A 54,787-nucleotide genomic window follows, 5' to 3' on the forward strand; every position below is an offset into this window, starting at 1 on the left:
CAACGCTTCCGCAGCATCGCCGACACCTCCACCAGCCTGCTGGTGGCCCACCGCTTCTCCACCGTCCGGATCGCCGACAAGATCATCGTCATCGAAGGCGGCAAACTCGTCGAACAGGGCACGCACACCGAGCTGATGCGCCAAGGCGGCCACTACGCCTACCTGTTCAACCTCCAGGCCGCCGGATACCAGCCGGAGCACACGTGAAGACCTCCATCATCCTGCCGGTGATGCCAGAACACCCCGCCGACCTCACCCCCTTCGCCGAACTGGTCCGCGACACCCCCGCACACCGCCTCTGGCAGGGCCAGTCCCTCGGCCTGGAAACCCACCAGGCCTTCGCCTACCTGGCAGGCCAAGGTTTCCAGCTACCGGTCGGCATCAGCGTCACCCTCACCGCCCTGCGCCACCCCTACGAAGCCGCCCTCCAAGCCCGCTCCCTGGCCCGCCTCACCGGCCACCCCATGGTCCTCGGCATCGGCGCGGGCACCCCGGAACTCGTGGAGTCCCTGCACGGCAAGGCATACGCGAGCCCGCTGACCGCACTGGCCGACTACCTCACCATCCTGCGCGGCCTACTGTCCGGCGACCCCGTGCTCCACCAGGGCCGCCAGTACCAGATGCACGGTGGCCTGCCCCCGTTCGAGCACCCACCGGTGGAGCTCGGCCTGGGCGTCCTGCGCCCCGCCGCCGCCCGCCTGGCGGGTGAACTGGCCGACTCCGCGATCACCTGGATGACCCCGCCGGGCTACCTGCGCACCGTGCTCCGCCCCGAAATCGAAGCCGCTGCGGCGAAAGCCGGTCGCCCCACGCCCAGGATCGTCACGGTGGTGCACGTCGCAGTCCGCCGACCGGGCCGCAACCCGCACCAGGTGGCGCTCACCGCCGCCCGCGAACACCTGTCGGCCCCGCACTACACGGATATGCTCCGCCGCGCGGGCCTGCGTGTGCACCCCAGGCAACCGGGCCTGAGCGCGCGGGCGCTGGTCGACGGCGGCGTGGTGCTCACTGGCACCCTGTCCGAGATCGCGGCCGGGGTGCGGCGTTACCACGAGGCCGGAGTGGACGAGGTGGTGCTGAACACCGCTGGCGTGCGCATGCTGGAAGGCCGGGACGCCGCACTCCGGGACCTGCGCGCGGTACTGGCGGAGGTGACCACGTCGGATTCCTGCCAGCCAACCGCTGCCGGGCTTGCCTAGCCTCACCGGCATGAGCGCCGAGATCGTCCAACAGGCCTGGCAGACCTTCCGCACCCGCGACCCCGAACGCATCGCCGCGGTCTTCACCCCGGACGCGGAATGGCTTGCCCCACAAGGAAACGCGACCGCGATCACCCTGGGCATCAGCCACCACATGGTCGGCGGGGAGCAGATCGCGCACTTCCTCGCCGTCGACTTCCCCCGGCTGTTCGCCAAGGACGTGGAGGTGACCTTCCGCGGCTTCCACGTCGCGGGTGACGTGGTGGTCGTCGAGGAGACGATGACCGCCACCCTGGCCGACGGCAGCCCCTACCGCAACGACTACTGCCTGGTCTTCGAGGTCCACAATGGACTCATCCACCGGGTGCGCGAGTACCTGGACACCGCAGGCGGCGCCCGCCAGCTCGGCGTCCCGGCTACGGCGTAAATCACTGCCTGACCTGCGTCGGCAGCGGCTAGGGTGCTCCTGTCCGGGGCGGTCGGCGCGCGATTGCACCGGGGGGAATGCTCCCGCGCGCATCGACGCAGAACTGAGAGAACCATGTCCTCCACCCGCTTCGCCCTCATCGCGCTCACCCTGGGCGCTGCCCTGCTCACCGCCGGTTGCGGTGGCGCCGCGCCTGCCGCCTGCGACCAGCAGCAGAACGCGGTCACCGCCGCGGAGAAGACCTTCACCGAGGCCGACACCACGGCCAAGACCGCCGAGGGCAAGCTCGCCGAGATCAACAAGGCCAAGGACGCGGCCAACGCCGAGGCGGACAAGGCCGTCGAGGCGGCAAAGGCCGCCAGGGAGAAGTCCGCGAAGGGCGGCGCCGCGCAGCACGCGGAAGCGGCTTCGGCCAGCACGCACTCCACTCGCCTGCTGGCCACGGCCACCGGCCTGATCGCGGACGCGGCCCAGGCCCGCGAGGACGCCGAGAAGGTCAGGGGCAAGGCCACCGAGGCGAACCAGGCCGTCACCGACGCCAAGCAGAAGCTCGCCGACTGCCGCAAGTGAGCGCACCGTCCGCTCCGTCACCCCGGTCGCACGGTGGCGGAGCGGGCGACTAGCGTGACCCCGGTGACCCTGTACGACATCCCGCTGCGGACCCTCACCGGCGAGCCCACCACCCTGGGCGAGCTGCGCGGCAAGGCCCTGCTGATCGTCAACGTCGCCTCCAAGTGCGGCCTGACCAACCAGTACACCGGCCTGGAGGCCCTGCAGGAGCGCTACGCCGCTCGCGGCTTCTCCGTGGTCGGCTTCCCGTGCAACCAGTTCGGCGGCCAGGAGCCGGGCAGCGCGGAGGAGATCCAGACCTTCTGCTCGACCAGCTACGGCGTCACCTTCCCGATGATGGCCAAGATCGAGGTCAACGGCCCGGACCGGCACCCGCTCTACACCGAGCTGGTCACCACCGCGGACGCCGAGGGCGAGGCCGGGGACATCCAGTGGAACTTCGAGAAGTTCCTGCTCGACCCCTCGGGCAAGCCGGTGGCCCGGTTCCGCCCGGCCACCACGCCGGAGGACGACGCGGTGGTCGGCGCGATCGAAGCGGTCCTGCCCGCCTGACCCGTCACCTGGCCGTGCCGATCCCGTCCATGAGGTTGGCCACCAGCGCCAGGATGAACTTGTCGGTGACCGGTTCGTCGGGTACCAGCAGCCGGTTGTAGACCGCGCCCCAGAGCTGGTCGATGACCACGCGCACATCGACCTCAGCGCGGATCTGCCCCTGTTCCTGGGCGCGCTGGAGCCGGGTGACCGCCAGTTGGCGTCGTTGCGCGGAGTACCGCTCCCGGAAGGCGACCGAGAGTTCGTGGTCGGTCTGCGCCTGTCCGATCAGCTCGGTGACGATCTTCCCGCCCGCGGTCTTGGTCATGACCTTGGCGAAGGAGCGCAGCTGGCTGGTCAGGTCCGCGCGGATGTCCCCGGTGTCCGGGAAGGCCAGCGTCTCCTGGACGGCGTGGAAGTAGCCGTCCAGGGCCAGCGCGCCCTTGGAGGGCCACCACTTGTAGAGCGTGGTCTTGCTGACCCCGGACACCCGCGCGACCCGTTCGAAGGTGAAGTCGGCCAGCCCTTCGGCGAGCAGCAGTTCGCCCGCGGCCCGCAGCACGTCGGCCCGGACGTCGTCAGCCGGGCGGCGTCCGCGTCCGCTGCGTGCCCTGACGGTCATGCCGACGGCCACCTCCCGAGCTCCACAATGGATCTTACGACCACATAAGCACGGGGCGGTGGGGCTGTCCAGCTGATCACCAGGCCGCCGGCTGTGCCGTCCCGGTGAAAACCCGCCAGGTGCCGATCGTGAGACCACACGCCACCGCGCAACCCAGCCAGAACGGCGCGGTGAGCCCCCACCGCTCGGCCAGCACCCCGCCCAGCAGTGCGCCCACGACGTTGCCCGCCCGGCCGGTGAACAGCAGCGTGGCGCCGACCCGGCCGAGCAGCTCCGGCGGGACCAGGCGCTGCCGCAGCGTCACACAGACCACCCCCCACACCGTGCCGTGCACGCCCAGCACCAGCAGCACCGCGCCGAAGAGCAGGCGATCTTCCACCACGGCCATGGCCAGGTGCAGCGCCGCCTCGGCGAGGATGCCCAGTCGCACCGTCCGGTGGTGCCCGAGCCGGGTGACGATCCGCTCGGCCACCACCGCGCCGAGCACTCCGCCGACGGCCAGCACGGCCATCAGCACGCCGTACCCGGCCGGGCCGACGTGCAGCCGTTCGCGCAGGAACAGCACGAGCACCGCGGCCGCGGCGGTCATGGTGAGGTTCAGCAGGCCGTCGACGACGGCGAGGGCGCGCAGCAGGCGGTGGTCGCGCAGCCAGCGCAACCCGGCCGCGATCTCCGCTCGCAGCGGCGGCGAGGGTTGCGCGCGAGTCACCCGGAAGGTCCCTGGCAGCAGGGCGAGCAGGACCGCGCTGACCGCGTAGGTGGCGGCGTCGACCAGGAACGGCAGGCCGGCGCCGAGTCCGAACAGCAGACCGCCCAGCGGTCCGGCCGCCATGCCCTGGCTGACCGCGACCCCGCCCTCCATGCGCGCGTTGGCCCGCTCCAGGTCCCGCCGGGGCACCAGGGCGGGAATGAGCGTCTGGCTGGCGGCGCGGAAGAGCACCTCGCCGGTGTGCACGGCGAACAGGCACAGGTACAGCGACCACAGCTGATCCGTGCCGGTGAGGACCAGCACACTCAGCCCGCCGACGGCGGCCACGCGGGCGAGATCCACCGTGACGAGCAGCCACCTGCGGTCGACCCGGTCGGCGATGGCCCCGGCGGGCAGCCCGAACAGCAGCCACGGCAACCAGGTCAGGGCGGTGGCGGCGGCGATCGCGGTGGGGTCAGCGGTGTGCGCGGCGACCAGCAGCGGCCCGGCGACCGCGGTGATCCCGCTGCCCAGGGCCGAGGTTGTGCTCGCCCACCACACCGCGCGGTAGCCGGCGTTCATGATGCCTCCTCAGCAGAAGGACCCCCGCCGTCGTGACGGCGGGGGTCCGACCTGGTGCTGATGCCCGCTCAGTCCTGAGTCAGGGTGAGGCGGCTGCTGCAGGAGCAGAAGCGGCCACCGGTGGTGGCGAGGGCTTCCGCGGCCTGCGGGTGCGCGGCGGGCTGCTCCTGCAGGTCCAGGTCGAACTCGTGCATGTGACTCTCCATTCGTTGTGGGCCAGGGGTGAACGTCCCCGGCTCGAGATCACCTTGCTCATCCCGGACCCGCCTTGACAGACCCATGGCGATATATGGACTATCCGTGCACAAAATGCTGCCCGGTGGATCACTCCGGGTCGGCGGCCGTCATGGAGGAGCGCACATGTTCGAGCCCAGTCCAGCCGTACTCGTGCGGGCCCCGGCGCACCGGTGGCCGGATGTGGTGCGGTCACCTGAGTCGACCGACGAGGCCGGACTGGTGGATTTCCTCTGTGCGCCAAGGGATTCACGCTTTGACCGGGCGCTGGCTCGGTCCAGTCCGGCGCTGGCGGGCACCCTGCGCCGGGTCGCCGAAGGCGTGCGGCTCAAGCCCGGTGAGCTCCGCGGGGCCGCGCTCAGCCTCACCCGCTACCAGCTCCGCGCGGCCGGGCGCGGCACGCCCTTCGGTCTGCTCGCCGGGGTGGCCAGGCTGGAACTGGCCGAGTGCACCAAGGTGCTGACCGGTTCGGCGCACCGGCCGGTGTCCACAGTGGACCTTGCCTGGCTGATCCGCCAGACCCGGCTGCTCGAAGCGCGGCCGGAGGTGCGGGCGAGGTTGTCGGTGCAGGCCAACGATCTGGTGCGGGTGCGCGGTGACCGTGCGGTCCTCGACGGCGCGCTGGACCAGGACCAGGTCGCCGGACCCCGGTCTGTGCGCGCCACCGGCCCGGTCCGGCTCGCGCTCTCCCTCGCGCGCATCCCGTTGCCGTACCAGGAACTCGCGGCCGCGCTGCTGGCCGGGACGCCGGGCGCGACGGCCGAGGCGGTGGAGCGGCTGCTGGCGGCGCTGGTGGCGCAGGACTTCCTGCTCACCGCACTGCGGCCGCCGGTGGACCACCCCGACCCGCTCGGGCACGTGCGCTCGCTCGCCCCGGAGCTGCCCGGTCCCGGCACGCCCACCGCGGTCGACCTGGTGCTGGATGCCCAGGGCACGCTCTCCGCCGAGGTCGGCGCGGAGCTGGCGCGGGCAGCGCAGGCGCTGTGGCGGCTCGCGCCTGCCGACTCCTGGCAGCCCCAGCTGCGCGCCTACCACGAGGCGTTCCTGGGCCGGTACGGCTACACCGAGGCGGTGCCGCTGCTGGACCTGCTCGACCCGGAACGCGGTCTCGGCGCGCCGGCCGGGTACCTGCACCCGGCCAGCGAGCGCGAGGCCCCGCCCCGGAGCACCGACGACTCGCGTGAGGCGACGCTGGCCGAGCTCGCGCTGGCCGCGCTGGCCGAAGGACGGGACCTGGTCCTGGACGACGCGCTGGTGGCACGGCTGGCCACACCCGCAACCGCGCTGCCACCACACGGGTTCGACCTGATCGCCGAACTGGTCGCGCCCAGCGCGCGGGCCGTCGACGACGGTGCCTTCCGGCTTGTGCTCACCCCGTGGACCGGCAGCCAGGCGCCCGGTTCGACCTTCGGGCGCTTCGGCCACCTCTTCGAGGAGGACCTGCTCGCCGCCGGACCCACTGCGCCCGACCGCATCACCGCACATCTCGTCGGCGCGCCGCTGCTGGTCAAGCACCGCCCGATCACGCGCACGAGGTCGTGGCTGGCCGACCGGCTGGCACCCGGTTCCTTCGGTGGCAACCTGGAGCTGGCCGACCTGGCCGTCTTCGCCGATGAGCACCGGCTGCGGATCTGTTCGCTGAGCCGTGGGCAGGAGGTGGAGTTCTTCGCCCATCACCAGCTGGACAGCACGCTCGGCGTGCCCAACGTCGCCCGGTTCGTGCAGGAGATCACCGGCACCGGGCGGCGGTCGTTCGCACCGTGGCTGTGGGGCTCGCTGGAGCGGCTGCCCGCACTGCCCCGGGTGCGCTTCGGCCGGGTGGTGCTCTCACCGGCGCGGTGGCGTTGTGCCGCGGCCGAACTGCGGGACCGCTCGGCCTCCTGGGCACAGTGGGACCGCGACTTCGCCACCTGGCGGACCCGGTGGTCGGTACCGGACCGGGTGCTGGCCGGGCGCACGGACAAGCTGTTGCGACTGGACCTGAGGAACTCCTGGCACCGGCAGGTGCTGCGCGCCGATCTGCTGGACGCCGGCGAGCTGGTGCTGGAACTGCACGAGGACCTGTCCGCGGGCGGCGGCGCGGGCTGGTTCGACGCCGGCGTCGAGGTGGCCGAGGTCGCCGTGGCACTGCGCTCGACCGCCGTGGAACCGGTGGCGGCGGTGATTCCGCCGCTCGCGCCTCGGGTCGCACCGGAACTGCCGGGCGGGGAATGGTTGTACGCCAAGCTGTACTGCGCTGCCGCGGGACAGCGCGAGCTGCTCGCCGGGCCGGTGGCGCGGTGGGTGGCGGAGCTGCCGCCGGAGGTCGCCGAGTGGTTCCTGCTGCGCTTCGCCGATCCCGAGCCGCACCTGCGGTTGCGGCTGCGCGGCGAGCCGTCGGCGCTGACCGGTCCGGTGCTGGCGAGCCTGCGCGCCTGGGCGGGCGAGCTGATCGCCGCCGGGCTGGTGCGACGGTTCGAGCTGAGCGGCTATGAACCGGAGGTCTCCCGTTACGGCGGGGTGGACTTGCTTCCCTTGGCGCACCACGTCTTCCACACCGACAGCGCGCTCGCGCTGGACATCCTGCGCCGGCCTGGGGAGGTCTTCACCGCGGCGGTGGCCGCCGCCGACGAGCTGGTCACCGCACTGCTGTCCGGCACCCCGCTGGACCCCGTGGAGTGGGTGCTGTCCCGCATCCCGCACGACGAGGCGCTGCACGCCGGATTCCGGGAGCGACGCGAGGAACTGCTCGCTGCCGACGTGCCGCTCTCGGCGGCCCGGACCGAGGCGTTGCGGGCCTATGGCGGGGCACTGCATGCCGCCGGTCCGTCCCTTGTGGACGGTGTGCTGCTGAGCCTGCTGCACCTGCACCACAACCGGTTGTGCGGCATCGACCGCGCCGCCGAACGACAGGTGCTGGCCGCGGTCCGGGGCCTGGCGCGGGTGCGCCAGGGACGCCGCAGGGTGGGGCGATGAACGCCGGGGAGGTGGTGGCCGAACTGGCCGAGCGGCTGGCCGATCCGGCGCGGGTGCGCGCCAAGGCCGACGGTCACTGGGATCCGGCCTCGCTGGTGGAGGGCTACGCCGGGATCGCGGTGCTGCACGCCAGCCTGCCCGGCGGCCACGTCCGCGCGCACGCCCACCTGCTGGCCGCGGTCGGCGAGCGCACCGGTTCCGGACGTGGCGGGCTGTTCAACGGCGACCTGGCGCTGGGGTTCGCCGCCCGGATCGCGGCCCGCTCGGCGACGGAGTACCGCTCGTTGCGCGCCGCCGTGGACGCCCACGCCCGGCGCGCACTGACCTGGCACGAGCAACGGCGGCCGTTCTACTACGACGTGATCGGCGGCCTCACCGGCCTTGGCCGCTACCTCCTGGCCGCCGGGCAGACCGATCCGCTGATCCAGGTGCTGCGCCGCCTGGTGGCCCTCGCCGAGCCCACGGTGGCGCACGGCCGCCGGGTGCCGGGCTGGTGGACTCCGCGCCCGCCCACCGACGCGGGCGACCCGGCGGCGTTCCCGCACGGCCACCTCAACCTCGGCCTGGCCCACGGCATCGCCGGTCCGCTGGCCCTGCTGGCGCTGTGCACCACCGCCGGGGTCGAGGCGCCGGGCCAGCAGGCGGCGATCACCAGCCTGGCCACCTGGCTGCTGGCGCACGCCGGGCAGGACGAGCACGGCCCGTTCTGGCGCCACCACCTCACCCACGCCGAAACCACCGGCGAACGCCCGCCGCGAGGACCGGCCCGGCCCGCCTGGTGCTACGGAACCCCCGGCGTGGCCAGGTCCCTGCAACTGGCGGCTCAGGCCATCGGCGAGCCGGTCTGGGCCGATCGCGCGGTGGCGGCCATGCGCGCCACGCTGGCCCGCGACGACTGGCAGCACCTGGATGCCTCCGTGTGCCACGGTGCGGCCGGCGCGCTGCACCTCACCGCCCGGATCGCCCACGACAGTGGCGACCCGCACCTGCTCGCGGCCCTGCCGGGCCTTCTTGAGCAGGTGCTGGCCTTCGCCGACCCGGCGGCGCCGTTCCTGTTCCGCTACCCCGACGCCGCCCTCCGGCCCACCGCCGACCGCGCGGGTTACCTGGAAGGCGCGGCCGGGATCGCGCTGGCGCTGGCCACGGCGGCCGGGATGTGTTCGGTGGCGGGGCCGGTGCCGTGGGACGCGGCGCTGCTGCTGGGGTGAGCCGGCTCAGGCGGCGAAGCCACCGTCGACCAGGATCGAGGTGCCGGTGACGAAGCGGCCGCCGGGACCGGCCAGGTGGGCCACCATGCCCGCGATGTCCCGCGCGTGCCCGTAGTGGCCCAGGGCGATGAAGCCGCGGAGGTAGTCGGCGGCGGGTCCCTCGGCCGGGTTCATGTCGGTGTCCGTCGGACCCGGATCCACCACCACGGCGGTGATGCCGCGCGGGCCGAGGTCCCTGGCCAGGCCCTTGGTCAGGCCGGTGAGCGCGGACTTGCTCATCGCGTACAGCGTCATGCCCGGTCCGGGCAGCCGGTGGGTGAGGCAGCTGCCGATGTTGATGATCCGGCCGCCCTCGCCCAGGTGCCGGGCCGCGGTCTGCGCGGCCAGGAACACCGACCGGACGTGGAGGTCCAGGGTGCGGTCGAGCTCCGCCAGGGTCACCTCCTCCAGGGGACCGGAGGGGAACACGCCGGCGTTGTTGACCAGGATGTCGAACCCGCCGAACTCGGCCGCGGTGGTCTCCACCGCCGCCCGCGCCGCCTCGGGGTCCGCGCCGTCCGCCTGGATCGCCAGCGCCCGCCCGCCGTCGGCCCGGATCTCCTTCTCGATCGCCTGCGCCTGGTCCGCCGAACCGCGGTAGGTCAAGCCGACCGCGGCCCCGTTCGCGGCCAGTGTCCTGGCGATCTCCGCCCCGATACCCCGGCTGCCACCGGTCACCAGAGCCACCTTGCCCGATAGGTCAGTCATCTGATCCCTCATTTCTATGTCGATTGACACAGAAATCTAAGCAGGGAAAACGTCCCTGTCAAACGCTGACGTAGACTCTGCGGCGGAGGCGAGGGAGCGTATGGCGCAGCGGGGCAGACCGCGTGGCTTCGATCGGGAGGCCGCGCTGCGGAAGGCCATGGAGGTCTTCTGGAAGTACGGCTACGACGGCGCCTCGATGACCCGGCTCACCTCCGCGATGGGCATCGTCTCGCCCAGCATCTACGCCTGCTTCGGCAGCAAGGAAGGCCTGTTCCGGCAGGCCGTCGAGCTCTACGGCGCGACCGTCGGCGCACCGGCCCAGCGCGCGCTGGAAGAGGCGCCGACGGCGTACGAGGGCATCCGCGCGATGCTGCGGGCCAACATCGTCAGCTTCACCGACCCGGAACGGCCGCCCGGCTGCATGGTCGTGCTCGCCGCCTCGGCGGGCAGCGCGCGCAACGAAGAGGTCAGCGCGTTCGTCACCGAGCGCCGCAAGGCCGTGCGGGAGGTCTTCCGGCAGCGGCTGAGCCGGGGCGTGGCCGAGGGCGACGTGCCGGCCACCGCGAACCTGGACACCCTCGCCGCCCTGTACGCCACGGTGCTGCACGGCCTGGCCATCGAGGCCCGCGACGGCGCCGACCGCGCGGAGCTGGAAGAGATCATCGAGTCCGCGATGCTCAGCGCGCCCACAGTGGACAGTCGCAGCTGAGGCTGGCTCAGCCGTCGAAGGCCTGCTCGCCGAGCACCTCCAGGAAGTCGAAGCCGGCCGCGGCGGCCGAGCCCGGTTGCGGCCGGAAGATCACCATGCGGTGGCCGGTGGCCGAGCTGAGCACGATGTCGCACTGCACGTCCAGCGGCCCGGTGTGCGGATGGACGAGCTGCTTGCGGGTCGAGCGCAGCGGCCGCACCGCCAGCTCCGCCCAGTACCGGCCGAACTCCGCGCTCGCGGCGAGCAGGTCGGCGACGAGGCGGTCGGCCGCCGCACCCCGGCCCGCCGCGGCCGCGCGCAGGTCCGCCGCGTAGCCACGCCCGATCTCCTCGTGTTCCGCGGCGACGTTGAGCGAGCGCGCGGCGGGATCGGTGAACCAGCGCCAGGTCGCGTTGCCCGCCCGGTCGTCACCGAGCTGCCAGGAGCCGAGCAGAGCCTGGCTCAGCCGGTTCTGCGCGAGCATCGTGGTGAGGTCGTCCATGACGTGGGCGGGGACCGTGGTGAGCGCGTCCAGCAGGTGCATCATCGCCGGGTCGACGTAGCCGCCGCCCGCCCCGGCAGGCGGTGGCGCGTGCCCGGCGAGGCGGTACAGGTGGTCCCGTTCGTCCACCGACAGCCGCAGCGCCCTGGCCAGCGCGGCCAGCACGGCGGGGGAGGGGTGGGCGTTGCGGGACTGTTCCAGCCGCTCGTAGTAGTCGACGGAGACGTCGGCCAGCAGCGCGACCTCGGCCCGGCGCAGGCCTGGGGTGCGCCTGCGCCCGCCGGGGATGAGCCCGACGTCCGCGGGCCGCAGCGCTTCCCGCCTGGCCCGCAGGAACTGGCCGACCTCGTTGTGCCCCATGGCGTTGCTCACTCCTGCACGGCCCGCATCGCGGTGGCGGCGTACCGCTGGCCGACTACCTCGCCGGGCGGGATCACCGCGGCGAGTGCGCTGAGCGTGGCGCGGTCCAGGGTGAGCTCGGCGGCGGCCACGTTCTCCTCGAGGTAGGCCCGTCGTTTGGTGCCGGGGATGGCCACCGCGCCCTGGGCGAGCACCCAGGCCAGGGCCAGCTGTCCCGGCGTGCGGCCGTGCTGCCCGGCGATGGCCCGGACCCGGTCGGCCAGCGCCAGGTTGTGCGCGAAGTTCTCGCCGTGGAACCGGGGAGCCGAACGCCGCCAGTCGTTGTCCGCCAACCCCTCCAGCGAGCGCAGCGTGCCGGTGAGCAGGCCCCGGCCCAGCGGCGAGTAGGCCACGAACCCGATGCCCAGCTCGCGCACGGTGTCCAGCACGCCGTTGGTCTCCACCGTCCTGGTGAACAGCGAGTACTCGGTCTGCACCGCCGAGAGCGGGGCCGCGGCGTGCGCGGCGCGGATGGACTCCGGCGAGGCCTCGCTGATGCCCAGGTAGCGCAGCTTGCCCTCGGCGACCAGCTCACCCAGTGCGCCGAAGGTCTCGGCCACCGGCACCTGCGGGTCCACCCGGTGCTGGTAGTACAGGTCGATCCGGTCGGTGCCGAGCCTGCGCAGCGAGCCCTCCACCGACCGCCGCAGGTAGTCCGGCCTGCCGTTGGGGCCGCCGACGATCTGGCCGGACTCGTCGAGGGTGACCCCGCCGAACTTGGTGGCCAGCACGACCTCATCCCGCCGCGACGACACCGCCCGGCCGAGCAGCTCCTCGCCGGTGAACGGGCCGTACATGTCCGCGGTGTCGAACAGGGTGACGCCCAGCTCGACCGCCCGGTGGATCGTCGCCACCGCCTCGGCGTCGTCCCTGGTGCCGTACATCGCGGTCATGCCCATGGTGCCCAGGCCCTGGACCGAGGTGGTCAGGCCCTGGCTGCCGAGCGGGTGCGCCGAGTTGATGCTCATCTGGTCCTCCGGTTGTCGGTTGCCCCGCAAGCATGTGCCGCGATGGGCGTGCTTCCAGCGTCCAGTCAAGACCCGTTCGCCGAGGACGACCCAACGCCGTCCGTCAGGTGGTGGGGCAGGAACTCCGCGACCGTCGACAACGCCTCGATCTCGTTGTCCCGCTTGGTGAAGCCGTGGCCCTCCTCCGGGTAGACGTGGTAGCGGACCGGCACGCCGCGGGCGCGCAGGGCGGCCACGATCTGGTCGCTTTCCGCTTTGGCCACCCTCGGGTCCCGGGCGCCCTGGATGACCAGCAGTGGCGCGGTGATCCGCTCGGCGTGGGTGATGGGCGAGCGGGCCAGCAGCCGCTCGGCCTCGGTGTCCGGGTCGCCGATCCAGGCGGCCATCAGCGGCCGCCAGGTCGGTGGCACCGACCGGGTCAGGGTCACCAGGTTGGCCGGGCCGACCAGGGACACCCCGGCGGCCCAGCCGAGGTGCGGCAGCCGGGACAGGCAGGACAGCGCGGCGAACCCGCCGAAGGAGGCCCCGAAGACGCCGATCCGGTCCGCCCGGACCCACGGCAGGCCGCGCAGGAACAGCACGGCGTGTTCGAGGTCGCCGAGCTCGCCGCCGCCCCAGTCCCGGTGGATCAGCTTCTGGAAGGAGCTGCCGTAGCCGGTGGAGCCGCGGAAGTTCGGCGCGAGCACACCGATCCCGTTGGCCAGCAGGTATTGGTAGAGCCCGCTGTACTGGTAAGCGGGCCGTTCCTGCGCCTCGGGTCCACCGCGGACGGACAGCAGCACCGGGAACGCGCCGGTGCCATGGGGCCGGTACAACCAGGCCGGGATCCGCCGCCCGTCGTGCGTGGGGTAGCGCACGAGCTCGGGCTCGACCGGTCTCCGCTGGGCCAGCGCGGGCGGGCGGTTGTCCGCGAGGTAACCGAAGCTGCCCGTGTCGAGGTTGAGCAGGGCGAGCTCGGTCGGCTGGGTGGGTGAGTTGGCCAGGAACGCCAGATGTGAGCCGTCGGCGGAGAGGGCCAGCGCGGAGATCATCCCCGCGGGCAGCTCCGGCAGGTTCAGCGGGACACCGCCGCGCTCGGCGTGCAGCCGGGAGACACCGTCCACATTGACCGTCCGCACCAGAGTGTTCCCGTCCGCGGAGCAGGCCGTCTCCTCCACGTCCCAGCCGGGGTCCTGCACGGTAGTGGTGGTGCGCCCGTCGGCGAGGTGGTGGAAGGCCAGCCGCTGGAACTGGCCGTCGGCGTTGGTGTGCACGAAGAATCCGGCGGAGTCCGCGGCCCACGGCCCGGGATCGCAGACGTGCCCGGCGTCCTCCGGGGTCGCGGCGTGTGCGGGCAGGTCGGGGTGTGACAGGTCGACGAGCACGCAGTGGGTGTTGGTCTTCCCGCGCATGCCCCTGGCGAGCAGCCACCGGCCGTCCGGGGAGGCCGAGACCGCGCGGAGCATGACGCCGGGCCGGGACTCGACGCGGTGCACCACATCCGAGTCCAGCTCGTGCACCAGCAGGTCCTGCACCAGGGGGTCGCGGTCGTTGGCGGCGTAGAGCAGCCGCCTGCCGTCGGGGGTGAACGGGTTGGCGGCCAGGATGTGCTGCCGCCCTTCGGTTTTCGTGAGCTGCCGCTGCAGCCCGGTGGCCAGGTCGAGCAGGTGGAGCTGGTACTGCTCGTCGCCGTTGTGGTCGGTGGCGAAGGCCAGCGTGCGGCCATCCGGCGACCACGCCACCCGGCGCACCGACCGCTCCGGCAGGCCGGTCAGCCGCCGCTGTCCCGACTCCTCCCACAGCCAGAGGTCGAATCGCTCGCCGGTGTTGCGGACATGGGCCAGGGCACGGCCGTCCGGCGAGATCGCCAGCGCGGGCCAGTACCGCGTGCCCGGCACGTACTGCTCGAACATGGACAGCTCCACTCCGTGACCGTCCATTGTGTATATGGACAGTATGTTCATATCATGGTTTTATGCGGTGGACACGCCCGTTGATACTGGTAGCCGTGGACGCGACTATCAGCACGAGCAAACCCGCGACATGGACGCTGCGCACGGCGGAACCGGCCGACGTGGAAGCGATCGCCGAACTCCGCGCGCGGGTGCTGCGCCCGGACCTGGAACGGTTGGGGCGCTTCGACGAGCACCGGGTCCGCCAGCGCCTGCGGGACTCCTTCTCCGCCCAGTACACCTCGATCATCAAGGTCGACGGCGCGTTCGCCGGCTGCGTCACCCTGCGCCCGACTGAGCAGAGCTGGTGGCTGGAGCACTTCTACCTCGACCCGGACTTGCAGGGGTGCGGCCTCGGATCCGCCGTGCTGCGCACCCTGCTGGCCCGCGCCGACGCCGCAGCCGTGCCCGTCCGCCTGAACGTCCTGCAGGGCAGCGCCGCCCAGCGGCTGTACGAGCGGCACGGCTTCACCGTGGAGTCCCAGGATCCGATCGACGTCTACCTGGTGCGCGAGCCCGCTTGAGTCTGTACCTACTAGTATGTATGGTCCGGTGGTGGACACCAGGGAGAAGCTGATCGAGAGCACCCGCGCGCTGCTGTGGGAGCGCGGGTATGTGGGCACCAGCCCGAAGGCCATCCAGGAGCGCTCCGGCGCCGGCCAGGGCAGCATGTACCACCACTTCTCCGGCAAGCCCGAGCTCGCCCTGGCCGCGATCAACCGCACCGCCGAGGACCTGCGCGCCAGGGCCGAAGCCGCCTTCACCGCACCCGGCCCGGCCCTCGACCGGGTGGCCGCCTACCTGCGCCGCGAACGCGAGGCGCTCAAGGGCTGCCCGGTCGGCCGGCTCACCCAGGACCCCGAGGTGATGGCCGACCCCGCTCTGCGCGACCCGGTCGAGGCGACCTTCGCCTGGCTCACCACCCGCCTGGCCGACCTGCTGGCCGAAGCCCAGTCCAACGGGGAGCTCGCCCCCGCCCTCGCCCCCGGGCCCACCGCCACCGCACTGGTCGCGGTCCTCCAGGGCGGCTACGTGCTGGCCCGCGCCGCAGGCACCACCGAGCCCTACACCAACGCCATCGAAGGCGCGCTCGGCCTGCTCGCCAGCCACCGGGAAGGCCGCTGACATGCCCTTCGTCCGCATCGACGCCCTGCATGCCGGCCCCGCCCGCCTGGCCGCCCTCGGCCGCGCCGTGCACCAGGCCCTGGTCGAGACCATCGGCATCCCGCCCGACGACCTGTTCCAGGTGCTGACCGCGCACGACGGCGTCACCAGCACCCTGCGCTACGACAACTTCCTTGGCATGCAACGGGATGCGGGCGTGGTCTTCGTGGCGATCACCCTGCGCTCGGGGCGGCCGGTGGCGCGCAAGCAGGCGCTGTACCGGCGGATCGCGGAGCTGGCCGAGGAGTACGCGGGGACCGAGCCGCGCAACGTGCTGGTCACGCTGACCGAGAACGAGCCGGCCGACTGGTCGTTCGGGCACGGGGTGGCGCAGTACGTCGAAAATCCTCCCGCTTAGTGGGAACCCTTGCCCGGAGTGTGGCCGAGGCCGGATGATCGGGGCATGGCTTCGGAGTTGTGCGCTGGTTCGCGGTGGCGTGGTGCGGGCGTGGCCGCCCTGCTCGTGCGCCGCGGCCGCCTGGGATCGCCGCCCGCGTGACCTGACCCCGTCACGCACCCGCATGCCAACCCCGAGGACTCTCGCCATGACACTGCACCTGTCCGCGTTGCGCCCGGCCATCACCCCTGACGACGGCATCCTGGAAGGCCCGCGCCTGCTGCGCCGCCTGCCCGAGACGATCGAGGAACGCCCCTACGAGCTGTTCACCCTGCGCCCGCTGGGCCGGGTGATCGGCGCCGAGATCACCGGCGTCGACCTGGCCGATCCGCTGAGCCCGCGCATGCGCGGCGAGCTGAACCGGGCGCTGCTGGAGTGGAAGGTGTTGTTCTTCCGGGACCAGGCGATCACCTCGGCGCAGCAGCGGGCCTTTGCCGCGCACTGGGGGGAGCTGGAGACCAACCCGTTCATCCCGCAGGGCGAGGCGGCCGAGGTGACCCGGTTCGAGCGTGGGGCCGGTATGCCGGGGATGGAGAACATCTGGCACACCGATGTCACCTTCCGGCCGGAACCGGCGCTGGGTTCGGTGTTGCGGCTGATCACGGTGCCGCCGCTGGGTGGCGACACGATGTGGGCGGACATGGCCGCGGCCTACGACAACCTGCCTGCCGAGGTCCAGCGGCGCATCGAGGGCCTGCGCGCGGTGCACGACTACATCCCCGGCTTCGCCCGCTTCACCGACCCGGAACTTCTGCTGCGCCACCAGGAACAGTTCCCGCCGGTAGAGCACCCGGTGGTGCGCCGCCACCCGGAGACCGGCCGCCGCACCCTGTTCGTCAACCAGGCCTTCACCACCCACATCACCGGCCTGGACCGCGCCGAGAGCGACCGCCTGCTGCGCTATCTGTTCACCCAGGCGCACACCCCGGAGTACCAGGTCCGCTTCCAGTGGCGGCCGGACTCGGTGGCGTTCTGGGACAACCGGGCGACCCAGCACTACGCGGTCAACGACTACCACCCGCACACCAGGATCGCCGAGCGGGTGGCCATCGCGGGGGACCGGCCGTACTGACCGAAGGGCCGCCCGTTGGGCCGGTAGATGGTGCGGACCAGCGGGCAGCCACGGCCGGAAGTCGTTGCGGTGTCCCATGATTGGCCGATGACCTTTCGACTACTGAGACGCGTCGTGGTGCTGGCGGCGGCGGGCGTGCTCACCCTGACCGGGATCGCGGCGGGTGCGGAACCGCCTGCCGCGCAACGCTCTGCCGCCGCTCGACTGGCCACTGTGGACACTCTGTCGGCGCTGGTCGGCCCCAACCGGACCGTCGGGGTGCTCTACACCCTGCGCCCCGACGGATCGGTGCAGTCCTCCTGCACCGCGGCCACCGTGCCGAGCGCGACCCGGAGCCTGATCGTCACGGCGGCGCACTGCCTGGCGCCCGGCGGCACCGGCGCCTACTACCACAGCTTCGAGTTCCTGCCCGGCTTCTCCCCGGACCAGCCCCGTCCGTTCGGCACCTTCAAGGGCATCCGGCCGTCAGTGGCGCCCGCCTGGCTGAACAACCGGGACTACGCCTTCGACATCGGCTTCCTGTCGGTGCAGCGCAACGAGTTCGGGCAGCGGCTCGGTGACGTGGTCGGCGAGAACGGTTTCCAGGCCAACCAGCCGGTCAGCGCGCCGCGCACCGTGTGGGGCTACCAGGACGGCTTCGTCCAGCAGTCCTGCTTCGGCCAGACCTACTCCTACGACGCCACCCGGATCGCCATCAACTGCCGCTACGACCGCGGCGCCAGCGGCGGACCGTGGCTGCGCGACTACAACGCGACCAGCCAGCTCGGCCACGTCAACGGCGTGAACAGCCAGTCCGGCAACGGGTTCGCCACCTCGTCCTACTTCGGCGGCGCGATCTGGAACCTGTACCAGGAGCGGGCCAACGGGTCCTGAGAGCCACCGGTCGCGCTCCAGCGGCTTCTGAGCCATTGACCTTGACCCGAGGGCAAGGTTGACGCTGGTGCGGTATGAGCGGTTGGCGGCGGGTGCTGGTCATCTTCCCGGTGGTGTCGCTAGGCTGCGCGGCCATGGCACTGGTCTCCGGGCTGGTGCCGTGGCCGCATGCGCCGGCGCTGCTGCTGGCGGCGGAGGGACCACATCTCGGGCTGGTCGTGGGCACCGTGGGGTACGCGACGGTGCTCTCCGTGCGCCGGTGGCGGGCCGGGCAGCGGTGGTGGCCGGCGTTCCGGCGCTCCTGCTACCAGGTGCTGCCCGCGCCGGTCGCCTGGGCGATCACCAGGGAACTGGCGAGCCTGGTCGCGGTGGGCGCGCTCCTGCGGCGGCGTCCGTTTGCGGGTGACCACGGCGGCGGGCGGGGCCGGGTGTTCGCGGTTGTCCTGGTAGCCATCGTGGTCGAGCTGGTGGTGTTGCACCAGGTGATCCCCTGGCCGGTGGTGCGGCTGGTGCACGACGTCGTGGGCGGGTACTCGCTGATCATCGTGCTCGGCTATTGGGCGGTGCCGCTGACCCGCCCGCACCAGGTGCTGCCGGACCGGCTGGTGCTGTGGTCCGGACCGGAACTCGTCGCGGAGCTGCCCCGGCGTGGAATCACAGTGGCACAACGGGTACCGCGGCAAGGTCGGGCAAAGCTGAGCGAGGACGGGTGGCTGGTGCTGCCCAACGGCCGCGGCTTGACCAACCTGATTCTCCAGCCGGATCAGCCGGTGCGTGCCAGGCTGGGGGGACGGACAGGCTGGGTGCGCGGCGTTGAGCTGGGACTCGACGATCCGGCCGCGTTCCGCGCCGCGCTGGAGGGGGGAGAATGCTGATCGGTGAGCTCGCCGAGGTTGCCGGGGTGTCGACCAAGACGATCCGGCACTACCACAAGGTCGGGCTGCTGCCCGAGCCCGCGCGGCTGGCCAACCGCTACCGCCGCTACACCGTGCGGGACGCGGTGCGGCTGGCCCGGATCCGGCGGCTCACCGAACTCGGGCTCAGCCTGGCGGAGACGCGGGAGGCGCTGGCCGCCGACGAGGGCCGCGGTCTGACCGAGCTGCTCGGGCGGCTGGCGGCTGACCTGGAACGACAGGAGCGGGAGCTGCGGGAGCGACGGCTCCGGCTGCTCGCCCTGGCGCGAGGTGACGCGGAGGAACCGGTCGCCGAGCTGGCGCGGGTGCTCGCCGCCGCCTTCCCGGACAGCGCGACGGCCGGCCGGGACCGGGACTACCTCACCGTGCTGGCCAGGCGGATCAGCCCCGAGCTGGTGGCGTGGTGCCGGAACCTGCTCCGCGATCCGGACCTGGTTACCCGCCTGCGGCCGCTGTACCGCCGGTTCGACGAGCTCGCCGAAGCGCCGGCGGACGACCCGCGGATTCCGCAGCTGGCCAAGGACATCGCCGAGCTCATCCCGGCGGGACCAGGAACCCGGCGGCATCCCGTCGCGGCGGCGGCCGCGGTGGACCTGCCGCCCGCGCTCGCCCGGTTGCTGGACTGCCTGCTGGCGCGGTGGTTGCCCGGGTAACGTGCACCCGTGGACGCTGATCTCGTGCGGCCCTGGCAGCCGGGGCAGGTTGTCCTTGACCTGTATGAGGTTCTGGACGTCATCCGGACCGGTGGGATGGGCCTGGTCTACCGGGTGCGGCACCTCGGGTGGGATGTAGAGCTGGCGGTGAAGGCGCCGCGGCGGGAGCTGGTGGGCACGGACGCCGGGGAGCGGCGGTTCGCGGCGGAAGCCGAGTCCTGGGTGGGGCTTGGGGCGCATCCGAACACCGTGAGCTGCGTGTACGTGCGGCGGCTCGGCGGGCTGCCGAGGGTGTTCGCGGAGTGGGTGGACGGCGGAGACCTGGCCACGGCGGTGCGGCAGCGGCGCATCTACCGCGAGGGCAACGGGTTGGCGCGGGTGCTGGATGTCGCCATCCAGTCGGCCTGGGGACTCGGGCACGCGCACGAGAGCGGGCTGGTGCACCAGGATGTCAAGCCCGCCAACGTGTTGCTGGCCTCGGACGGGGCGGTCAAGGTCACCGACTTCGGGTTGGCGGGGGCTCGGGCGGCGGCGGGGGAGCGGCCGGTGGTCGCCGGTGGGAGTGTGCTGGTCAGTTGTGGTGGGCTGACGCCTGCCTACTGTTCGCCGGAGCAGGCGCGGGCGGCGGCCGGGGCGGAGGTGCGGCTGACCAGGGCGACGGATGTGTGGTCCTGGGCGGTGAGCGTGCTGGAGTTGTTCACCGGTGGGCCGCCGACCCGGTTCGGGCAGGCCGCGGCGGAGGCGTTCGCGGGCTATCTCGCGGATGGGCCGCCAGAGCCGGGGTTGCCGGTGATGCCCGCTGGTGTGGTGGCGTTGCTGGAGCGGTGTTTCCGGGTCGATCCTGGGGAGCGGCCGTCGGGGATGGCCGAGGTGGCCGCGGAACTTGTTGCGGTGTATGGGGAAGTTGCCGGTCCTTATCCTCGAGTGCGGCCGACGGCGGCGACGCTGCTGGCCGACGGGTTGTCCAACCAAGCACTGTCCATGATGGACCTTGGGCACGACGATCAGGCGGACGCGTTGTGGGAGCGGGCTTTGCTGGCCGATCCGCGGCATCCGCACGCGGTGTACAACCGCGGTGTGCGGCGCTGGCGGGCCGGGGAACTTAGTGACACCGAGCTGCTCGCGGAGGTCGCGGACAGCGCTGACGAGCACCTGCTGGGCTTGATCCACCTGGAGCGGGGTGACGCCGAGCAGGCGCGGGACCTGCTGCGCGCGGCGGCCCGGCGGCAGCCCTCGGCCGAGGTGCGGGCGGCGCTGGCCAGGGCGGAGCGGTTGCCGCCGCTGCGGGAGCCGCTGTGCCTGGCGGGGCGGGCGGGTGCGGTGGCGCTCAGCGCGGACGGGCGGGTGGTGGCGGCCGGGGAATGGCCGGTGGACGGCGAGGGCGGGGCGGTCCTGGTGTGGGACCGGCGCACCGGTGTGCTCCGGCATCGGCTGGCTGGGGCGGTCGCGGTGGCGTTGAGCGCCGACGGCGGGGTGCTGGCCGCGGGCGGTCACGATGGCACGGTGTGGGTGTGGGACCTGCGCGAACCGGCGTTGCTGGGCCGGTGGGCCGGGCACACCGGGCAGGTGGCGGCGGTGGCGGTGAGCCCGGACGGCGGGCGGGTGGTGACCGCGGGGCGGGACGGCGCGGTGCGTGTGTGGACGGCCGCTGGGGAACTGGCGCACGCCCTGGAACAGCCGGGGTCGGGGTCGGCCGCCGAGGTGCGGGTGGACGGGCGGGTGGTGGTGCGCTGGGACCGGCACACGCGGCGGTTGCGGGTGTGGGAGCTGGACAGCGGGCAGCTGCTGCGGTCGTTCGGGGTGCGCGGCGGGCAGGCGGTGCTGAGCGCGGACGGACGGGTGGCGCTGGTGGCCGACCGGTACGAGCTGGCGGTGTGGCGGCCGGAGTCCGGTGAGCTGCTGCGCACCCTCGATCGACCGGTCGGTTGGGCGGATCCGGTGGCGGTCAGCGGGGACGGATCGCGGGCGGTGACGGCAGGTCAGGACGGGTTTCGGCGGTGGGAGCTGGCCACTGGGCGGTGCCTGCGCGCTCTACCGGCCGGTCGGTCGGAGGCGCTGGTGCTGAGTGCCGATGGCGGGCTGGCGGTGTCGGCCGGCGAGGGGCTGGTGCGGGTTTGGGAGGTGCCGCCGGGTGGGCCGAGGGCGGCGTGGAGCTATCCGCGGCCGCGGCCCGCGGTGGAGTTGTCCGACACTGCTGAGGCGGTGGCCGCGGCGCAGGATCGGGCGGATCGGTTGGCGGAGCGGGGAAAGTGGACCGGCGCGGCGGCGGAGTTGCGGTCGGCGATGGCGTTGCCGGGGTACGAGCGCAGTCCCGGGTTGCTGGCGCGGTGGGCGCGGCTGGGACGGCAGGGGCGGCCGAGCGGGGTGCTGGGGGCCCGGCAGGTGCAGCAGCTCGAGGGGCAGGACCAGTGTGCGCTGAGTGCTGATGGGCGGTTAATGGTGTCGGCTGGGGCTGGCCTGAGCGTTGATGTGTGGGACGTCGCCGCGGGGACCCGGGTGCGGCGGTTGAGCGGGCATGGCGACTCGGTGCGTGCGGTGGCGCTGGATCCGGCCGGGGAGTTCGCCGTGACCGGGTGCGCGGACGGGAAGGTCCGGGTGTGGGACCTGGCCGACGGTGAGTGCACGCGGGTGTGGGACGGGCATCGCGGGGAGGTGGTCGCGGTGGCGGTGCGGGGGCGCGCGGTGGTGTCGGCGGGGGAGGACCGGACGGTGCGGGTATGGCAGCTGGACGGGCGGCGGGGGCGGGTGTTGCGGGGGCACGGGAAGCGGATCCGGTGGGTGGAGTTCAGCCCGGATGGCGCGCGGGTGTTCTCGCGGGATGTGGCGGGGATGTTGTGGATCTGGGACGTGGGCGGTGGGCGGACGGGGTGGTTGCGGAAGGTGCGGGGCGGGCCCTCGCCGAAGGTGCTGGGTGGTGCGGTGAGCGGGGCCAGCCAGCTCGCCGTCAGCGCCGACGGCCGGATCGGCCTGCTCAGCGGCCCCACCGCCACCGTCCTGCTCTGGCACCCGCCCACCGGCGACTACCTCGGCGTGCTCGCCGGCGCGGGCTCCCGGGTCACCGCCCTCGCGATCAGCGACCGCACCGGCTACTCCGGCGACGAGGACGGCACGATCTGGGTGTGGGACCTGGCCGCGCAGCGCGCGATGCACCCGCTGACCGGGCACGAAGGCGTGGTCAAGCAGCTGGTGGCGCACGACCGCTTCCTGTTCTCCGCCGGCGCGGACGGGACCGTGCGGGTGTGGGATCCGGAGGCCGGGCGCTGTCTGCGGGTGCTCGCCGGGCACGCCGGGGCGGTGGAGTTGGTGCGGGTCAGCGGGGATGGGCGGACCGTGGTGTCCTCGGGTGCGGACAAAACGCTGCGGGTGTGGGAGGTCGACTGGGATTATGTGTTCCCCGACTGAGCGAGGGGAATCGCGGTGCTGTTGAGGTGTTTCGGCTGGTCCTGTCCACGGATGATCTCGGTGTCCAAGGCGCCCGGCGGGAATCCGGTGGCGCTGGCCGATCCGGCGCACTTCGCGGTCAGCTTCCGGATCTGCCTGGACTGCCAGCGCACCTACTGCGACCGTTGCCTGCCCGAGCGCAGCGGCCTGTTCCGGGGGCCGCGCTGTCCGAGCTGTGGCGGCAAGTTCGCCGACGGCGCGCGGCGGCAGGAGGTGCTGAGCCGGCCGCGGGAACCGGCCGCCGACCTGCACGATGAGGCGGTTGAGCTGGCACAGCGGGGGCTGTTCGAGGAGTCGCTGGACGTGTTCGACCGGGTGCTGAGGCAGCGGCCCGGGTATGTCAGCGCGCACTTCTACCGCGGGCTGGTGTTGCGCGAGCTGGACCGGTACCCGGAGGCCGTGGACGCGCTGGAGCGGGCGGCGGGGCTCGATCCGCGCAACGTGCTGGCGCTGTACGAGCTGGCCGAGGTGCACCGCAGGGCCGAGCAGCCGGAACGGGCGCTGGACTGTTACGACCGGGCGTTGCGGGTGCAGCCCCGCTACCTGGCCGCGCTGGTGGACAAGGCGATCACGCTCAACGGGCTGGACCGGCCCTCGGCGGCGCTGGACTGCGCGGAGCAGGCGATCCGGCTGGACGCGGCTGGTGCGGACGCCGGGCGCACCGAGCACCTGCGCGCCCACGCCCACGCTGCCCTCGGCGCGGCGCTGCTGCGGCTCGGCAGACCCGCGGAAGCGTTGGCGGCACTGGACATCGCGATCAGCGACGGGCCGGACCACCCGGAGACCTACTACGACCGGGCGGAGGCACTGGCCCAGCTGGGGCGCACCGAGGAGGCCGAGCAGGCCCACCGGGTGGCCGAGGACCTCGGGGACCGTTGGTAGATGCGCACCACGGTGACCCTCGCCGTCGGTGACTCGGTGCGGGAGAAGCTGTTCACGGACACGGCCAGCTGCGTGGTCGGCCGGTCACTGGACTGCGATCTGCGCATCGGCGACGGGGACAAGCGGATCTCCCGCAGGCACTGCCTGATCGAGGTCGACCCGCCCGAGGCGCGGGTGCGGGATCTGGGCAGCCGCAATGGAACCCGGGTCAACGGGGTGGCCGTCAACGGGGAGCAGCGGCTGCTGCACGGCGACGAGATCGGCATCGGCGACACCGTGGTGCGGGTGAGCGTGGGGTTCACCGGGTACAAGATCGTGCGCAGGCTCGGCCAGGGCAGCCAGGGTGTGGTGCACCTGGCCAAGGACCTGGTTTCCGGCTCGCTGGTCGCGGTGAAGACGTTGTGGGGCGAGCACGCGGTGGACCAGCAGGCCCGCACCGCCTTCCTGCGCGAGATCGAGAACAGCCGGGCGCTGCGCCACCCCAATGTGCTGGAGTTCCACGGCGCCGGTGCGGGCGGTTCGGCGTTCCTGCTGGCCAGCGAGTACTGCCCGGGCGGCAGTCTGGCCGACCTGGTGACCGGGCAGGGCGGTCGGCTGCCCGTCGAGCGCGCGGTGCCGATCCTGCTCCAGGTGCTCGACGGCCTGGCCTACGCGCACCAGGCCCCGGTGCCGTGGGGGAACGGGCTGGTGCACCGGGACGTCAAGCCGCACAACATCTTCCTCGCCGGAACCACCGAGGATCCGGTGGCCAAGATCGGCGATTTCGGGCTGGCCAAGGCGTTCGACCGCGCGGGCCTGTCCGGGCACACCCGCACCGGCACGGTGGGCGGCAGCGTGGGCTTCATGCCGCGCGCCCAGGTGGTGAACTACAAGTACGCCAAGCCCGAGGTCGACGTGTGGGCCACCGCGGCCACCTTGTACTGGACGCTCACCGGCCACACCCCGCGCACCTTCCCCCGCGGCGAGGACCCGGTCACGGTGGTGCTCACCGACCCCGTGGTGCCGATCCGCGAGCGTGATCCGGCGATCCCGGCCCCGCTCGCCGAGGTGGTCGACGCGGCACTGGCCGACGTGCCGCGGATCCAGATCAGGACCGCGGCGGAGCTGGCCGGGGCGCTCAGGGACACGGCGGTCGGTAGTCCAGGCCGGGGAAGTGCCGGTCCCACTCCGCGGCGCTGATCGGTGGCGCGCCGAGGCCGCAGATCCGCTCGGCGACCCGGCGCGGATCGGTCTCCCACCGCCGCGCGGTGTGGTCGCCTGCTGCGGTGAGCACCGAGCCGCCGTCCGGGCTGAACGCCACCCTGGCCACCACACCTGTGTGTCCACTGAGGACTCCGGTCTCCGCCGGATGTCCGGGATCGGCGAGGTCCCACAACCGGATCGTGCGGTCCTCGCCGCCGGTGGCCAACCTGCGGCCGTCAGGGCTGAACGCGACGCCGTAGACCGCGTTGGTGTGCCCGGTGATCACCGCTGTTTCCCGGGGAGTCGCGGGGTCGGCGACATTCCACAGGCGGACCGTGTGGTCGTTGCCCGCGCTGGCCAGCAACCGTCCGTCCGGGCTGAACGCGAGCCGGGAGACCGCGTCGGTGTGGCCGGTTACCAGGGCCAGCTCCTGCGGCCGGTCCGGGTCGGCGAGGTCCCAGAGCCGGATGGTGCGGTCCTCACCCGCGGTGGCCAGCAGCCGTCCGTCGGGGCTGAACGCCAGCGCGTTCACCGCGTCGGTGTGCCCGGCCAGCATCGACCGTGGCCGGGGGTGAGCGGGATCCGTTATGTCCCACAGTCGAGCGGTGCGATCCCAGCTCGCCGTGGCCAGCAGCTTGCCGTCCGGGTTGAAGGCGACCTGGCTGACCGCGCTGGTGTGCGCGTCGAGCACGCCCAGCGGTTGCGGCCGGGCTGGGTCGGCCAGGTTCCACAGCCGAGCGGTGCGGTCCCGGCTGGCGGTGGCCAGCAGCTTGCCGTCCGGGTGGAAGGCGGCCACGAACACCCCGTCGGTGTGCCCGGCGATGATGGCCACCGGCCGCGGCGGGTCGGTGACCTCGGTCAGCCGCACCGTGTGGTCCAGGCTTGCGGTGGCCACCAGGCGGCCGCCGGGGCCGAAGGCGGCGGAGATCACCGTGTCCGCGTGCTGGACCAGGGGCAGGCCGGACAGCTCGGTGACGCGTACCGTGCCGTCCCCGCCGCCGCTGGCCAGGCTGCGGCCGTCGGGGCTGAAGGCGAGCGCGTAGACGGAGTTGGTGTGCCCGGTGAGCAGCCCGGCCGCGCGTGGCCGGTCCGGGTCGGTGATGTCCCACAGCCGCACGGTGTTGTCGTCACCGGCGCTGGCCAGGGTGCGGCCGTCCGCGCTGAACCGCAGGGTGATCGCGGCCGCGGTGTGCCCGGTGAGCACCGCGGTTCGCCTTGGCGCGCCGGGATCGCGGACATCCCACAGGCGCACCTGGTTGCCGATGCCCTCGGCGGCGGCGAGCAGTCGACCGTCGCCGGAGAAGGTCGCCAGCCTCGAATCCTCCACAGTGGACAGACGGGTTGGCTGGCCGGGGTCGGTGACCTGCCACAGTGCGGTGGTGTGGTCCGGGCCGGTGATCGCGAGCACCTCGCCCGCCGGGCTGAAACGCACCGAGCCGGTGCCGCTGATCACGCCAAGTCGTTGCGGCGCGCGGGGATCGCGGATGTCCCACACGTGCGCGGTGTCGCCGCCGGTGGCCAGTCTGGTGCCGTCCCGGTTGAAGGACAGGGAAGTCACCGGTCCGGGCAGCGAGCCCAGTCGCCGGGGGTGCGCCGGGTCGGCGAGGTCCCAGAGCTGTGCGGCGCGGTGCGCGTCGATGGTGGCCAGCATGCCGTTGGGTCCGAAGTGGACGGTGCCGCCCTGGCCGGGGATCGTGGCCAGCTCTTGGGGTTGTGGTCCGTCGCCGGTCGACCAGAGCCGCACCGTCTGGTCCGTGCCCGCGCTGGCCAGCAGGCGGCCGTGCCGGTCCACCGCGCGCACCCGGCCGGGGTGCGCGGTGAGCCGGGCCGCGTACGGGGTGGCGAACGCGCTGAGCAGGTTGTCCCGGGTCTCCCGGGTCGGTGCCAGCTGGTGGGCGGCCAGGCCGAGCTGCACGGACAGCGCCGGGTTGGTCGCGCGTAGGCCGATCGCCCCGGTCACCGCCTGGCGGGCCAGCGCCAGGTTGCGCTGCTCGGTGGCCAGGGCGCTGCTGTGCGCGGCGAACACGGTGGCCGAGGTGGTCAGCAGGACCAGCACGCCAAGCAGCGCGACCAGCTGCCGCAGTCGCCGGGTGCGGCGGCGGGCGGCGGCCTGTTCCCGCTCCCGCTCGCGTTGGCTGGCGGTGAGGAACTCGCGTTCCCGTCCGGACAGCACACCCTCGGCACTCCGGCCGGCCGCCCAGTCCCTGGCCGCGGCCAGCCTGGCACCGCGGTAGAGCGCGCCGGGGTCGCGGTCCAGCGCCACCCAGGCGTCGGCGGCCTCGGTGAGCTGGCGGTGCGTGCGCAGCCCCTCCCGGTCCTCGGCCAGCCAGTCCCGCAGCCGGGGCCAGCAGCGGATCAGCGCCTCGTGTGCCAGCTCCACGGTGTCCCGGTCCACGGTGAGCAGCCGGGCGGCGGCCAGGGCCTCCAGCACCGCGGTGGTCGCGGGGTCCTCGTCCAGTTCGGCGCGGCGGATCCGGCGGCGGGTGTCCTCGGTGCCCTGGCCGAGCGCGGTCAGCCGCAGGAACAGCTGCCTGGCCACCCGCTGCCCGTTGGCGTCGAGCCCGCCGTGCACGCCTTCGGCGGTGCGCGCGAGCGCGTGCCGGATGCCGCCGGTCTCGCCGTAGCCGGCCAGGGTGAGCCGGGTGCCGCGCCGCCTGCGCCAGGTTTCCAGCAGCGCGTGCGAGAGCAGTGGCAGGACGGCGGCCCGGCCTGCGGCCTCGGCGATGAGCTGGGTGACCAGCGCGGTCTCCACGGTGTGCCCGGCCCGGACCGCGGGCCCGGTGATCGCCTGGCGCAGCTCCTCGGCGGTCATCGGCCCCACCAGCAGCTGCGCGTCCCGCAACGCGGCGACCAGCTCCGGGTGCTGCCCGCAGTGGCCGTAGAAGTCCGCCCGGACGCCGAGGACCACCCTGGTCCGGCTGGTCGGCGCGGTCGCGGCCAGCACCACCGCCTTGATGAAAGCCGCGCGTTCCTGGTCCTGTTCGCAGAGGGTGAAGACCTCCTCGAACTGGTCCACGACCAGTAACAGCTCGGTGTTCTCCGGCTGGCCGGACAGGGCCTGGCGTACCCGCAGGTGCAGGTTGCGCGGATCGGCGGCGAACTCCGCGCGCAGGGTCGCCGCGGACTCGCCGGTGAGTGCGGCCAGCCGCAGCGCGATTTCCTCCAGCGGATGCGGTCCCGGGGTGCACAGCAGCACCGGCATGCCGGATTTCGCTTTCGCGGCGATCAGTCCCGCGCGCAGCAGCGAGGACTTTCCGGAACCGGAAGCGCCGAAAACACCGAGCAGCCGTTTCCGGGTTGTCCGGTCGAGCAGTTCGGCAATGAGCTCTTCGCGGCCGAAGAACCGTTTGGAATCGCTGGGCTGGAACGCGGTCAGTCCGACATAGGGCGCTGCCTGCTCTTCGGGCATTTCCTCGGCGGGGGACCGGCTCGGGGCCAGTTCGGCGGCCACCTCGTGCCAACGGGCCTGCCATTCGACCTGGTCACCGCCGCAGGCCCGGGCATAAGCCAAGGTCACGGCCAGGGTGGGCAGTCGACGACCGGCCGCGGCCTGGGACAACACGGTGGGCGAGTAGAGCGCCGACCTGCTCATTTCCCGATAGGGCAGACTTCCCGCCTTTTCGCGCAACTTCCGCAGATCGGCGGCGAACTCCAGCAATGCGCCCGGCTCGCCGTCCAGCGCTTTCTCCCGTCGCGGCACCCGCGACCTCCCGCGATATCAGCCTGCCGATGTTTGTCCATTGATTGTACGCAGTGGATCACCCGGAACCAATCAACCGGAGTTGGCTAGAAACGGTGCTGTGCCGCCCGGGAGCAGCCCGGGTGACGCCGGAACAGAAGGAGTCAGACATGGAGAAGACCACCTACCAGGCGCCCGCTCTGGTCGAGGTCGGCGAGTTCGGCGAACTGACCGCCGGTTTCCTCGGCATCTTCCCCGACGGTGGCGCTTTCTTCGTCAAGCGCAACGACTTCACCAACTGATTGCCGCCGGCAGGGCCCCGCTCGGGGCCCTGCCGGTTCCCTTGTCGGCGTATTTCTCCGCATGGAACGGATGGCGATATGAAACGGGGCACGGGCTGGTTCGCGGTGCTGCCGGACACCGCGGCGGCCGCGCCCGCGGCCGAGTCGCTCGGCGGCCTGGACGTCGAACCACACCCGTCGGGCTGGCCGTGGCTGCTGGGCCGCTGGCACCCGGCGGAGCTGACCCTGGTCACCGCGGGCCCGACCAGGGTGGCGCTGATCGGCGACCACGCGCCGCTGTCGGCACACCGGCTGGACGTGCTCGGCCGGACCCGCTCCTGGACCGAGCTGAACCAGGTGACCAGGGGCATCGCGGGCAGCTTCCACGTGGTGTCCACAATGGACGGACAGGTGCACGCGCGCGGCACCGCGACCGGGCTGCGGAGGATGCACCACGCGGTCCTCGGCGGCGTCACGGTCGGCTGCGACCGGGCGGACGTGCTGGCCCAGGCGCTGGGCGCGGACCTGGACGAGGACGCGCTGCTGCTGCGCCTGCTGGAACCCTCGGTGCCGCACCCCTTCGGCGGCCGCCCGCTCTGGCGCGGGGTGCACGCCGTCCCCGAAGGCCGCCACCTGCGCCTGGACCAGCGCGGCCGCGAACGGGTCGAGCGCTGGTGGTCGCCGCCGGAGCCGGAGCTGTCGCTGGCCGAGGGCGCGCCGAAGGTCGCCGCCGCACTGGCCGACGCGGTGGACGCGCGCACCGCGGCCGGCGGGGTGGTCAGCGCCGACCTCTCCGGCGGCCTGGACTCCACCTCGCTGTGCTTCCTGGCCGCGCGCGGACCGGCCGAGCTGATCCTGTTCACCCAGGCCGGCATCGACGGCGGCCACGAGGACGCGGTCTGGGCCCGCCGCGCCGCCGCCCACCTGCCCGAGGCACAGCACCTGGAGATGGCCCCGCACGGCCTGCCCGCCTGCTACACCGGCCTGCTCACCGCGGGCGAGGGTTTCGACGAACCGGCACTCGGCGGCCGGATCCGCGCCCTGCAGACCCAGCTGGCGAACCTGATGTCCACCAAGGGATCTCGCCTGCACCTCAGCGGCGAGGGCGGCGACCAGGTGGTGCAGGGCCTGGACTCCGCGGTGCACGACACCCTGCGCAGCCACCCGCGCACCGGCCTGCGCCAGCTGCGCGCGCTGGCCGCGGAATGCCGCTGGAGCCTGGGATCGACGGTGCGCGCGGCACTGGACGGTCGCGGCTACCGGCGCTGGCTCACCGACGCCGCCGCCGACCTCGCGCCGGCCCGCGCCAACGACCGCAAGCCGACCCTGATGGGCTGGGAAGCGCCGCCCACCCTGCCACCCTGGGTCACCCCGGAGGCCAGGGACCGGCTGCGCGCACTGCTCCGCGAGCCCGGCGAGGTCACCCCGCTGGCTTCCACCCGCGGCGGGCACATGGTGCTGGCGCAGATCTTCGGCGGCATGCGGATGTGCAGGCAGATCGCCAGGTTCACCGCCGAGGCCGGCGTGCCCTACCACTTCCCGTTCCTGGACGACCGGGTGATCGAGGCCTGCCTGGCGGTGCGGCTGCACGAGCGCACCACGCCGTTCACCTTCAAACCGCTGACCGTGGCGGCCATGCGCGGCATCGTGCCGGCCGAGGTGCTGGCCCGCCGCAACAAGAGCGAGTTCTCCCGCGAGATCCACCGCGGCCTCATCGACCAGCGGGCCGAGGTGGCACAACTGCTCGACGACTCGCACCTGGCCCGCCTCGGCCTGGTCGACCCCGGCGTGCTGCGCGGCGCGGCCCTGGTGCTGTACCCGCCGCTGCTGCCGATCTCCTACCTGGAGATGACCTTCGCGGTGGAGACCTGGCTGCGCGCCCACACCCCAACCCCAGCGAAGACGAGGTGATCCCGATGCCCAGCCTGCGCCAGGACGTGTCCACGGTCGAGGTCGAGGACGGCATGGTCCTGCTCGACGAACGCACCGGCCGGTACTACCAGCTCAACAACAGCGGCGCGCTGGTGCTGACCGTGCTGATGGAGGGCGGCGGCGAACAGGACGCCGCCGAGGCCCTGACCCAGTGCTACGAGGTGCCGCCCGAGCGCGCCCGGCAGGACGCCGGGGCCGTGCTCGCCCAGCTGTGCGCCACCGGCCTGGTGCTCCGATGAGCGTCAAGGTGCCGGTGCACCGCAGGGCCCTGCCGCTGCTCGCGGTCGGCGCGGGCCACCTGATCGGCCGGCTGACCCCGCGCCGCATCCGCCGGGTGCTCGGCCTGCTCGCCCGCGGCGCCCGCCCGGCCACCTACGAGGAGGCCAGCCGGGCCCGGCGCACGGTCACCTCGGTCAGCGTGCGCTGCGCCGGCGAGGGTTGCCTGCCGCGCTCGATCGCGACCGCGTTGCTGTGCCGGGTGCGCGGGTCCTGGCCGACCTGGCAGGCGGGGGTGCGCACGATCCCGTTCCAGGCGCACGCGTGGGTGGAGGCGGAGGGGCGGCCGGTGGCGGAGCCGCTGGCGACCACGCAGCTGCGGTCACTGGTCGCGGTGCCGCCGGGGCGCGGCTGAGGCGGGTGCGGTTGCCGGGGTCTCGTTGCGGGGCGACGATGGTCTGTCCGCAACCGAACACGCGCACTCGCGCGAACGAGGTGAGCACGATGGAAAACCGTTGGATGATCGAGCTGCGGTTCGAGGAGGACGGCACCCGGACGATGGCCACCGCCACGGTCACCGGCTCCGGCGCGCCCGAGGTGCGCGGCCACGGGTACGCCCGGCGCAACCCGGCCGACGCCCCGGACTCCTGTGTCGGTGAGGAGATCGCGGCGGCCAGGGCGCTGTCCAACCTCTCGCACGAGCTGGTGGACGCGGCGGCCCAGCGGATCGAGGGGCAGACCCACCGCCCGGCGCGGCTGCACGTCTGAGGTGAACGACTGAGGGTTTACATCGGCCCAGGTCCGAGCTAACGTACAACCAAATGGTTGTAGATGAGTTGGCCGACGAGCCGGTGGACCGGCTGTTCCACGCGCTGGCCGACATCACCCGCCGGGACATCGTGCGACGGTGCACCCGGGAGGCGGTGTCGGTCTCGCGGCTGGCGCAGGCGTATCCGATGAGCTTCGCCGCGGTGCAGAAGCACGTGGCGGTGCTGGAGCGCGCCGGGCTGGTGGTCAAGCAGCGGCAGGGCCGGGAGCAGCTGGTGCGCACCGACCCCGCCGCGCTGGACCGGGCGCGGCTGGCCCTGGATCAACTGGAAACGACCTGGCGAGCACGGGTGGACCGGATGTCCGCACTGCTCGGGCAGGCCGAGGACACCCTCGAACGAGAGCAGGACCGATGAGCGTCACCAGTGTGGACAAGGACTTCGACAAGCTCACCCTCAGTCTTACGGCTGACTTCGGAGCGCCAATCCAGCAGGTGTGGCAGCTGTGGGCCGACCCCCGGCAGCTGGAGCGGTGGTGGGGCCCGCCGACCCACCCGGCGACCATGGAGGAGCACGACCTGACCCCCGGCGGGGCGGTCACCTACTACATGACCGGTCCCGAGGGCGAGAAGTACCGGGGCTGGTGGCGGATCGACTCGGTGACACCGGAGCGCGCGCTGGAGTTCACCGACGGCTTCGCCGAGGCCGACGGCACGCCCAGCACAACCATGCCGGTCTCCACCGTGCGGATGACGCTCACCGAGCACGACGGCGGCACCCGGATGGAGCTGAACACGGCCTTCGCCAGCAAGGAGCAGATGGAACAGGTGATCAAGATGGGCCATGAGGAAGGGCTGACGCTGGCGGTCGGCCAGATGGACGCCCTGCTCGCGGGCTGAGTCCCGGGCGCGGCACTGGGGACCTCCCCACCATCAGAACGGTGGTCGTCCCCAGTGCCCGGCGGTCCGCGCCCGGGTTGACTGCCCGCATGACCCCACCGCTGTCCCGGCGCACTGCCCTGCGTGGCGGCGCGCTGGCCGTCACCACCGCCGCGCTCGCCGCACCCGCTGCCACCGCTGAGCCTGCGGGAGAACAGGTTCGCGGGTCCTTCACCGTGCGCGACCGCAGGGGCCGGCAGCGGGTGCTCGCCGACACCCGGCGGCCACCGGTGATCATCGGCGGCCAGGTGATCCCGGCCGAGCAGCGCCAGGGGCCCGAGCACGGCACCTACCTGATCTTCAACGACGAGCACGGCTCCGAGCGCGGCGGCATCGTCGCCGGCGCCTCGGAAGCCTCGGTCTCCCTGGACTACCCCAACGCGCAGGCCCTCACCCTGGGCACGCGCTGGCAGGGTGAGCACGGCGCGGCGGCGCTGTTCTTCAAGTAGATGCCCCATCCTCGCCTTCCGCCCGGCCGGACGCCGCCGATGCCGACCAGGGTGGAGCTGGTCTGGTCCACTGTGGACGGTGCGGTGCTCGCGTTGAGCGATGCCAAGGGCAGGCCGCGCATCGTGCTGTCGGTGGACGCCCAGGACGTGCCGAGCATCCGGGTGCTGGACGAGCACGGCGCGGTGGTGGGCGGCCTGCCCCTAGTGTCCTGAGTCAGCCGAAGAACGCGTTCAGCTCGGCCAGCACCGCCGCCGGCTGCTCCTCGGCGAGGTAGTGCCCGGAGTCCTTGATCTCCCGCACCCGCACGTCGGTTGCCTTGTGCGGCAAGTGTTCGGCCAGGAAGTAGTAGTTCGGACCGGCACCCAGCCCGAGCACCGGCATGGTCAGCTGCCCGTGGTTCTTCTCGTCCACGATGTCCTGCACGAAGCCCTGGTACCAGCCGTTGCCCGCCCGGACCGCGTCCTGGGTGGCGTAGGCGTGCGCGTAGATCGCCCGGTCCCGGTCGTTGATCGCGGCCGGGTTGACCAGCAGCATGTCGCAGAAGTGGTCGATGAGCAGCCGGGACCGGCCGGCGATCAGCTGCTCCGGCAGGCCCTGGGCCTGGTTGAAGGCGAACCACCACGGGAAGAACGGCTGGCCGGGGCGGGGGATCAGGGTCAGCTGGTACAGGCCCTCGTCCACGTGCGCGACGTCGAGCAGGGCCAGTTTCCGCACCGTGCCGGGGTGGTGCGCGGCCAGGCTCTGCGCGACCATCGCGCCGATGTCGTGCCCGGCCACATCGGCCCGCTGGTGGCCGAGCTTGCCGATCAGCTCGTGGATGTCGCGGGCCATGGTCTTCTTGTCATAGCCACCGGTCGGTTTGCCGGAGCCGCCCATGCCGCGCAGGTCCACCGCGATCACGGTGTGCCGCTTGGCCAGCGCGGGCATGATCTTGTGGAACTCCCACCAGGTCTGCGGCCAGCCGGGTAAGAGCACCAGTGGCGAGCCCGATCCGCCGATCACGTAGTGCAGGCGGGTGCCGTTGACCTCGGCGTGCGCGCTGCGGAAACCCAGCGAGCGGGCCAGTGCGGCATCGGCGGGGACGCGCGGCGCCGGCGAGGCCGAGGCGGCCCCGCCGGTCACCGCGAGCGTGGCGGCGGTAGCGCCGAGGGCGAGCATGCTTCTACGGTCCATGGGCGGACCGTAGGTCACGCCGCCCGGTTTGCCAGGGGGTTTCGGCTACCGCTGAAATCTCATCCGATCTCGTAGGCTTTGAGCACGGTCTGCTCGACGGTGTTCACCTCATCGGATGCCTTGCCGCGCAAGGACACGAACCCCTTGGCCGGGTTGCGCACCGTAGCGGTCCAGCCCGCCTCGGTCTTGTCCACCTTGGCCTGCTGCCAGGTCTTGCCCTCGTCGACGGAGTAGTCCACGGTGAGGCTGGTGACCGTGGCCGGACCGTCCTGGCGGGGCACGGTCACCGGGATGGTGAACTCCCGGTCACCCGGCGCCAGGTTGCCGATGTCGACCGGCGGGGCGTAGCGGATGTTCAGCAGTGGCACCGCGTTGTTGCCCCAGGGCGCGGCGAAGGTCCACGCTGAGGTGATCCGGGTGGAGGTCGGCCACCAGTCCACCTCCCTGGTCACCTCGGACTCCAGCCGGTACTCCCTGGCCCGGCCCAGGGTGAACACGCCGCGGCCGGGGGTGTTGTGCCTGCCGAGTTCGACCCCGTCGCCATAGAGGGTGGTGCTGCCCTTGTCGATGCCCCAGCCCGGTTCGGTCCGCCTGGGATGTCCGGCGGCGTCGCTCCACCAGGGCACGGTCACGTCGAGCAGGCGGTCCTTGACCCACACCCACGGGTGGTTCTCGCCCAGTTCGTTGCTGGTGGTGCCGGTGAAGCCTGGACCGTTGACCGCCTTGTTCCACTCCTCCCGGTAGGACTTCCCGGCCTCCAGCTTCATCGTCTTCACCAACGTGCCCGCGGCGTGGTACCAGCTGCCGACGTTGATCTCCCAGGTGCCAGGGCTGAAGTACTCGACCCGTTCACCGGGGACTGCCGCGGCGTGCACGTTGACGCTGAACTGCCCGGACGGTGTCTCCGCGTAGGCCCCGACGATGGGGGGCTGACCAGGGGGAGCACCGTGGTAGACCATGGTCATCTTGGCCAGGTCGGCCGTCTTGACGTGGTGGTCCAGCTTGGCCGGGATCTTGCCCATCGAGGGGAAGGCCAGCTCGTAGCGGTGCTTGCTGCTGGTGCGCGCGATCAGGGACAGCTCTCCGCCCGCCTTGGCGTGCGCGGCCAGTTTACCCGCGTAGCCACCAAAAACCCGCACCGAGGGCAGCACCGCCGGGTGCTCCTCGTCGGTGCTCTTCGCGGTCGCGCGGAGGGGCTGGTCCTCGCTGACGTAGAGCGCGGTGGCCATACCCCCGGCCGCCTTGACATCGCGGATGCGTTGGTACACCTCGTCATAGCTCAGCCCGTCGGGCAGGCCGAGCACGACGATCTTGCCCTTGGCGTCGACCTTGGCCAGCTCGGCTGGCGTGCCCGCGCCGCCGTGCACTGAAGGAAGCTTGTGCCGCAACGCATCCTGGGGTGACCCGCGCAACCAGCCGGTGTACAGCTCCGTTCGTTGCGGCCCCTCGGCCCACAGTTCGAGATCCGGTTCCTCCCGCCGCTGGTTGGTGGCGAAGCTGAAGGCGGGGGAGCTGACCCCGGGGGCGGAATAGGTGGAGTAGTCGTAGAAACCGATGCTCAGCCCGTGGCCCCAGGTGCCGACGCGTCCAGTGGCGGTGATGCGGTGGCGCATCTGCGCAGCCCACCAGCCGCCCCTGGCCTCTGGCTGGTCGGTGCTGATCTTGACTTGCTTGGCCAGCCGCGCGTCGAAGGTGACGGTGGTGTTCTTGCTGATCTTCAGCGCTGGGTTGACGAACGTGCTGATGGCCGGGATGCCGTTCGGGTTCGGTGTGTTCACCGCGCTGTAGACCAGGTACTCACCTGGCGGCACCCGGGCGGTGCCGTTGGCCGGGACGCTGAAGTGCTCGCCGTCCTGGGTGCGGCTCAGCGACAGGTCGCCGAAGTCCTGGGCGGTGGGCGGCTTGCCGTCGCGGCGCAGCACCTTCGCGGTGACCTCGTAGTGCTCGCCCTCCTCGTGCGCGCCGACCAGGGTGCGCAGCGAGGTGGTGCCGTCGGTGGCGGTGAGCGTGCCGCCGTAGCTGCCCGCCTTGGCCGCGCGCGGGGTCAGCGAGACCGTCACGGTGGCCTGGCCACCCGGCGGCACGGTCACCGTGTTCGCCGACAGCTTCGCCAGCCCGGCCGGGGCCGGGGCGCCCTCGGTGTCGGCCAGGTCCAGCTTGAGGTTGAGCGTCGCCGGGGTCGAGCCGGGGTTGGTGTAGGTGACCGTGCGGGTCTCCGCCTTGGTGCTGGGCCACTTCAGGAACGCGTTGACCGCACTCGGCGAGGACTGCACCTTCGCGGCGACCGCCTTGCCCAGGTCCATCCGGCCGCTGCCCACGGCGAACACGCCGCTGTGGTCCACCGGGGCCGAGGTGGCCACCAGCGCCGACTTGAGCTGCTCGGCGGTCCAGTCCGGGTGCTGCTGGGCCAGGGCCGCCGCGCCGCCGGAGACGTGCGGGGCGGCCATGGAGGTGCCGGATGCCTTGGTGTAGCGCTCGTTCACCGGCTCACCCATGGCAGTGCCGGTGGCGCGAGCGGCCACGATGTCGCTGCCGGGCGCGGAAATCTCCGGCTTCACCGCGCCGTCACCGCGGCGCGGTCCCTGGCTGGAGAAGTCGGAGAGCCCGCCGGACTTGGTCACACTGCCGACGGCGAGTGCGAGGTCGGCGCTGGCCGGGCTCATCACCGTGCGGGGCGAGCCGTCATTGCCCGCGGCCACCACGAACAGCGTGTTGTGCTTGCGGCTCAACGTGTTCACCGCCTGCGTCAGCGGATCGTCGCTGTCGCTGCGGCTGCCGAGGCTCAGGTTCACCACCTTGGCCTTGACCTCGGCCGCGGCCCAGGCCATGCCCGCGATGATGTCGTCGAACTGGCCCCGGCCGTTGTCGTCGAGCACCTTGCCCACGGCCAGCTCCGCCTCCGGCGCGACCCCCTTGAGCTTGCCGCCCTCGGCCGAGCCGGAACCGACCGCGGCGGCGGCCACGTGCGTGCCGTGCCCGTTGCCGTCGGTGATGTTGCCCTTGCCGCTGAAGTCCTTGCTGTGCTTGACCTTCCCGGCCACATCCGGGTGCGTGTCGTCGATGCCGCTGTCCAGCACCGCGACCGTGACACCCTTGCCGGTCAACCCGGACTGCCACGCGGCCGGCGCGCCGACCTGCGGCACACTCCGGTCCAGCGAGGCCTCCACCTTGCCGTTGAGCCAGATCTTGCGCACACCCCCAGCGCGCGCGGTGCCCAGCTCCTGCCAGAACTCGGGCGCGGCGGCCTTCTGCCCGTCCACCGCGGTCAGGTTGAGCCCGGACAGCTCGCGCTGCACGGTGACCCCCGGCAACGCCTTCGCCCGCTGGGCGGCCGCGTCGTAGTGCTCCACCAGCAACGGCACGACCTTGCTGTGCGCGTCGTCGTACCCCTGCCGGATCAGCCCGGTGATGTTGAACAGCTCCCGGTCCAGTTGCCCCTCGGCCAGCGCCCGCTCAGCGTGCTGCGGCACCAGGTACCAGTCGGTCTGCTTGCCCCTGGTGACCGGGAACTGCCGGAAGCCGGCCGACCGCCCCTGCTCGGCCGCGTTGATCGACATGCTCCAGCTGCCGTCACCGCGCTGACTCGCCTGCACCTGGTCACCGGTGATCAGGGTGACCTGGTGCCGCGCGCCCCCGGCCGGCGCCACCGACGGTACGGCAGCAGCCGGGGGCAGGACCGTGAGCGTGGCGCCGGCGGTGGCCAGCGCCACCAGCCCCGCCAACGTCCGCGATCTTCGGTTCATGGTGGGTTCCCCTCAGTGTGGAGACAGGGAACGCCGGACGCGCCCCCTGCCCTTCACACTGTGCGCACCCGCCGCGAGGTTCCACGGCTCACCCGATCGGCCTAGCGGTCGCGCACCCGGTACCCGCCGGTGAGCACCGCCAGCTCCGGCGCGGGCGCCACGCACTTCGGCAGCTTGTCCGCATCCACCGGCCCGGTCGTGCCGACCCGCGCCCGCTCGCCGGGTCCGCCGCTGTGCACGCTGAAGCCCATCCGCTTGCCGCGCCAGTCCGCGATCTCCGGGGCGGTGTCGGTCACGATGATCGACACGGTGGCCGAGCGGCCGCCCGCGGTGACGCAGTCCACCGGGCCGGTGGCCCACAGCTGGACCTTGTTCGCGGCGAAGTAGTGCGTGATCCGGGCCGTGCCCCAGGCGCGCACCGGGTCCCGCGTGCCGGGCTTGCGCAGGGCGTGGGCGTCCACGATGAAGCGGACGTCGTCTTCGCGGGTGATGTAGTCGAGGCGGGCGGCGCCGGTCACGCTCGCGTGGGTGAGGCCGGGGTCCGCCGGGGTGGCCTGGGCCGGGGCGGCGGTCAGCGCGACTGCCGTTGCCGCAACGGAAAGGACCAGCGCGCCGGTTCTTCTGCTCATGTTCTCTCCCCACAACGGTGGGCCGGGTCGCCCACACCGCAACGATCTCCGGTGCGGGCGGCCCGGTGCCTCCCGCGCGTGGGGGAGCCGGGGCATCGCGCGGGGGAGCACGGGAACTGTTCGACTCTTCGATCCGACTACCTGGGGAGATCCTCCCTTCCACGATTAAGGAAGCCGGATGACCAACCTGCTCAGCGCCCGGCGCGAGACCCGGCCCCTCGGCCAGTCCCGCTCGGCGCGTCCCCTGCTGCTGCGCCTGCACTTCTACGCCGGAATCCTCATCGGCCCGTTCCTGCTCGTGGCCGCCCTGACCGGACTGCTCTACGTGTTCACCCCGCAGCTGGAACGCGCGGTCTACGATCACGAACTCTTCGTCACCCCAACCGGTTCGCCCCAGTCACTCGACCAGCAGATCGCCGCCGCGAAACAGGCCCTGCCCGGCGCGACCCTGGTGCGGGTCCGGCCGGGCGCCAGCGAGACCGACAGCACCCAGGTGATCTTCAGCCGGGCCGATCTCGCGCCCAGCCACTGGCTCACCGCCTACGTCGACCCCTACACCGCCCAGGTGCGCGGCACCCTGGAAACCTACGGCTCCAGCCAGGCCACCCCCGTGCGCACCTGGATCGACGAGCTGCACCGCGGCCTGCACCTCGGCGATATTGGCCGGCTGTACAGCGAGCTGGCGGCCAGCTGGCTGTGGCTGGTGGTGCTCGGTGGGCTGGTGCTGTGGTGGCAACGACAACGCGGCCGTCGCAAGCGGATGGTGCTGGTGGACCGGCGGGTCCGGGGCAGGCGCGGGCTGCTGTCCTGGCACGCGGTGCTGGGCACCTGGATCGCGCTGGCGCTGCTGTTCCTGTCGGTGACCGGGCTGACCTGGTCGCAGTACGGCGGGGAGAGCATCACCGAGCTGCGCAAGGCGCTGTCCTGGCAGACACCCACGTTGTCCACCAGCCTGTCCGAGCACTCCGCGCACGGCACGCACCAGCAGCACAGTGGGCACACCGGACCGGACGCGGGACCGGACCGGGTGCTGGCCGCGGCCCGTCAGTCCGGATTGGACGGTCCGGTGGAGATCACCCTGCCCTCCGGCGCGGGCAAGGCCTACCTGGTCAAGCAGATCAAGGGCAGCTGGCCGCAGAAGCAGGACGCCGCGGCCATCGACCCGGCCAGTGCGCGGGTGGTGGAAACCTTGCGGTTCCAGGACTTCCCGCTCGGCGCCAAGCTCGCCAGGTGGGGCATCGACGGGCACATGGGTGTGCTGTTCGGCCTGCCCAACCAGATCCTGCTGGCCGTGGTGTGCCTGGTGCTGATCGCGATGATCCTGTGGGGCTACCGGATGTGGTGGCACCGCAGGCCGACCAGGGACCGCTTCGCGCTGGGCCGCCCGTTCCCGCGCGGCGGCTGGCGGGCCCTGCACCCGGTGGCGCTGGCCGTGCTGGTGCTCGGCGGCGGGGTGCTGGCCTGGCAGCTGCCGGTGTTCGGGGTGTCCCTGCTGGGCTTCCTCGTGGTGGACCTGCTGCTGGCCTGGCGGGCCCGTCGTCAGGCGCTCTCGGCGATATCCGGGACCGGGCGGACGGTGACCACCTCGCCGGAGGAGTTGACGTAGAGGGTGCCGTACCCGTGCCGCCAGCCGGCGAGGCGTTCCACCACCGCGACCGCGCAGGCGCGGGCCTGTTCCTGTTCGGCGCAGCGGTACAGCTCGTGGAAGTCACCACTGATCGGCACCCCGGTCAGCCGGATCCGCACGCTGTAGCGGCCGCCGACGTGGAAGACCTCCTCGATGCCGACCGCGGCGACCTGGTCGGCCCGCACCAGCCACTCGCCGGTGCGGATCCACAGTGTCGTCACGTTGTCGTTCATACCTTTGTGGTGGGTCGCGGGGGACGAGGTGAAACCGGCCGCGCGTCGCACAACACGACCGTGGCCGGGCTTCACCCGGACCACCGCGACCGGCCGCGCCCTGACTAGGTAACGACGTTTTTGTGCCCGATCACAACCCGATCCGGGGAACTCTGGAAAATTCGCCACCCCGATTCCCGCGTGCTGGCTCCACCATATGAGCAGTTCTTTTGGACGCGTTGACCCGGAGGTTCGAATGCGGATGCGTGGACGGCTCGCGGTTGGTCTGGCGATGACGGCGGCCGCGATGCTGGCGGGACCGGCCGCGCAGGCGGATTCGCTGGAGTACGTGGCCATGGGGGACTCGGCGGCGGCCGGGCCGCTGATCCCGCACCAGAACATCAACCTGCTGTGCCTGCGCTCGGACCGGAACTACCCGGCGATGGCCGCCAAGGAACTCGGCGCGAGTCTCCGGGATGTGTCCTGTTCCGGGGCGGTGACCGCGGATTTCGCCGGGAAGCGGTTCGGGTTCATTCCGGCGCAGTTCGACGCGTTGCGGCCGAGCACCGATTTGGTCTCGGTCACCATCGGCGCGAACGACTCCGGCTTGTTCCAGCAGGCGCTCAGTTGTATCAACCTGCTGCCGGAGCCCGCCGGACTTTCCTGCGCCGACCGGCTCACCGCCGGTGGCAAGGACCAGCTCGCCGCCGCGGTGGACGCCTGGGCGCCCAAGTTCGGCGCGGCCCTCGACGAGATCCGCAAACGGTCGCCCCAGGCCAAGATTCTGGTCACCGGCTACGGCACCTACATCCGGCCCGAGGGCTGCCACCCGGTGCAGCCGGTGTGGGCCAAGGACGGGCGCTACCTGCAGAGCGTGATGAACCGGGTCAGCGCGACCGCCCGCGCCCAGGCCCAGCAGCGCGGCGCCACCTACGTCGACTTCGCCGCGGTCACCGTGGGCCACGACATCTGCGCCGCTCCCACCCAGCGCTACCTGGAGGGCCTGATCCCGACCAGCCCGGCCGCGCCGCTGCACCCCAACGCGCGCGGCATGGCCGCCTTCGGCAAGGCCGTCGCGGCGGCGGCCCGCTGATGGGCCGCCGGAGCTGGACGCTGACCGCGCTGGTCGCCGTGCTGCTGGCCGCCCTGGCCGGACCGGCGGCGGCCGCGCGGGAGCTGCCGGTGGTCTACCACTCGCCGCTCGCGGTCGCCGCCTCGCTGGCCCACCCCGGTTCCGCGCCGCCCGGGGCGAACGACTGGTCCTGCCGCAGCGCCACCCGGATGCGGATCAACTGGCACACCCTGTCCCCGCTGCTGAAGAACAACGGGTACTGCGTGTTCGCGCACACCACGTGATCGGCCTCGCGCCGACCAGCCACGGCTCCTCCGCACTGGGCCTGGACGAGTGGATCAGGACCGTGCTGCGCGGCTGAACTCCTTGCCGGACACCGTTCCCGGGGTGCGCTACACCACCACCGCCACCCGCTACGACCCGGTGGTGACCCCGTACGAGTCCCAGTTCCCGCACGGCCCCGGCTCGACCAACATCCTGCTGCAAGACCTGTGCCGCAACGACTTCGCCGACCACCTGGCACTGGCCTTCGGCCACGTGGCACTGCGCGAGGTGCTCAACGCGCTGGACCCGGCCACCGCGCAGCGGCCGGACTGCTCGCGGCCGGTGTGGCCGGTCATCGGCGGGTAGCCGCCCGCGCGGCCAGCGCGGCCCGGATCAAGCCGATGTCCCTGATGCTGGTGGCGTCCAGGCCGGTCAGCTCGTGGATTCTGCGCAGCCGGTAGTCCACCGTGTTGGGGTGCACGTGCAGCTCGCCTGCCGCGGCCCGCCTGCCACCGGCGCGCAGGAACACCTCCAGGGTCTGCACCAGCTCCTCGTTGGCGGACAACGGTTCCAGCACCGCGGCGAGCTGGTCCAGGGCGGGGCTGGGCCGGGAGAGCTGGTACTCCAGCAGCAGGTCCGCCAGCCGGTAGACCCCTGGCGGGCGGCCGAAGCGGACGGCCACCTCCAGCACCTCCCTGGCCACCCCGGCGGCCTCGGCGACCCCGGCCGGTTCGGCGGCCACCACGCCCACGGTGATCTCCGCGCCCGCGGCCTGGCTCAGCTCGGCCACCACCCGGTGCAGCCAGGTCCAGTCGCGGGCGGTCAGCTCCTCCCGGGAGGCCGGGCTGGGCAGCAGCACGGTGCCGCCCTCGGGGGTCAGCGCGGAGAGCACCGGGCCGCGCAGCTGCCGGTCCAGCTCGGCCCGCAGCCGCCGCAGCTTGCGCCGGGCGGCGATGGTCGGGTCGACCTCGGGACCGGTCTCGTCGGGGTGGGCGGCCACGGCGATGGCGAGCACCAGGTAGCAGGGCGGCAGCCGCACCCCGGCCTGGCCCGCGGCCGCCTCGGCGGGAGTGCCGGTGAGCAGCGCGGAGAGCAGGGTGTGCCGCGCGGTGTGGTCGTCGTCGAAGGCGGTCTGCCTGGCGTCCAGGTAGCCCGCGCCGACCGCGGGGGTGACCAGCTCCAGGTAGCGCAGGGCGAGGTCGTTGACGGTCATCACGTCCGCGATCTCCGCCGGCCGGGCGTCCGGGCGCAGCGAGTCCCACATGACCTGCACGCCGATGTGGTACGCGGTGAGCACCACGTCCACCGGGATGCCCTCCTCGGCGCGGCGGGCCGCGGACTCGCGCAGGAAGCCCAGCTCGGCGCGGGTGGGCAGCTTCCTGGTGCGCAGGATGGCGATGAAGGAGCGCAGGGTCTGCTCGATGACCTGGTGGATGTCCCCGGCCAGCTCCTCCTCGGGCAGCAGGCCGTAGGCGGGCACCCTGGCGGTCACCTCGGCCAGCACCCGCCCGACCAGCTCCGGCAGGGACTCGGTGAAGCGCTCGTGCAGTGGCCGACCGCCCACCACCAGATCACGCGGTTTGTTATCCGTCACAACGAACCGCGCCAATCTCTGGGACAACACCCATGTCGCCTCCGACCGTTCGTGATTCATCATGACATCGCCGTCACTCAGAGTCGAGGGAGCACGGAATGCGCGAGTTCACCGCCGCCCCGCGGTATCCGGTTCCGGCCCACGGTGGGGTGGTCGAGCTGGTCTACGGCAACGCCGCCGCCGAGCCCGGCCGGGAGGCCTTCCGCCGCAAGGTCGACGGGCGCTGGGTGCCGGTCACCGCGGGGGAGTTCGCCGAGCAGGTGACCGCGGTGGCCAGGGGACTGCTGGCCAGCGGCATCGCCGCCGGGGACCGGGTCGGCCTGCTGTCGGCCACCCGGTACGAGTGGACGCTGCTGGACTTCGCGCTGTGGGCGGTGGGCGCGGTGCCGGTGCCCGTCTACGTCACCTCCTCGGCCGAGCAGGTCCAGTGGATCCTGGCCGACTCCGGCGCGGCGGCGGTGCTGGTGGAGACCGCCGAGCACCAGGCCGTGGTCGACGGCCTGCGCCCGGAACTGCCGGAGCTGGGCTGCCTGTGGCGGATCGAGCCCGATGCCACGTCGCCGGGCGCGGTGGCCGAGCTGGTCGCCGCGGGCGAGCGGGTGGCGGCCGCGGAGGTGGTCCGGCGGCGGCGCCTGGTCGACCCGGCGGACGTCGCGACGATCATCTACACCTCCGGCACCACCGGCCGCCCCAAGGGCTGCGTGCTCACCCACGCCAACTGCCTCGCCGAGGCGGGCAACGCCTTCGAGCTGCTGCGCCCGATGTTCGAGGGCGTGGCGGGGGAGGGGGCCTCGACGCTGCTGTTCCTGCCGCTGGCGCACGTGTTCGGCCGGATGGTGCAGCTGGGCGCGGTGCTCTCCGGCGCGGTCCTCGGCCACAGCGGCGACATCAAGTCCCTGCTGCCCGATCTCGCCGCGTTCCGGCCGACCTTCGTGCTGTCGGTGCCGTACGTGCTGGAGAAGGTCTACAACACCGCCGCGCACAAGGCGCACGCCGCGGGCCGCGGCCGCCTGTTCGACACCGCGGTGGCCACCGCCATCGCCTACTCGGAAGCGGAGAAACCCGGGCTGGGCTTGAGAATCCGGCACGCGCTGTTCGACCGGCTGGTCTACCGCAAGCTACGCGCCGCGTTCGGCGGCCGCTGCCGGTACGCGATCTCCGGCGGCGCCCCGCTCGGCGCGCGGCTGACCCACTTCTACCGCGGCATCGGCCTGACCGTGTTCGAGGGCTACGGCCTCACCGAGACCACCGCGGCCGCCACCCTCAACTCCCTGGACGCCTACCGGCCCGGCACGGTCGGCCGCCCGGTGCCCGGCACCTCCATCCGGATCAGCGCCGACGGTGAGGTGCTGATCAAGGGCGGGGTGGTCTTCCCCGGCTACTGGCACGACGAAACCGCCACCGCACAGGCGTTCCCGGCCCAGGACTGGTTCGCCACCGGCGACCTCGGCGAGCTGGACGAGGACGGTTTCCTGCGGATCACCGGGCGCAAGAAGGAGATCCTGGTGACCAGCGGCGGCAAGAACGTCGCGCCCGCGGTGATCGAGGACCGGATCACCGCGCACCCGCTGATCGCGCACGCCGTGGTCGTCGGCGACGCCCAGAAGTACATCGCCGCCCTGATCACCATCGACCAGGAGCACTTCCCGCAGTGGAAAACCCGTGCGGGCAAACCGGAAACCGCCACCGTGGCCGAGCTCGCCGAGGACCCCGACCTGCGTGCGGAGATCCAGCAGGCCATCGACTCCGGCAACCAGGCCGTCTCCACCGCGGAGTCGGTGCGCCGGTTCCGGGTGCTGCCCGCGGAGTTCACCCCGGAGACCGGGCACCTCACCCCGTCGCTGAAGCTGCGCCGCGCGGTGATCATGCAGGACTTCGCCGAGGACGTGGCCGGTCTCTACGCCTAGGATGACCGGGTGCCGCCGTACTGGAACACCAATGTCGCCCGGCACCCGGACATCCTGCGCGCGGTTCCCGAGGGTTGTCGTCAGGCCTTGGACGTGGGCTGTGGCGACGGGCTGCTGGCCAGGAAGCTGACCGGCAGGGCCGAGCACGTCACCGGGGTGGACAGCTCACCGAGGATGATCGCGCTGGCCCGTGAGCTTTCCGGCGGCCAGCCGGGTCTGGACTTCATCGAGGGCGACTTCCGCACGGCCGAACTCCCGTTGGCGGGCTACGACTTCATCTGCTCGGTGGCCACCGTCCACCACGTGGACCTGGCGCAGGCCCTCATCCGGCTGCGCGACCTGCTGCGCCCCGGCGGCACCCTGGTCGTGGTCGCGCTGGCCCGCTCGGTGACCCCGGCCGAGCGGGCGTTCGCGGTCGCGGCCACCCCCGTGGTGTGGACGGTGAAGCGGCTGCGCCGCGCGCACGGCCCGGACGGCATGCCAGGAGCCCAGCCGACCCTGAGCTATGGGCAGGTGCGGGCCACCGCGCAACGGCTGCTGCCCGGCGTGCGCTACCGCAGGCACGTGCTCCGCCGGTACTCGCTGGTGTGGACCAAACCCGCGGTCACTCCCGGACCGCCGACCGGATGATCTCGATCGCCTCGGCCACCCGCTCCGCGTCCGTGCGGTGGCTGAGCACGCACAGCCGCAGCCGGAACCGGCCGTCCAACCGGGTGCTGGACAGGAAGACCCGTTGCGTGGCGTTGATCCGGGACAGCAACCGCTGGTTGTCCGCATCCTCGCCGTGCCGCAGTGCGAAGACGTTGACCGTCAGGTCCGGAGTCAGCGGAACGTCCACTTCGGACAGTGCGGACAGCTCGCGGTGCACCAGCTCGGCCAGGTCCAGCTTCTCCGCCAGCGCACGGCGGAACGCGCCGATCCCGTGCAGGTGCAGCGGCAGCCACAGCCGCAGGCCGCGGAACTCCCTGGTCAGCTCGGGGCCCAGGTCGCAGAAGTCCGGCGGCCACGGATCGCGCTGGAGGTCCTGGAGGTAGCTGGCCTCGACCGTGTGCGCGGCGCGCAGGGCGGCCGGGTCGCGGACCAGCAGGACGCCGGTGCCGTAGGGCAGGAACATGGCCTTGTGCGGGTCGAAGGTGATGGAGTCGGCCAGTTCGATGCCGCGCAGGCGTTCCCGGCCGCGGCCGGTGAGCTGGAAACCGCCGCCGTAGGCCGCGTCGACGTGGAACCACAGGCCGTGCCGCTCGGCCAGCGCGGCCAGTTCCGGCAGTGGGTCGATGGTGCCGGTGCTGGTGCTGCCCGCGGTGCCCACCAGCAGGAACGGCCGGTGGCCCGCGGCGAGGTCGGCGCGGACCAGCTCCTCGGCGGCGGCCGGGTCCATCCGGTGCTCGGCGGTCACCGGCACCATCCGCACCTGCTCGGCGCGCAGCCCGGCGATCAGCGCGGCCTTGGCCACGCTGAGGTGGGTGTGCTCGGTGACGTAGAACGTGCCCCGCTCGTGCCGGGGACCGAGCCGGTCGTGCCGGGCCGCGACCAGCGCGGACAGGGTGGCCGGCGAACCGCCGGTGGTGATCAGCCCGCCCGCGGTGGCGGGCAGGCCGAACTCCCGGCACAGCCACTGGAGCACGCTGTCCTCCAGCGCGACCAGGTCCGGCGCCATCGAGCTGATCGCGGTGAACCGGTTGACCACGGTGGACAGGAACTCGCCGATCGCCGCGGAAACCAGTCCACCGGCGGGGAAGTACGCCAGGTAGCCCCCGCCGGCGGTCTCCACCGCGTTGGCCGCCGCGGTGCGGAAGGTCGACAGCAGCTCGGCGAACTCACCCGGCTCCTCGGCCGGCGGGTCGAACGGTTGTGGCTCCGTCGTCCTCGACGCCGGAGCCGAGGGCAGTCCGGCGAGGAACTCGGCGGTCAGGTCGCCGGTGGCGGTCAGCATCGCGGCCAGCTCCGCGGGGCAGGGGTCCCAAGACATGGGCGCACCCTAGGAACCGCCTGGCGGCCCGGTCTTGTACGTTATTGCGCCCGGCCGCGCAGGTAGCCGCCCGGCGCGACCCCGACGATCCGCCGGAAGTGCCGGGACAGGTGCGCCTGGTCGACGAAGCCCACCTCGGCGGCGGTCTCGGCCGGTCGGCTGCCCGCCTCCAGCAGCGCCCGGCTGCGCCGCACCCGCTCCTGGTTGAGGTAGGCGTGCGGCGGCAGGCCGAACCGCTCGCGGAACCCGCGCAGCAGCGCGAACCGCCCCAGCCCGACCTCGGCGGCCAGCTCGTCCAGGCTCGGCGGCCGGGCCATCCGCGCCAGCAGCACCTGCCGCGCCCGCTCCAGTCCCCGCACGTCCGCCCGGACCGGCGACTGCTCCCGCGGCTGGCTGCCCCGCCGCTGCCAGAACAGCTGGATCGCCTGGTACAGCAGGGTTTCCGAGCTGAGGTGGGCCTCGTGCTCGGCGGCCCGGTGCGCGGCCAGCAGCGCACCGGCGAGGTCCGCGTCGTAGCTGGGATCGCCGTGGAAGGCCGGGGTGCCGGTGGGGCCGCCGAGCTCCCGCACGACCGCCGACACCAGCTCGACCGAGGGGTAGAGCACGCGGTAGGTCCAGCCGTGCTCGTCGGCGGCCTGCCCGCTGTGCACCTCGCCGGGATGCACGCACACGCTGCCGCCCGCGCCGATCATCAGCGCGCCGGAACCCGCGTGCAGCACCTCGGCGCCGCGCTGCACCACGCCGATGGCGTAGGTGTCGTGGCTGTGCCGGGTGAAGGCGTGCCTGCGGTACCGGGCGGCCAGCAGATCCAGCCCGGGCACGCTCGGATGCCGCCAGTACCGCGCGGGCTCAGCCGTCGCCACCCAGCCACCGTACGTCCAATAGGGTCGCCTGGCATGACGGTGATGACGTTCGCGATCCAGGAACGCGCCGAGTTCGCCGACTTCCTGGACACCCTGACCCCCGAGCAGTGGGCCGCGCCGACCCTGTGCTCCGGCTGGACCACGCGCGAGCTGGTCGCGCACGTGATCAGCTACGACGACGCCGGCCTCGCGGGCGCCTTCCGGCGGTTGGCCCGCGGCCGGTTCTCCCTGGCCCGGACCAACCAGCTCGGCGTGACCGAGTACTCGGCCAAGAGCCCCGCGGAACTGGTCGGCCTGCTGCGCACGCACCGGCGGCCGCGCGGGCTGACCGCGGCCTTCGGCGGCATGATCGCGCTGGTGGACGGCCTGGTCCACCAGCAGGACATCCGCCGCCCGCTCGGCCTGCCCCGCGAGATCCCGGCCGAGCGGCTGCGCACCGCGCTGCGGTGCGCGCTGCTGGCGCCGCCGATCGGCGCCTTCCGCCGGGTCCGCGGTCTCCGCCTGGTGGCTGCCGACCTCGACTTCACCCGGGGGTCCGGGCCTGAGGTGCGCGGACCGGGTGAGGCGCTGCTGATGGCGGTGAGCGGGCGGGGGCACGCGCTCGACGAGCTGTCCGGTCCCGGGGTGCCGTTGCTGGCCCAGCGGGTCTGACCGCCCCTACTGAGCGGGCTGCTGCCGGACGTCCGCCGGTGTGCCGCCGGTCAGCTGCACCAGTTCGGTGAAGGTGGTGGCGAACAGGGTGTGCCTGGCCCCGCCACCGGCCCACAGCTCCGGGTAGCCGGCCAGCGAGGCGTCGATCAGCGTGGGCAGCGGGGCAGGGTGGCCGATCGGGGCGACCCCGCCCACCGGCTGGCCGGTGGCCGCCAGCACCACCTCGGGATCGGCCCGCCTGAGCTTGGCCACCCCGAGCTCCGCGGCGGCCTTGCGCAGGTCGACCCGGTTCGCGCCGCTGCTGACCACCAGCACCGGGCCCTGCTCGCCGGTGAAGACCAGGCTGTTGGCCACCGCCCCCACCGGGCAGCCGACCAGGGCCGCGGCGGCCGCGGCGGTGGGCACGTCCTCGGTCAGGGTGACGATCTTGATCTCCCGCGCCAGCACGCTCAACGCGGTCTCCACCCTGCGCACGGCCTCCTGCATGGCAACCCCTTCCCGTTCGCCGCGGAGGTTAGTGTCGCCCGGCCGGTCGGCGGAACCGAGTTTCGCCGGATCCACTGTGGAGCGCGCGTTAGCCGAGTGTCAGGCGGTGTTCCTAGGGTCTGGGCGATGAGCAGCACGGAGGATCGGCCGCCGCGGCCGATCGCGCGCGGGGACGTGGTGGCGGCCTACTCGGAGCACCTGGGCGAGTGGACCGCGGCCCAGATCACCCGGCTGGAGCGGGCCACCCGGACCGTCGCCGTCCTGGAGCTGGACTGGTCCGGCCCGGAGCCGTTCTCGGTGGCCGACCTGGGGCCGGAGCTCACGCCGGCCACCATGACGCCGTCGCCGCCGCTGGGCGCGAGGCAGCTGGTGCACAGCCGGTTGCCGTGGGTGCTGCCGCGCAGCCACAAGGTGATCGGCTCGGCCGCGGTGCTGCCGGCCGGGCCGGTGGTCAACGAGAGTCCTATGTGGACACTCGGGCTGGACCTGGGGCGGCGCAGGCACGGTGCCCACTGGCCCTACCAGGACAGCTGGGTCAACTGCCTGGCCGAGGACCTGGCGCCGATGCTCGACGGCGAGCCCGACCCGGTGGTGCGGGAGCTGACCGTCGGGGAGATCGAGGAGCTGGACTGCGCCCGGCTGGTCACCCGGTTTCCGTTGCTCACCAGCCTGATCCTGGTCGGCGACCTGGGCAGGCTGGTGCACCCGGCGAGCCTGAACCGGCTGCGTTCGCTGCGCCGCCTGACCATCACCGACCTGTCCGGGCCGACCGCGGCCGACCGCGTGCTGCCCGGCCAGCTGCCCGCGCTGGAATGGCTGTCCCTGGACCGGGTGCCGATCGACTACGCCGAGGCCGTGGCCGCGGACTGGCAGGGCGAGGTGCGCCACGGGGTCGACCTGCGCATCGGCCGGGCCATGTCGCCGGAGTGGTTCGCGGCCAACCGGGACAACCCGTTGCGGGACTGGGAAGGCCGCGCCGAGCTCGACCAGTACACCTACCAGCGCTGCCTGGCCCAGTACCGGTCCACCAGGGAGGCGCTGTTGGCCGCGCTGGCCGGTCCGGCCGGGACGGACCGGCTGACCGAGCTCGGGCAGGCCTACGGCGCGGCCTTCCACAGACTGGACAACGGCACCGGGTTCATCGGCTACGAGGAGACCGGCGTGCTGTGGGAGTCGCTCAACCGAGTGGTCGAGGAGGTCGCGGCCGGGGAGGACCTGAGCGAGGTCAAGCGGGCGCTGTGGGACGGCCTGCGGTCCGGACTGCGGGGTGAACCATCAGAGTCTTGACCGGCCCCGCGGCCAGAAAATGGTGGTGAGCAGGGCGGATCCGCCGCGGCGTTCAGAGCTTTGGCCGCGGTCTCCAGGGAACTGACCGCTGTCGTTGACGGGCCGCGCCGCCGCTGGTGAGCCTGGGCTCGGACCATTCCCTGCTTGTGGTTCGAGAGGACGACGACATGGCAAGACTGCGCAGGACGGCGGCCGCCTTGGCGGCACTGCTCGCGGTGGGCCTGACCCCGCCCGCGGCCGCCGAACCCGCCGCCGCGGCAGAACCCGCGGTGGCACAGGCGATGCTGGCCGAACGGGCCACCACCGCGACCGGACTGGCCGCCCAGGGCCGCACGGTCGAGGTCGACGTGCGGCGGCGCGCCGGTGACTGGGTGTTCGGCTCCGGGGTGCTCACCGCGCCCCCGGTGCACGGGGCCGCGCCGGATGCCTGGCTGTTCCTGGGCCGCCGCACCGGGAACGGCTGGCAGGTCGCACTGGACACCGGAACCGGGTTCGCCGCGCTGGCCGCCCGCGCCCCGGAGTCCGTGCTGTCCCTGGGGGAGAAGGAGACCTTCGCGGCCAACGCGCGCAACGCCGCCGCGCCCACCGGCCTCGCCCTGCCCTACCCGACCGGGGTCTCCTGGACGATGATCGGCGGCCCGCACGGCTGGAGCGGCCAGCCGCGGCCGTGGAGCTCGGTGGACCTCAACGGCGGCGACCGGCGGGTGCTGGCCGGGCAGAGCGGCCGGGCGTACTGGATGTGCCGCAACGGCGGGCACATCCGGATCATCCACGACAACGGCTGGACCACCGAGTACTACCACCTGCTCGATGAGATCAAGCCCGACGGCGCGCCGATCAAGCTCGGCGACTACCTCGGCCTGACCAGCACCCGCATCCCCTGCGGCGGCTCGGCGGGCAGCAACCACGTGCACTACGCGGTGAAGAAGGGCACCGCGTGGACCGCGCTCAACGGCCTCACCATCGGCGGCTGGACCTTCCGCGAGGGCAGCCGCGCCTACAGCGGCTACGCCACCCACCAGACGGTGCGGCGCAACGTTGGGCAGCAGCTGACCAACTACGGCCCCGACGACCCCGGCTGAGCCGGTCACTCCCATTCCCAGCGGATGCCGTGACAGCCCGGTGGCGCGTCGGCCTGCACCAGGTGCGTGGCGCCCCACCGGGTCAGCGGCAGCTCAGCCAGATCCGTCCACGGGGTGCCGATGTCGGGCTGCCAGATCCGGAAGCAGCGGGCGGGCAGCGCGGCCGGGTCGAACTGGATCTGCAACAGGTAGCTGCGAATCGGGAAGCGCACACCCCGGTGGTAGTCGGTGGATTTCGGCCCGCCCGCGCTGTAGGCCAGCTCGTACTCCAGCACGTAGGTCTCCCCGGCGATCAGCTTGCGCTCGAAGATCAGCTCGACCGCGGTGAGCCCGTTCGCCCGGTCCTCGCGCACCCGCCCGATCCGGCACTGCCGGGCCAGCCGGATGTCCGGCAGCACCGGCGCCTCACTGTGGTAGACCGCGATGTGCCGGTCCACCCCGTCCCGCCGCGCCACCAGCACCACCTGCCCCTGGATGGCCAGCTCCTCCCGGTCGGGGCCGAGCACGATCCGGTCGTGGTGGCTCAGCAGCCCCAGCCCGCCGTCGGTGCGGTCCTGGATCCGCGCCAGCAGCCTGCGCACCCCCGCGTGCACCGGGCAGACCCGTTCCAGCGGCAGCGAACCCGGCACGTGGTCCAGCCACCGACCACGCGGCCGGCGCGGCCCCAGCAGGGTGATCAGCTGACCACGCGGCAGCCCGAGGATGTCCTCCAGCACGAGCACCGCGCGCAGCGAGCCCGGTCGTTCCGGCCGGCAGGCGCCGCGCTGCCAGTAGCTCAGGGTGGCCACGCTGACCCGCACGTCCTGTAGCCGGAGGTGGTGGCGAAGGCGTTCCAGGGTCAGGCCGCGGGCGTCGATCGCGGCGCGCAGGGCGTCACTGAAGACAGACATGCCGCATCCCTCAGGTTCGGGTGGCCCCCGGCCAGTGTGCGACAGGATCAGGGGGTGACCGGACTGGTTGGCGGTTTTGCGTCGATCCGGCGGCCCGCCGTTCGTGTCGGGGGCGAAGCCAGGACGAGGGAGGTCCCATGACGACGGTGTTGCTGGACGGGCTCGCGGTGGGGGAGTCACCGCGCTGGCACCAGGGCAGGCTGTGGTTCTGCCACTGGGGCGCGGACGAGATCGTCGCGGTGGACCTGGACGGCCGGGCCGAGGTGATCCGGCACGACCCGGAGATCGTGCCGCACTCCATCGACTGGCTCCCGGACGGCCGGCTGCTGATCGTGCCGCGCGCCGAGGCCTACCAGGGCCTGTTGCAGCGCCAGGAACCCGACGGCTCGCTGGTCACCCACGCCGACCTGCGCCCACTGGCCGCGGGCTGGAACGAGCTGGTGGTGGACGGCCGGGGCAACACCTACGTCAACGGCAGCGACTTCGACTTCCTCGGCTTCCTGGAGGGGAAAGCGGAGTTCGTCCCCGGCGTCATCGCCCTGGTCACCCCGGACGGCGCGGTGCGGCAGGTGGCCGAGGGCATCGAGTTCGGCAACGGCATGGTGGTCAGCCAGGACAACTCGACCCTGGTCATCGCCGAGTCCTTCGCCGGCCGGCTCACCGCCTTCGACATCACCGAGACCGGCACCCTGACCAACCGCAGGACCTGGGCCGAAGGCGTCGGCCCGGACGGCATCACCATGGACGCCGACGGCGCGATCTGGACCTCGCGCACCGACCACGACTGCGCGCTGGTCCGCGAGGGCGGCGAGGTGGTGCGGACCATCGAACTGGACCGCAACCCGTTCGCGTGCGCGCTGGGTGGGGCGGATGGGCGGACGCTGTTCGTGATGGCGGCGCGGTGGAACCCGGAGGATCCGTTCGGCGGGCCCCGGACCGGCCAGGTGCTGACCACCTCGGTGGCGGCGCCGGGGGCGGGGTGGCCGGGGCGGAGCTGAACCCCGGCCTCGCCCGGCCCAGCGTTAGTCGCGCTGACCGACACCTAAGGTTGTTGGTGCCTTACCGAAAGCGGGGTTCGATGACAGCAGGCTGGACGCTGGCGGGCGTGCTCGCTCTCCCAGAGCGTCGCCGAGTGGAAGTGCTCGACGGAACCCTCATCCGCAAGCCGGGTCCGCCGCCGATCCACCAGCGCGTCATGCGCAGGCTCGCCGCGGCCATTGAACCCGCGCTGCCGCCGGAGTGGCAGCTGGAAGTCGACGTCGACGTCCTCCTCGCCGAGGAGCCCCTCGACTACGTGGCCCCGGACATCGTCGTCTTCTCCGCCGAGGTCCCGCTGACCACCCGCCCCATCCCCGCGAGCACCGTGTTGCTCGTCGTCGAAGTGGTCTCCAAGGGTTCCCGCCGCGAGGACCGGGGTTCCAAACCGCTGGCCTACGCCGAGGCGGGTGTCCCGCACTACTGGCGCCTGGAGAGCCAGGCCAGTGGCGCGCTGGCCCCGGTGATGCACACCTACGAACTGGACCCGGCCTCCGCCGCCTACACCGAGACCGGCGCGCACCACGGCCAGTTCCGCAGCACGGTCGCCGTCCCGGTGGACATCGAGCTGACCACGCTCACCCGCTGACCCCTTCGCCGCACCCGACCGACCGGGCGGCTAGCCGCGGACGTCCGGCACCACGCCCGATCCGCCGGCCGCGCGGAACCGCCCGGCCCACACCGTGTTCATCGGGTACAGCCCGGCCAGCCCGGCCCCGTCGCCGACCTGCTCGCGCACGAACTCCTCCCGCGCCTCCCGCTCCACCGCCTCCCGCGCCACCTCCGCCGCCAGCTCCGCGGGCACCACCACCAGCCCGTCCGCGTCCCCGACCAGCACGTCCCCCGGCCGCACCAGCACCCCGCCGCAGGCCACCGCCACCTGCGACTCCCACGGCAGGTGCCGGGTCTCCAGCTCGGCCGGATGGCCGCCGCGGTGGTACACCGGCAGCGGCAGCCCGGTGAAGGAGTCCGGGTCGACCAGGGGGCCGTCGGTGACGATGCCCGCGGCGCCGCGGTGGTGGGCGCGCAGGGCCAGGATGTCCTCGAGGGTGCCCGCGCCGGGGTCCTGGCGGGCGTCGATGACCAGGACCTCGCCGGGGGCGAGCTGTTCGATGGTGCGGGCGCGGTGGTCCAGGCCGGTGGCGTCCAGGTGCCAGATGTCCTCGCGTTGGGGCAGGCAGCGCAGGGTGCGGGCGACGCCGACCAGGCGG

At 72.7% G+C, this 54,787-nt stretch carries 55 protein-coding genes and 1 pseudogene (1 of these 56 cut by a window edge); 38 read left to right on the top strand and 18 right to left on the bottom strand.

The genetic code is table 11. From position 1 onward, the window contains the following. The 5 genes and pseudogenes from ACWDY5_RS00005 to ACWDY5_RS00025 form a co-directional block, all read left to right on the top strand. Positions 1-207 (top strand): annotated as a pseudogene (locus ACWDY5_RS00005) (ABC transporter ATP-binding protein); the annotation flags it as partial. Then, complete coding sequence (locus tag ACWDY5_RS00010; protein WP_449720127.1) at positions 204-1,199, top strand: LLM class flavin-dependent oxidoreductase; 996 nt, start codon at positions 204-206, stop codon at positions 1,197-1,199. The pseudogene ACWDY5_RS00005 and the gene ACWDY5_RS00010, both read left to right, overlap by 4 nt. A gap of 10 nt (positions 1,200-1,209) precedes the next feature. Continuing rightward, entirely contained in the window at positions 1,210-1,626 is a 417-nt protein-coding gene (locus tag ACWDY5_RS00015) for a nuclear transport factor 2 family protein (RefSeq protein WP_449720128.1), read from the top strand. 114 nt (positions 1,627-1,740) lie between these two features. Next, positions 1,741-2,196: a hypothetical protein gene (locus tag ACWDY5_RS00020; protein ID WP_449720129.1), complete on the top strand. Its 456-nt coding sequence runs from the start codon at positions 1,741-1,743 to the stop codon at positions 2,194-2,196. Positions 2,197-2,259: 63 nt separating this feature from the next. Next, positions 2,260-2,748 carry a glutathione peroxidase gene (locus ACWDY5_RS00025; RefSeq protein WP_449720130.1) on the top strand — a complete coding sequence of 163 codons (489 nt, stop codon included), beginning with the start codon at positions 2,260-2,262 and terminating at the stop codon, positions 2,746-2,748. A gap of 4 nt (positions 2,749-2,752) precedes the next feature. Here ACWDY5_RS00025 and ACWDY5_RS00030 read toward each other — a convergent pair whose 3' ends face one another. The 3 genes from ACWDY5_RS00030 to ACWDY5_RS00040 all read right to left on the bottom strand — a co-directional run bounded on the left by ACWDY5_RS00030 (position 2,753) and on the right by ACWDY5_RS00040 (position 4,813). Further along, entirely contained in the window at positions 2,753-3,349 is a 597-nt protein-coding gene (locus tag ACWDY5_RS00030; protein ID WP_449720131.1) for a TetR/AcrR family transcriptional regulator, read from the bottom strand. A gap of 76 nt (positions 3,350-3,425) precedes the next feature. Further along, complete coding sequence (locus ACWDY5_RS00035; RefSeq protein ID WP_449720132.1) at positions 3,426-4,619, bottom strand: MFS transporter; 1,194 nt, start codon at positions 4,617-4,619, stop codon at positions 3,426-3,428. A gap of 68 nt (positions 4,620-4,687) precedes the next feature. Further along, positions 4,688-4,813, bottom strand: coding sequence for a hypothetical protein (locus ACWDY5_RS00040; RefSeq protein WP_449720133.1), 126 nt, complete (start codon positions 4,811-4,813; stop codon positions 4,688-4,690). Positions 4,814-4,979: 166 nt separating this feature from the next. On the opposite strand from ACWDY5_RS00040, the gene ACWDY5_RS00045 reads away from it, so the two are divergent. Further along, positions 4,980-7,808: a lantibiotic dehydratase gene (locus ACWDY5_RS00045; protein ID WP_449720134.1), complete on the top strand. Its 2,829-nt coding sequence runs from the start codon at positions 4,980-4,982 to the stop codon at positions 7,806-7,808. Next, entirely contained in the window at positions 7,805-9,016 is a 1,212-nt protein-coding gene (locus ACWDY5_RS00050) for a lanthionine synthetase C family protein (RefSeq protein ID WP_449720135.1), read from the top strand. The genes ACWDY5_RS00045 and ACWDY5_RS00050 overlap by 4 nt, the downstream gene beginning before the upstream one ends. Positions 9,017-9,022: 6 nt before the next feature. Here the strand turns inward: ACWDY5_RS00050 and ACWDY5_RS00055 are convergent, their stop codons facing one another. Beyond that, the gene (locus ACWDY5_RS00055) at positions 9,023-9,763 is read right to left on the bottom strand and encodes an SDR family NAD(P)-dependent oxidoreductase (RefSeq protein ID WP_449720136.1); all 741 of its coding nucleotides are present in this window, start codon (positions 9,761-9,763) and stop codon (positions 9,023-9,025) included. 100 nt (positions 9,764-9,863) lie between these two features. On the opposite strand from ACWDY5_RS00055, the gene ACWDY5_RS00060 reads away from it, so the two are divergent. Beyond that, positions 9,864-10,472: a TetR/AcrR family transcriptional regulator gene (locus ACWDY5_RS00060; protein ID WP_449720137.1), complete on the top strand. Its 609-nt coding sequence runs from the start codon at positions 9,864-9,866 to the stop codon at positions 10,470-10,472. Positions 10,473-10,479: 7 nt separating this feature from the next. Here the strand turns inward: ACWDY5_RS00060 and ACWDY5_RS00065 are convergent, their stop codons facing one another. The 3 genes from ACWDY5_RS00065 to ACWDY5_RS00075 all read right to left on the bottom strand — a co-directional run bounded on the left by ACWDY5_RS00065 (position 10,480) and on the right by ACWDY5_RS00075 (position 14,239). Further along, positions 10,480-11,325 carry a helix-turn-helix transcriptional regulator gene (locus ACWDY5_RS00065; RefSeq protein ID WP_449720138.1) on the bottom strand — a complete coding sequence of 282 codons (846 nt, stop codon included), beginning with the start codon at positions 11,323-11,325 and terminating at the stop codon, positions 10,480-10,482. Continuing rightward, positions 11,322-12,320 (bottom strand): aldo/keto reductase, encoded by a 999-nt coding sequence (locus tag ACWDY5_RS00070; protein ID WP_449720139.1) that lies wholly within the window; start codon positions 12,318-12,320, stop codon positions 11,322-11,324. Before ACWDY5_RS00070 ends, ACWDY5_RS00065 begins: the two co-directional genes overlap by 4 nt. Positions 12,321-12,385: 65 nt before the next feature. Beyond that, the gene (locus tag ACWDY5_RS00075) at positions 12,386-14,239 is read right to left on the bottom strand and encodes a S9 family peptidase (protein WP_449720140.1); all 1,854 of its coding nucleotides are present in this window, start codon (positions 14,237-14,239) and stop codon (positions 12,386-12,388) included. A 68-nt stretch (positions 14,240-14,307) separates the two neighbouring features. On the opposite strand from ACWDY5_RS00075, the gene ACWDY5_RS00080 reads away from it, so the two are divergent. From ACWDY5_RS00080 to ACWDY5_RS00125, 10 genes are all read left to right on the top strand, one after another. After that, complete coding sequence (locus ACWDY5_RS00080; protein ID WP_449720141.1) at positions 14,308-14,775, top strand: GNAT family N-acetyltransferase; 468 nt, start codon at positions 14,308-14,310, stop codon at positions 14,773-14,775. Positions 14,776-14,806: 31 nt separating this feature from the next. Further along, positions 14,807-15,376 (top strand): TetR/AcrR family transcriptional regulator, encoded by a 570-nt coding sequence (locus ACWDY5_RS00085; RefSeq protein WP_449720142.1) that lies wholly within the window; start codon positions 14,807-14,809, stop codon positions 15,374-15,376. Position 15,377: 1 nt separating this feature from the next. Further along, on the top strand, positions 15,378-15,773 hold the full coding sequence (locus ACWDY5_RS00090) for a tautomerase family protein (RefSeq protein WP_449720143.1): 396 nt from the start codon (positions 15,378-15,380) through the stop codon (positions 15,771-15,773). Between the two features lie 187 nt (positions 15,774-15,960). Further along, complete coding sequence (locus ACWDY5_RS00095; RefSeq protein ID WP_449720144.1) at positions 15,961-16,884, top strand: TauD/TfdA dioxygenase family protein; 924 nt, start codon at positions 15,961-15,963, stop codon at positions 16,882-16,884. 87 nt (positions 16,885-16,971) lie between these two features. Beyond that, entirely contained in the window at positions 16,972-17,757 is a 786-nt protein-coding gene (locus tag ACWDY5_RS00100) for a trypsin-like serine peptidase (RefSeq protein WP_449720145.1), read from the top strand. Positions 17,758-17,831: 74 nt separating this feature from the next. After that, positions 17,832-18,632, top strand: coding sequence for a hypothetical protein (locus tag ACWDY5_RS00105; protein ID WP_449720146.1), 801 nt, complete (start codon positions 17,832-17,834; stop codon positions 18,630-18,632). Next, a complete protein-coding gene (locus tag ACWDY5_RS00110; protein WP_449720147.1) occupies positions 18,626-19,324 on the top strand; it encodes a MerR family transcriptional regulator in 699 nt (232 codons plus the stop codon). The genes ACWDY5_RS00105 and ACWDY5_RS00110 overlap by 7 nt, the downstream gene beginning before the upstream one ends. A gap of 9 nt (positions 19,325-19,333) precedes the next feature. Continuing rightward, positions 19,334-22,726, top strand: coding sequence for a protein kinase domain-containing protein (locus ACWDY5_RS00115; protein WP_449720148.1), 3,393 nt, complete (start codon positions 19,334-19,336; stop codon positions 22,724-22,726). Between the two features lie 51 nt (positions 22,727-22,777). After that, complete coding sequence (locus tag ACWDY5_RS00120) at positions 22,778-23,647, top strand: tetratricopeptide repeat protein (protein ID WP_449720149.1); 870 nt, start codon at positions 22,778-22,780, stop codon at positions 23,645-23,647. Continuing rightward, a complete protein-coding gene (locus ACWDY5_RS00125; RefSeq protein ID WP_449720150.1) occupies positions 23,648-24,826 on the top strand; it encodes a protein kinase domain-containing protein in 1,179 nt (392 codons plus the stop codon). It abuts the gene before it with no gap. Here ACWDY5_RS00125 and ACWDY5_RS00130 read toward each other — a convergent pair. Next, entirely contained in the window at positions 24,765-28,529 is a 3,765-nt protein-coding gene (locus tag ACWDY5_RS00130) for an nSTAND1 domain-containing NTPase (RefSeq protein WP_449720151.1), read from the bottom strand. The genes ACWDY5_RS00125 and ACWDY5_RS00130 overlap by 62 nt on opposite strands. Positions 28,530-28,678: 149 nt before the next feature. On the opposite strand from ACWDY5_RS00130, the gene ACWDY5_RS00135 reads away from it, so the two are divergent. From ACWDY5_RS00135 to ACWDY5_RS00175, 9 genes are all read left to right on the top strand, one after another. Further along, a complete protein-coding gene (locus ACWDY5_RS00135; protein ID WP_449720152.1) occupies positions 28,679-28,810 on the top strand; it encodes a lasso RiPP family leader peptide-containing protein in 132 nt (43 codons plus the stop codon). A 78-nt stretch (positions 28,811-28,888) separates the two neighbouring features. Next, positions 28,889-30,700 (top strand): asparagine synthase-related protein, encoded by a 1,812-nt coding sequence (locus ACWDY5_RS00140; protein WP_449720153.1) that lies wholly within the window; start codon positions 28,889-28,891, stop codon positions 30,698-30,700. A gap of 5 nt (positions 30,701-30,705) precedes the next feature. Further along, a complete protein-coding gene (locus ACWDY5_RS00145) occupies positions 30,706-30,960 on the top strand; it encodes a lasso peptide biosynthesis PqqD family chaperone (protein WP_449720154.1) in 255 nt (84 codons plus the stop codon). Beyond that, positions 30,957-31,352, top strand: a complete 396-nt coding sequence (locus tag ACWDY5_RS00150; protein ID WP_449720155.1) for a lasso peptide biosynthesis B2 protein — start codon at positions 30,957-30,959, stop codon at positions 31,350-31,352. The genes ACWDY5_RS00145 and ACWDY5_RS00150 overlap by 4 nt, the downstream gene beginning before the upstream one ends. Before the next feature lie 89 nt (positions 31,353-31,441). Then, complete coding sequence (locus ACWDY5_RS00155) at positions 31,442-31,705, top strand: DUF1876 domain-containing protein (RefSeq protein ID WP_449720156.1); 264 nt, start codon at positions 31,442-31,444, stop codon at positions 31,703-31,705. A 53-nt stretch (positions 31,706-31,758) separates the two neighbouring features. After that, the gene (locus ACWDY5_RS00160) at positions 31,759-32,121 is read left to right on the top strand and encodes an ArsR/SmtB family transcription factor (protein ID WP_449720157.1); all 363 of its coding nucleotides are present in this window, start codon (positions 31,759-31,761) and stop codon (positions 32,119-32,121) included. Continuing rightward, positions 32,118-32,603, top strand: coding sequence for an SRPBCC family protein (locus ACWDY5_RS00165; RefSeq protein ID WP_449720158.1), 486 nt, complete (start codon positions 32,118-32,120; stop codon positions 32,601-32,603). The genes ACWDY5_RS00160 and ACWDY5_RS00165 overlap by 4 nt, the downstream gene beginning before the upstream one ends. Before the next feature lie 89 nt (positions 32,604-32,692). Next, positions 32,693-33,091, top strand: a complete 399-nt coding sequence (locus ACWDY5_RS00170) for a hypothetical protein (protein WP_449720159.1) — start codon at positions 32,693-32,695, stop codon at positions 33,089-33,091. Between the two features lie 39 nt (positions 33,092-33,130). Then, entirely contained in the window at positions 33,131-33,304 is a 174-nt protein-coding gene (locus ACWDY5_RS00175) for a hypothetical protein (RefSeq protein ID WP_449720160.1), read from the top strand. Between the two features lies 1 nt (position 33,305). On the opposite strand, the gene ACWDY5_RS00180 is transcribed toward ACWDY5_RS00175, so the two are convergent. The 3 genes from ACWDY5_RS00180 to ACWDY5_RS00190 form a co-directional block, all read right to left on the bottom strand. Next, positions 33,306-34,265, bottom strand: coding sequence for an alpha/beta fold hydrolase (locus ACWDY5_RS00180; protein WP_449720161.1), 960 nt, complete (start codon positions 34,263-34,265; stop codon positions 33,306-33,308). A gap of 59 nt (positions 34,266-34,324) precedes the next feature. Continuing rightward, positions 34,325-38,008, bottom strand: coding sequence for a S8 family serine peptidase (locus ACWDY5_RS00185; protein WP_449720162.1), 3,684 nt, complete (start codon positions 38,006-38,008; stop codon positions 34,325-34,327). Between the two features lie 101 nt (positions 38,009-38,109). After that, positions 38,110-38,637 (bottom strand): hypothetical protein, encoded by a 528-nt coding sequence (locus tag ACWDY5_RS00190; RefSeq protein ID WP_449720163.1) that lies wholly within the window; start codon positions 38,635-38,637, stop codon positions 38,110-38,112. Between the two features lie 178 nt (positions 38,638-38,815). Between ACWDY5_RS00190 and ACWDY5_RS00195 the strand changes: the two genes are divergently transcribed. Next, positions 38,816-40,243 (top strand): PepSY-associated TM helix domain-containing protein, encoded by a 1,428-nt coding sequence (locus ACWDY5_RS00195; protein WP_449720164.1) that lies wholly within the window; start codon positions 38,816-38,818, stop codon positions 40,241-40,243. Here the strand turns inward: ACWDY5_RS00195 and ACWDY5_RS00200 are convergent. After that, positions 40,177-40,485: a hypothetical protein gene (locus tag ACWDY5_RS00200; RefSeq protein WP_449720165.1), complete on the bottom strand. Its 309-nt coding sequence runs from the start codon at positions 40,483-40,485 to the stop codon at positions 40,177-40,179. The two genes, ACWDY5_RS00195 and ACWDY5_RS00200, sit on opposite strands and share 67 nt — an antisense overlap. Before the next feature lie 253 nt (positions 40,486-40,738). Between ACWDY5_RS00200 and ACWDY5_RS00205 the strand changes: the two genes are divergently transcribed. From ACWDY5_RS00205 to ACWDY5_RS00215, 3 genes are all read left to right on the top strand, one after another. Further along, on the top strand, positions 40,739-41,569 hold the full coding sequence (locus ACWDY5_RS00205; RefSeq protein ID WP_449720166.1) for an SGNH/GDSL hydrolase family protein: 831 nt from the start codon (positions 40,739-40,741) through the stop codon (positions 41,567-41,569). Further along, positions 41,569-41,832 (top strand): hypothetical protein, encoded by a 264-nt coding sequence (locus tag ACWDY5_RS00210; protein ID WP_449720167.1) that lies wholly within the window; start codon positions 41,569-41,571, stop codon positions 41,830-41,832. Before ACWDY5_RS00205 ends, ACWDY5_RS00210 begins: the two co-directional genes overlap by 1 nt. A 103-nt stretch (positions 41,833-41,935) precedes the next feature. Continuing rightward, positions 41,936-42,178 (top strand): hypothetical protein, encoded by a 243-nt coding sequence (locus tag ACWDY5_RS00215; RefSeq protein WP_449720168.1) that lies wholly within the window; start codon positions 41,936-41,938, stop codon positions 42,176-42,178. On the opposite strand, the gene ACWDY5_RS00220 is transcribed toward ACWDY5_RS00215, so the two are convergent. After that, a complete protein-coding gene (locus ACWDY5_RS00220; RefSeq protein WP_449720169.1) occupies positions 42,165-43,376 on the bottom strand; it encodes a PucR family transcriptional regulator in 1,212 nt (403 codons plus the stop codon). The two genes, ACWDY5_RS00215 and ACWDY5_RS00220, sit on opposite strands and share 14 nt — an antisense overlap. A gap of 128 nt (positions 43,377-43,504) precedes the next feature. On the opposite strand from ACWDY5_RS00220, the gene ACWDY5_RS00225 reads away from it, so the two are divergent. Then, a complete protein-coding gene (locus tag ACWDY5_RS00225) occupies positions 43,505-45,313 on the top strand; it encodes an AMP-dependent synthetase/ligase (protein ID WP_449720170.1) in 1,809 nt (602 codons plus the stop codon). Positions 45,314-45,322: 9 nt separating this feature from the next. Beyond that, on the top strand, positions 45,323-45,943 hold the full coding sequence (locus ACWDY5_RS00230) for a class I SAM-dependent methyltransferase (RefSeq protein WP_449720171.1): 621 nt from the start codon (positions 45,323-45,325) through the stop codon (positions 45,941-45,943). Here ACWDY5_RS00230 and ACWDY5_RS00235 read toward each other — a convergent pair. After that, on the bottom strand, positions 45,918-47,282 hold the full coding sequence (locus ACWDY5_RS00235) for a pyridoxal phosphate-dependent decarboxylase family protein (protein WP_449720172.1): 1,365 nt from the start codon (positions 47,280-47,282) through the stop codon (positions 45,918-45,920). The two genes, ACWDY5_RS00230 and ACWDY5_RS00235, sit on opposite strands and share 26 nt — an antisense overlap. Before the next feature lie 41 nt (positions 47,283-47,323). Then, entirely contained in the window at positions 47,324-48,145 is an 822-nt protein-coding gene (locus ACWDY5_RS00240) for an AraC family ligand binding domain-containing protein (protein ID WP_449720173.1), read from the bottom strand. Between the two features lie 33 nt (positions 48,146-48,178). Here ACWDY5_RS00240 and ACWDY5_RS00245 point away from each other — a divergent pair, with 33 nt between their 5' ends. Then, a complete protein-coding gene (locus tag ACWDY5_RS00245; RefSeq protein WP_449720174.1) occupies positions 48,179-48,796 on the top strand; it encodes a maleylpyruvate isomerase family mycothiol-dependent enzyme in 618 nt (205 codons plus the stop codon). A 6-nt stretch (positions 48,797-48,802) separates the two neighbouring features. Here ACWDY5_RS00245 and ACWDY5_RS00250 read toward each other — a convergent pair whose 3' ends face one another. After that, positions 48,803-49,282 carry a YbaK/EbsC family protein gene (locus tag ACWDY5_RS00250; RefSeq protein ID WP_449720175.1) on the bottom strand — a complete coding sequence of 160 codons (480 nt, stop codon included), beginning with the start codon at positions 49,280-49,282 and terminating at the stop codon, positions 48,803-48,805. Positions 49,283-49,408: 126 nt separating this feature from the next. On the opposite strand from ACWDY5_RS00250, the gene ACWDY5_RS00255 reads away from it, so the two are divergent. Both ACWDY5_RS00255 and ACWDY5_RS00260 read left to right on the top strand, forming a co-directional pair. Next, positions 49,409-50,569: a hypothetical protein gene (locus ACWDY5_RS00255; RefSeq protein ID WP_449720176.1), complete on the top strand. Its 1,161-nt coding sequence runs from the start codon at positions 49,409-49,411 to the stop codon at positions 50,567-50,569. Between the two features lie 167 nt (positions 50,570-50,736). Continuing rightward, positions 50,737-51,651, top strand: coding sequence for a M23 family metallopeptidase (locus tag ACWDY5_RS00260; RefSeq protein ID WP_449720177.1), 915 nt, complete (start codon positions 50,737-50,739; stop codon positions 51,649-51,651). A gap of 5 nt (positions 51,652-51,656) precedes the next feature. Here the strand turns inward: ACWDY5_RS00260 and ACWDY5_RS00265 are convergent, their stop codons facing one another. Beyond that, positions 51,657-52,541, bottom strand: coding sequence for a hypothetical protein (locus ACWDY5_RS00265; protein ID WP_449720178.1), 885 nt, complete (start codon positions 52,539-52,541; stop codon positions 51,657-51,659). A 137-nt stretch (positions 52,542-52,678) separates the two neighbouring features. Between ACWDY5_RS00265 and ACWDY5_RS00270 the strand changes: the two genes are divergently transcribed. Next, positions 52,679-53,539, top strand: coding sequence for an SMP-30/gluconolactonase/LRE family protein (locus tag ACWDY5_RS00270; RefSeq protein WP_449720179.1), 861 nt, complete (start codon positions 52,679-52,681; stop codon positions 53,537-53,539). Positions 53,540-53,619: 80 nt separating this feature from the next. Next, positions 53,620-54,165, top strand: coding sequence for a Uma2 family endonuclease (locus ACWDY5_RS00275; protein ID WP_449720180.1), 546 nt, complete (start codon positions 53,620-53,622; stop codon positions 54,163-54,165). 30 nt (positions 54,166-54,195) lie between these two features. On the opposite strand, the gene ACWDY5_RS00280 is transcribed toward ACWDY5_RS00275, so the two are convergent. Continuing rightward, on the bottom strand, positions 54,196-54,787 hold the 3' end of the coding sequence (locus ACWDY5_RS00280; RefSeq protein ID WP_449720181.1) for a fumarylacetoacetate hydrolase family protein. The gene runs 854 nt beyond the window's last position; only the last 592 of its 1,446 coding nucleotides appear in the window; the start codon falls outside the window, past its right edge; its stop codon occupies positions 54,196-54,198.

Source organism: Crossiella sp. NPDC003009, assembly GCF_053591555.1.

Excerpts from the sequence above, each read along its gene's own strand:
- ACWDY5_RS00015 (WP_449720128.1), top strand. The coding sequence starts at position 1,210 with ATGAGCGCCGAGATCGTCCAACAGGCCTGGCAGACCTTCCGCACCCGC.
- ACWDY5_RS00020 (WP_449720129.1), top strand. The coding sequence starts at position 1,741 with ATGTCCTCCACCCGCTTCGCCCTCATCGCGCTCACCCTGGGCGCTGCC.
- ACWDY5_RS00030 (WP_449720131.1), bottom strand. The coding sequence starts at position 3,349 with ATGACCGTCAGGGCACGCAGCGGACGCGGACGCCGCCCGGCTGACGAC.
- ACWDY5_RS00035 (WP_449720132.1), bottom strand. The coding sequence starts at position 4,619 with ATGAACGCCGGCTACCGCGCGGTGTGGTGGGCGAGCACAACCTCGGCC.
- ACWDY5_RS00040 (WP_449720133.1), bottom strand. The coding sequence starts at position 4,813 with ATGCACGAGTTCGACCTGGACCTGCAGGAGCAGCCCGCCGCGCACCCG.
- ACWDY5_RS00045 (WP_449720134.1), top strand. The coding sequence starts at position 4,980 with ATGTTCGAGCCCAGTCCAGCCGTACTCGTGCGGGCCCCGGCGCACCGG.
- ACWDY5_RS00050 (WP_449720135.1), top strand. The coding sequence starts at position 7,805 with ATGAACGCCGGGGAGGTGGTGGCCGAACTGGCCGAGCGGCTGGCCGAT.
- ACWDY5_RS00055 (WP_449720136.1), bottom strand. The coding sequence starts at position 9,763 with ATGACTGACCTATCGGGCAAGGTGGCTCTGGTGACCGGTGGCAGCCGG.
- ACWDY5_RS00060 (WP_449720137.1), top strand. The coding sequence starts at position 9,864 with ATGGCGCAGCGGGGCAGACCGCGTGGCTTCGATCGGGAGGCCGCGCTG.
- ACWDY5_RS00070 (WP_449720139.1), bottom strand. The coding sequence starts at position 12,320 with ATGAGCATCAACTCGGCGCACCCGCTCGGCAGCCAGGGCCTGACCACC.
- ACWDY5_RS00075 (WP_449720140.1), bottom strand. The coding sequence starts at position 14,239 with ATGGACGGTCACGGAGTGGAGCTGTCCATGTTCGAGCAGTACGTGCCG.
- ACWDY5_RS00090 (WP_449720143.1), top strand. The coding sequence starts at position 15,378 with ATGCCCTTCGTCCGCATCGACGCCCTGCATGCCGGCCCCGCCCGCCTG.
- ACWDY5_RS00095 (WP_449720144.1), top strand. The coding sequence starts at position 15,961 with ATGACACTGCACCTGTCCGCGTTGCGCCCGGCCATCACCCCTGACGAC.
- ACWDY5_RS00100 (WP_449720145.1), top strand. The coding sequence starts at position 16,972 with ATGACCTTTCGACTACTGAGACGCGTCGTGGTGCTGGCGGCGGCGGGC.
- ACWDY5_RS00105 (WP_449720146.1), top strand. The coding sequence starts at position 17,832 with ATGAGCGGTTGGCGGCGGGTGCTGGTCATCTTCCCGGTGGTGTCGCTA.
- ACWDY5_RS00110 (WP_449720147.1), top strand. The coding sequence starts at position 18,626 with ATGCTGATCGGTGAGCTCGCCGAGGTTGCCGGGGTGTCGACCAAGACG.
- ACWDY5_RS00120 (WP_449720149.1), top strand. The coding sequence starts at position 22,778 with ATGATCTCGGTGTCCAAGGCGCCCGGCGGGAATCCGGTGGCGCTGGCC.
- ACWDY5_RS00125 (WP_449720150.1), top strand. The coding sequence starts at position 23,648 with ATGCGCACCACGGTGACCCTCGCCGTCGGTGACTCGGTGCGGGAGAAG.
- ACWDY5_RS00135 (WP_449720152.1), top strand. The coding sequence starts at position 28,679 with ATGGAGAAGACCACCTACCAGGCGCCCGCTCTGGTCGAGGTCGGCGAG.
- ACWDY5_RS00140 (WP_449720153.1), top strand. The coding sequence starts at position 28,889 with ATGAAACGGGGCACGGGCTGGTTCGCGGTGCTGCCGGACACCGCGGCG.
- ACWDY5_RS00145 (WP_449720154.1), top strand. The coding sequence starts at position 30,706 with ATGCCCAGCCTGCGCCAGGACGTGTCCACGGTCGAGGTCGAGGACGGC.
- ACWDY5_RS00150 (WP_449720155.1), top strand. The coding sequence starts at position 30,957 with ATGAGCGTCAAGGTGCCGGTGCACCGCAGGGCCCTGCCGCTGCTCGCG.
- ACWDY5_RS00155 (WP_449720156.1), top strand. The coding sequence starts at position 31,442 with ATGGAAAACCGTTGGATGATCGAGCTGCGGTTCGAGGAGGACGGCACC.
- ACWDY5_RS00160 (WP_449720157.1), top strand. The coding sequence starts at position 31,759 with ATGGTTGTAGATGAGTTGGCCGACGAGCCGGTGGACCGGCTGTTCCAC.
- ACWDY5_RS00165 (WP_449720158.1), top strand. The coding sequence starts at position 32,118 with ATGAGCGTCACCAGTGTGGACAAGGACTTCGACAAGCTCACCCTCAGT.
- ACWDY5_RS00170 (WP_449720159.1), top strand. The coding sequence starts at position 32,693 with ATGACCCCACCGCTGTCCCGGCGCACTGCCCTGCGTGGCGGCGCGCTG.
- ACWDY5_RS00175 (WP_449720160.1), top strand. The coding sequence starts at position 33,131 with ATGCCGACCAGGGTGGAGCTGGTCTGGTCCACTGTGGACGGTGCGGTG.
- ACWDY5_RS00180 (WP_449720161.1), bottom strand. The coding sequence starts at position 34,265 with ATGGACCGTAGAAGCATGCTCGCCCTCGGCGCTACCGCCGCCACGCTC.
- ACWDY5_RS00185 (WP_449720162.1), bottom strand. The coding sequence starts at position 38,008 with ATGAACCGAAGATCGCGGACGTTGGCGGGGCTGGTGGCGCTGGCCACC.
- ACWDY5_RS00190 (WP_449720163.1), bottom strand. The coding sequence starts at position 38,637 with ATGAGCAGAAGAACCGGCGCGCTGGTCCTTTCCGTTGCGGCAACGGCA.
- ACWDY5_RS00195 (WP_449720164.1), top strand. The coding sequence starts at position 38,816 with ATGACCAACCTGCTCAGCGCCCGGCGCGAGACCCGGCCCCTCGGCCAG.
- ACWDY5_RS00205 (WP_449720166.1), top strand. The coding sequence starts at position 40,739 with ATGCGTGGACGGCTCGCGGTTGGTCTGGCGATGACGGCGGCCGCGATG.
- ACWDY5_RS00210 (WP_449720167.1), top strand. The coding sequence starts at position 41,569 with ATGGGCCGCCGGAGCTGGACGCTGACCGCGCTGGTCGCCGTGCTGCTG.
- ACWDY5_RS00225 (WP_449720170.1), top strand. The coding sequence starts at position 43,505 with ATGCGCGAGTTCACCGCCGCCCCGCGGTATCCGGTTCCGGCCCACGGT.
- ACWDY5_RS00235 (WP_449720172.1), bottom strand. The coding sequence starts at position 47,282 with ATGTCTTGGGACCCCTGCCCCGCGGAGCTGGCCGCGATGCTGACCGCC.
- ACWDY5_RS00245 (WP_449720174.1), top strand. The coding sequence starts at position 48,179 with ATGACGGTGATGACGTTCGCGATCCAGGAACGCGCCGAGTTCGCCGAC.
- ACWDY5_RS00250 (WP_449720175.1), bottom strand. The coding sequence starts at position 49,282 with ATGCAGGAGGCCGTGCGCAGGGTGGAGACCGCGTTGAGCGTGCTGGCG.
- ACWDY5_RS00255 (WP_449720176.1), top strand. The coding sequence starts at position 49,409 with ATGAGCAGCACGGAGGATCGGCCGCCGCGGCCGATCGCGCGCGGGGAC.
- ACWDY5_RS00260 (WP_449720177.1), top strand. The coding sequence starts at position 50,737 with ATGGCAAGACTGCGCAGGACGGCGGCCGCCTTGGCGGCACTGCTCGCG.
- ACWDY5_RS00265 (WP_449720178.1), bottom strand. The coding sequence starts at position 52,541 with ATGTCTGTCTTCAGTGACGCCCTGCGCGCCGCGATCGACGCCCGCGGC.
- ACWDY5_RS00270 (WP_449720179.1), top strand. The coding sequence starts at position 52,679 with ATGACGACGGTGTTGCTGGACGGGCTCGCGGTGGGGGAGTCACCGCGC.
- ACWDY5_RS00275 (WP_449720180.1), top strand. The coding sequence starts at position 53,620 with ATGACAGCAGGCTGGACGCTGGCGGGCGTGCTCGCTCTCCCAGAGCGT.